We start from the raw sequence: 57,671 nt of genomic DNA, 5'->3' as shown, positions 1-57,671 counted from the left end.
CGGCCGGCGGGCGGTCCGGCGTCACCGCGGGAGCCGGCCGGGACACAACCGTGCGAAACGGAAACAGCGGAACGGAAACAGCGGAACAGAAATACCGGTGGGTCAGGCCGCCTCGGCCGGCGCGTAGGTCTGGCAGCGCGGACCGCACACCCGGATACAGGCATTGCAGCCAATGCACTGGCCGGCGGCATCGATGATCATGATCTTGCGCTCGATGTCCTCGTCGTCGTCGAAGGGATCGACCAGTTCACCCTCGTCGTTCACACCCATCAGCCGGAGCACACCCTGGGCGCAGACCTTGTAGCAGCGACCACAGCCGATACATTTCTTCCCGTCCAACGCCACGATGTACTGAGGTACCCAGGGAGTACCGTCGCGGGTGGCGAACTTCACATGACTCATTCCCAATCTCCTCGGTCCAGAACGATCAGATGGCGCGCTTCACGCCTCTTGTCGGGTCCGTACGGCCGAGCCGCCGGCAGCACGGAAAACATGACCACGCCACCTTCGGCCCGCTACGCAGCGGCGTCCGATGCGCCATATACACGACCTGTCCGAGGAACCGCCCGTGGACGGGAAGCACGGAAGTCGCCCAGGGGCACCTACGACGCCTACAGATCCATCTTGGCGTGAGCCCCGCGGGCGGACACCGTACAAGTACGGAGGTACCTCACCAAACGGCATCTCGGCCTCGGCCATGTGGGCGGACGGCCACTTGACCAGGAGGCGGCGGAACTCTTCACGACCGAGGCCCCGGGCTGTCCGGACGCGCCCGGACGCGCCCACCGGTGGCGGTGAGGCGGCGGGACCCGGGCGGGGGACGACATCGGCACCGACAAAATGTGACGCGCCCACATCCATATCCACCCGGCCGGCGTGTCCACCCCGCCGGCCATCGCGGACGACCCGCCGGCCGAACCACAATCCCTCGACTGTCTTCCAGGAGCGATACAAAGTAAACGGGCTGTTCCAGCCGGCGTGCGCAGGCCTCTCCGGCCGAGGCCCGCGGAGCTGAACGCAGTGCGCCGGGACGGGAGGTGGCGGAACGACGCGGCCCGGCACACCACCGCCTTGTCGGACGGCGCGTGGCGGAATCGTTCCCGGGCCGACCGGGGCACCGGGCAGGACGCCGACCAGAACATACTGCCAACAGCATATGAAAACATAACGACACCAAAATACCAACCGAATATGAACTGGCGCACGAAAGCGGCGGAGGGCCCGAAGAAACACCACCGGCGAGGACTGCCGGGCAACGGCGGCCAAATCATGACCAACCATGCCCGACAGATCTCCCGCGACCGCCGCCCGCGGGCGCGCCCGGACCGTGCCACAACATCCAGATCGGTACCTTGCACCAATCGACCATCGGGGGGATCGCTCGTGACGGACGTTGCGATAGTCGGGCTTTCGGCTCGTTTTCCGGGCGCGGCCAGCCTAGGCGAGTTCTGGCGCCTGATCCAGGAAGCGGGGCCACAATTTCACGAGGTGCCGGACAGCCGATGGATTCATCGGACCTTCTACGACCCGCTGAATCCACGAAGCCCGCATCGGGCCTATACCGACCGGGTCGCCTTCGTCGACGACGTCGACCGGTTCGCGGCGGCGCACTATCGGATCCCACCGCGGCGCGCCCGGGCGATGGACCCGCAGCAGCGGCTGCTGGTCGACCTCGCCCGTGAGGCGCTCCAGGACGCGGGCCTGGAACGCCGCCCGTTCGACCGGGCGCGTACCGGCGTCTACGTGGGCATCAGCCAGTCCGACTATCGGGAGCTGGCCGGCGCCCGGGTGCGAGCGAGCCTGCTCGCGGACGGTTCGCTGCACGGCGGCGAAGCCGATCCGGACCTGCTCGCCGCGGTCGAGCGGGCCGCGGACGCGGGCATCGCCCCACTGCAGGCGTACACCCTGACGGGCTGCCTGCTCAACATGGCGGCCGGGACGATCAGCAGCGTGTTCGATCTCGGCGGTCCCGCGTTCGCCATCGACTCCGCCTGCTCGTCCGTGCTGGTGGCGCTGCATGAAGCGGTCCTCGCGCTGCGCACCGGAGTGTGCCGGGTCGCCCTGGTCGGCGGGGTCTTCCTCAACCTGGCCCCGGACGCGCTGATCTCCTTCTCCCGGGTGGGGGCGCTCTCGCCGAGCGGGGTGTGCCGCCCCTTCGACGAGCGCGCCGACGGGTTCGTCCTCGGCGAGGGCGGCGGGGTCGCCGTCCTGCGCCCCCTCGCGGACGCGCTGGCCGACGGCGACCGGGTGTACGCGGTGATCCGTGGCATCGGCATCACCAACGACGGCCGCGCCGCCGGCCCGATGACGCCGAGCGTCCACGGGCAGCTCGCCGCGCTGCGGGCCGCCTACGCCGACGCCGGGGTGGCCCCGGGCACCGTGACCGTGATCGAGGCCCACGGCACGGGGACCACCGTCGGCGACCGGACCGAGATCGCCGCGCTGCGGGACCTGCGTACGGGCGACCCCACGGCCGAGCCGTGCGACCTGCTCTCGGCCAAGGCCCTCATCGGCCACACCCTGGCGGCGGCCGGGGCGGCGAGCCTGGTGAAGATGGCGCTCGCGCTGTATCACGGGGTCGTCCCGCCGCAACCGGAGACCCGGCCCGACCCGGCCCTGCCGCTGGCCGAGGCCGGGCTGCGCGTCCCGACCCGGCCCCGGGCGTGGACGGACACCGAGGAGCGGCCCCGCCGGGGCGCGATCAGTTCGTTCGGCTTCGGCGGCACCAACGTGCACGTGATCCTGGACCGGGCGCGGCGCCGGGCGGACGGTCCGGCACGATCGGACACCCCGCCACGGAGGCCATGGCTGCTGTTGCTGTCCGCGAGCTCGGTGGAGTTGCTCGCCAGCCACGCCGAGGCCGTCCGGGACACGCTGGAGGCCGATCCGACGATCACACCGGCCGCGCTCTCCCACACCCTCGCCACCCGTGAGCTGCTCCCGGCCCGGCTGAGCCTGGTCGCGGCCTCCCGCGCCCAGCTGTGCCGACAGCTCACCGATGCCGCGGCCCGGCTGCGGGCCGGCCGCCTCGGCGAACTGCCGGACGGCGGGTACGCCACGTCCGCTCCGCTGCCCGAGGCGGACCGCCGCAGCGCCCTGATGTTCCCCGGGCAGGGGGCCCAGCGGCCGGGCATGCTCGCCGACCTGTACGGACGGTTCGCCGGCTTCGCCACGCGGGCCGACGCGTCGGACGGCGTCCTGCGCCCGTTGCTCGGCCGTTCGCTGGCCGATCTCGTGTGGGACCCGCGCCCGGACGCCGACCAGCGGGCAGCCGAGGCAGCTGAGACGGCCGAGACGGCTCTGACCGCGACCGAGATCTGCCAGCCCGTGCTCGGGGCGCTGGGAATCGCGGTCGGCGAACTGCTGGCGCGCTGTGGGCTGCGGCCGGACGTCTGCGTCGGCCACAGCGTCGGGGAGCTGCCGGCGGCGGTGACCGCCGGTGCCGTGGACCCGGCCGACGCCCTGCGCTTCCTGGCCGAACGGGGCGCGGCCGTCGCCGGCGCGCAGCCCGCGTGGCGCGGCGGCATGCTCGCGGTCCACACCGGTGAGACGACGTTCCACCGGCTCGCCGCCGGCATCGACGGGGTGTGGCTCGGCTGCGTCAACCATCCGTCGCAGCTTGTCGCCAGCGGCCGGTTGGACGCGCTGGAGCGGCTTCGCGAACGCGCCGCCGCCGAGGGCATCACGACCAGACAGCTGCGGGTCTCGCACGCCTTCCACTCCCCACTGGTGGCCGAGGCGGACGCCCGGATGGCGAGCACGCTGGCGGCCCTGCCCATCCAGGCCCCGAAAACGATCATTGCCTCCTCGGTCAGCGGGCACCGATGCGACGACCCGCGGGAGCTGCGGGCGCTGTGGGCACGGCACTGCTCGGCTCCGGTGCGCTTCATGGACGCGGTCCGTGACGCGGCCGCGGCGGGCGCACGGATCTTCGTCCAGGCGTTCGGGGGCGACTCGCTGCTGTCCATGGCGCACCGGTCGCTGGCCGGATCGGTCCAGGCCAGGTACGTGGCCCTGACCGCGAGCCAGCCCGACGACGGCCGCACGCTGCTCGCCGGCCTCGGCCAGCTGGCCTGCCTGGGCGTCCCGCTCGACATCCTGCCGCTGTTCGGCCCCGGCGAGCGGGAGCTGGTGACCCTGCCTCCCTCACCGTTGGCCACCAGCGCCTATTCGATACGTATCAACGCCGCCAGCTCGCCGGCCCGGCCCGGCTCGCCGGCCGAGCCCGCCAGGCCGTACAGCGAGCCGGCCACCGCCCCGGCCAGGCGCGGCACCGGGTCGGTCGCCATACCCGGGCAACGCGGCACCGGACCGGACGCGCCCACAGCGGACGACCAGGCCGTAGGCGACGCAACCGCGGGCACCGGCTCCGCAGGTGCCGGGTCCACCGGCAACGAGCCCGTCCGGATGGCACCGGCCGCCACCCAGAGGCGTGTCGGCGGCGCCGGGAACCTCGTCGCGGCCTACCGGCCCGCCCCCGACGGGGAGCGGGCTGCCGCGCGGCCCCGGCGGGGCGAGGTCCCGCTTTCCGCCTCCCGCGACGCTAACACGATCACTTACTCTCCGGAGTCACATATGGACAACGTCATCAGGCTCCTCGACAAGCAGCTCGACCTGCTGCGGGCCCTGTCCGGTCCGGCGGCCGGAGCACCGCGGACGAGCGCCGGCCTGTCCGAGGCAGCCATACCGCGGCAGCCGGCACCTGACGCGCCAGCGGCAGCGGGCGCACCAGCGGCAGCGGGCGACACCGGACCGCTCCCGCAGTCGCTCGTCCCGCCGGGCGGACACGTCCCGGCCGCGGGCCTGGCGCCCACCACGGTGGTGGTCGCACCGGCCCGCGGCCGGGACATACTGCGGGCGCAGGTGATCGAAGCCATCTCCGGGCTGAGCGCCTATCCGGAGAGCCACATCCATGAGGACCACGCCTTCGTGGGGAATCTGGGCTTCGACTCGATCATGATGACCGACCTGGTGAACGCGCTGGGACGCCGCTGGCCGGGCCTGACCGTGCGCACCGAGGACATCGCCGAGATCACCACGGTCGGTGATCTGGTAACCGTGCTGGCCCGACGCGCCGGATCCGCGGGCCTTCTCCCGGAGACGGCTGGCCCGCCGGCCCGGGACTCGTCCGAAACGGCCGGCTCCGGTCAGGCCGGAGCCGGGACCGGCATCGAGGCCGGTATCGACGCCGGCATCGGGGCTGGTATCGACGCGCGGCCGTGGAACTCCCACGGCCCCGCAGCCCACCCGCACCCGTGGGGCACGGGAAACGGGCTGCTCGACACCGTCGGTAACGGCACCGGCAACGGGGCCGGCCACCACCGGACGGACGGCTCTCGAGCGCGCCCGGGCCCCGACAGCACCGCCACCGACGTCACGTCCTTCCCCGAAGTGGTGGCGCTGCGCGAACGCCATGAGCTCGGCGGCCGGCTCGGCCTGCGCAGCCCGTACTTCCTGCTGCACGAGGGGAACGTCCGTGACCGCACGGTCGTGGCCGGCCGGGAGCTGGTGAGCTTCTCGACCTACAACTACCTGGGCCTGTCCGGACACCCGGAGGTCAACGCGGCGGTCAGCGAGTCGGTGGACCGTTACGGCTCCTCCGTCTCGGCCGCCCGCATCCTCTCCGGCGACCGGCCGCCGCACCGCGAACTGGAGGCGGAGCTCGCCACCCTGATCGGCGTGGAGGACTGCGTCGTCCTGGTCAGCGGGCACGCCACCAACGTCACGACGATCGGCCACCTCGTCGGGCCCGACGACCTGATCGTCCATGACGCGCTGGCCCACGACAGCATCCTGCAGGGGGCCCGGCTGTCCGGAGCGACCCGCCGGCCGTTCCCGCACAACGACGTCGCGGCCCTCGACGGACTGCTCGCGCAGGTGCGCCACCGCTTCCGCCGGGTGCTGATCGTCGTCGAGGGCGTCTACAGCATGGACGGTGACATCGCGGACCTGCCCGAACTGATCCAGGTGCGCAACCGCCACGGCGCGCTGCTGATGGTCGACGAGGCACACAGCATCGGCGTGATCGGCGCGGCCGGCGGTGGGGCGGGCGAGCACTTCGACGTGGACCGCGGCGGTGTCGACGTGTGGATGGGCACCCTGTCGAAGTCGCTGGCCAGCTGCGGCGGGTATGTCGCCGGCCGCCGGGCCCTGGTGGACTACCTGCGGTACACGCTGCCGGGCTTCGTCTACAGCGCCGGCCTGACGCCCCCGAACACGGCCGCGGCGCTGGCCGCGCTGCGGGTCATGCGGGGGGAGCCGGCCCGGCTGGCCCGGCTGCGCGAAAACTCGGCCCTGTTCCTGCGCCTGGCCCGCGAGGCCGGCCTGAACACCGGGACGAGCGCCGGGACTCCGATCATCCCGTGCATCGTCGGCGACTCGATACGTAGCGTCCAGCTGGCCAACACGCTGTTCGAGCGCGGGATCAGCGTCAATCCGATCATGTATCCGGCGGTCGAGGAGCACCTGTCCCGGCTGCGTTTCTTCATCACCAGCGAGCACACCCCCGAACAGATCGCGTGGACCGTCGAGACGCTGGCGAGCGAGCTGAACACCACCGTGTCGTCCCAGCTGGTGGACGCCGGATGAGTGCTGTCCGCCGCGCCGGGCCGACGCTGGCGGACGCCCCGGCGGTCACGACGTCGCCCGTCCCGCGCACGACAGCCACCACCGCGCCGGCCGAGCCGTCCGGGACGGCCAAGCCGTCCGGGACGGCCAAGCCAGCGGGGACGGCCGAGCCGGCGGGGAGCGTCGTGAGGCGTGCTGTCATCGGCGGCCTTTTCCGGGGCAGACGGATCATCAGCGCCACCGCGCTCGTCCTCGTCGTGGCCGTCACCACCTTCCTGGTCTGCGGGATGTTGGCGATCGGGCTCTTCACCCTCGCCACCGGCCCCGCCTTCTTCCCCGACGTCCTGCTCGATGCCCTGATCGGCGTTCTGCTCGGCCTCCTGATCATCCGTTTTGTCCCTGCCTCGACGCTCACACGACCGTCCGGTGACCGGGGCCGACGCCGACGCCGACGCCGGGGCCGAAGTCGGAGCCGGGGCCGGGGCCGGGGCCGGGGCCGACCGGTGTCCTGGCCACCGGAGGCCAGCCACAACCGCGGCGGCATCCGCGACCACACGGCCACGGACCACGACGTGGGCGGCGCTTCCCGCGACACCCGTCCCGCTCCCCGGCAGGTGCTTCCCGATCTGGCCGGCGCAGGCCAGGCCGGCGTGGTCGACGCCATTTTCGATCATGGCAGTCGGTTCACCGACCAGCTACGCGCCCTGGAACCGCTGTTCCACCGCGCTCCCAGCGCCCACAACTGCCAGCCGTGGGCGCTGCGCTACCCGTCCGGCGCCACGGACACGGTCGAAGTGGGCTGGGACGGCCGGTACGAACTCGGCCCCAGCGACCCCGTCCGCCGTGACCTGCGCCTGTCGCTCGGCGCGTTCGTCGAGTCCTGCCTGGTCGTCTGCGGCACCGAAGGAGTGGCGGCCCGCTTCGTCGCCGACCACGACGCGGCCGGCCGCCGCGTCGGCAGACTGGTGGCCGCGCCCGAACCAGCGCCCACCCCGTTCACCGTGGCGGACGTCGTCGCGCGGCGCACCTGGCGCGGACGCTGGGCCGACGAGCCGCTGCCGCCGGAGGTCACCGACGAACTCGTCGCGCTCACCGCCGCCGCCGGTGGACGGCTGGTCACGCTGGACTCCGCCGTCCTGCACCCACTGCTGCTGGAAGCCAGCCGCTGGTTCGTCGCGAACCGGGACATCCTGGCCGAGCTGCGGCAGTGGTCACGGCTGAGCAGCCGGCACCCCGACTATCAACGCGACGGCCTCAGCGACGTCGCGCTGGCCCTCACCCGGGTCGAGGTGTGGGGGCTGCGGACGGCGCTGCGCCGCAGGCACCCGCAACCGCGCCGTCACGGCCTGCGCAACGCGTTGGCACAGGGGCAGGCCAGACCGTTCCGGGGCGGCGGCCCGGTGCTGATGCTGCTGGTCCCGGCAGGCACTGACGCAGCCGGTGAGGTGGAGTTCGGACGGCTCGTCCAACGCCTGTGGCTGACACTGACCCGCCAGGGGCTGGCCGCGCACCCGCAGTCCCACCTCATCGACTGCCCGACCACGCTCGGGTCGGTCCTGACACTCACCTCGGCCGTGGCYGAACGGCCACTGTGGATCGCGCGGGTCGGTCGGCCCGACCCGGAACGGCTCCGGCGCGTCCCGCTCTCGGCCCGGCGCGTCCGGACCGTCGGAAGGTAGCGTCCGGACGGCCGCGATCGTGCCCATCCGGGCACGGCGTGCCCTTGCTGGCTGGTCACGATCGCAGGACCATGTGCGTTGTGCTGCTCTTCGACGAAATTATCGCGATCTCCGACCCGGTCGAGCGCGCAGCGGTCGCTCACGATCTGCTCTGGAACGATCATCCTCAGCGGGTGCGTCTGCGTACCGTTCGTGGCCTGGCGATCCAGGAGGCGATCGGCCGGGGTCTGGCCGTCGAGGAGATAGCGGACCGGCTGCGGGTCCGGGTACCCGACCTGACCTGGATGAGCGAGCAGGCAACCTTCGGCCCGAGGGAGCGCACGGCCCCCGGCCCGGGCTGACGCTCCCCGGCTCCCGTCGTCTCGTCATCCCGGGCGCACCGGCATCGCGCGGTCGTGCGCCCGGGCCGTCACGCGTCTGCCGCACGTCTGCCGCACGGCGTTCCGGCCTCGCCGGCGGCCGGTTTCGCCGGGCCCCGCCCGCACGGCAGGCCCGTCCACGGTTGCCGGCCAGCATCCGTCCGGCTGTTCTTCACGCATTTTTTTCCAATTTCCGGTCACGTCGTTTCCGCTGACTATCGACGCTTCGTTGACGGCTCGCCTACGTGCCGAATCACCGGTTCGTGCGGTTCCCGCCGGTATCGGTTCAGCGCCGATTCATCGGCGAGTAATACCGTCCCGGCATTCTTCTACCCGGCGGCATCACCCGGCCCGGGCGAGGGCACAGGTGAATCGCGAAAGGCATGGTGTGGACGGCCCCGGCGAGCCGGCGGCTGTCATGCCCGGCCGCTGGGACGACCACGACAAGGAGGGGACCCGGTCATGAGTTCCGCCTCGGCATCGGACGCTCCCGCCGCACCGCTGGCGTTCGGCGCCTTCGATCCGGCTCGCCGTGCCGACCCCTATCCGAGCTATCGCGCCCTGCGCGCGGCGGATCCCTTCTACCGCGTCCCCCTGGGAGATGGCCGGGCCACCGTGCTGACGCGCTACCCCGACTGCGTGACCGCCCTGTCGGAAGCGGCCTGGGGACGCGGCGAGTCGGGGACCAACGCGTGGCGTCGCGCCGACGCGCTGGACGGCGGGCTGCGATCCTTCCTGCGGATGAACCCGCCCAGCCACACCCGGCTGCGCGGGCTGGTCAGCAAGGCGTTCACCCCCCGGGTGGTCGCCGCCTTCCAGCCACGGGTCACCTCCCTGGTCGACACGTTGATCGACGCAGCGCTCGCACGGGGAGGCGAGATCGACCTGATCGACGCGCTGGCCCGCCCGCTCCCGCTGCGCGTCATCTGCGACCTGCTGGGCGTGCCGGCGCGGGACGAGCAGACCTTCCGGGGCTGGGCCAACGACCTCACCCGCGGGATCGACCCGGACTACCTGCTCACCCCCGACGAGCTGGCCCGGCGCCGGACGTCCTCCCGCGAGTTCGACGCCTACTTCACCGAGCTGATCGCGTGGCGCCGAGCCCGCCCTGCCGGTGACCTGCTCAGTGAACTCGTGGCGGTGCGGGACCAGGGCGACGTGCTCAGCGAGAGCGAACTGCTGGAGCTGTGCGCCCTGCTGCTGGTCGCCGGCTACGAGACAACGGTCAWCCTGATCGGCAACGCCGTCCTGGCGCTGCTGCGCAACCCCGACCAGCTCGCCCTGCTACGTACGGATCTCGCCCTCATACCCTCCGTCATCGACGAGACGTTGCGCTACGACCCGCCCATCCAGCTCGTCGGCCGGCTCGCCCTGCGGGACACCGAGATCGCCGGGCACGCGTTCCACCAGGGTGAGATCATCATCATCCTGAGCGCGGCGGCCCAGCGGGACCCGGACGTCTTCACGGATCCGGACCGTTTCGACATCACCCGCTACGCCGGCGCCGCTCCCGCGCACCGGCACCTCGGTTTCGGGCTGGGCATCCACTACTGCCTCGGCGCGCCGCTCGCCCGGCTGGAGGCACGGATCGCCCTGCGGGCGCTCGTCCAGCGTGCCCCGGGGCTCACCCTGGCCGTGGACCCGCCGCCCTACCGGCCGCACCTGACCGTACGCAGCCTCGCGGCCCTGCCCGTCCGGCTGTCCTGAACAGGCCGGATCGTACGGGGCCCGTACGGGGCCCGTACGGGGCCCGTACGGAGGCCGGAGGCGGTACACAGGCCGGGGCAGAGGCTGTGAGGAGGCGGCCGTGTGAGCCGGTCAGGCAGAACCGGCCTGGTCTGACGACCGGCCGGCTGCGCTCGCGGCCGTGAGCGTGGGCGCCGGTGCGGTCGGGTGTGACCAGCCGAAGCGGAGGACGCCGGCGGCCACGGCCGGGCGCAGCAGCGCTGTCGGGGCGTCCACCAGGTTCAGCGTGTTCATCAGGGCGCGCGCCACCGTGGCGTCCTGATGCGCGGCGACCTGCACCCGTTCCGCGTACGGGCCCACCAGCCGGTCACGCAGGCCGCGTCGCCCCTGGACGCCGGGATAGCGCAGGTCGGCTCCGTTGGCCATGTCCCACGCAACGTCCACGACGCGGCCGGCCTGCCGGTAGAAACGGGMCGGCAGATCCGGGCCGGCGGCCCGCAGGCAGTCCCGCAGCGCCCACGCCTGCTGGGCCGCCACGGTCATTCCCTGGGCGTAGAGCGGGTTGAAGCTGCATATCGCGTCACCGATGACGAGGAATCCGGTGGGCGGATTCTTCACCCGCTCGTAGTATCGCCGCAGCGAACTGGTGAAACGGTGGGGCACCGGGTCGCCCAACGCCTCGGTCGACGTGACCAGGTCGTAGATGTCGGGTACGGGCAGAGTTCGGGCGAACGCCTCGAATCCCTCGGGATCCGTCGGCGGATGGTCGCCGAGCATTCCGGCGAGCGTGACGTGCCAGCGGCCGCCCTCCAGCGCGACGGCACCGCCGCCACGGAATCCGGGCATGGTCGAGACTATGACCGAACGCTGGCCGTCGAGATGCTCGGGACGGTGCCGGTAGAAACGCGACGCGTATCCGAGATCCACGTCGGTCCGCCGCTCGGGCGGGGCGGGCAGTTCCAGGGCGGTCAGCCAGTCCGGGCCGCGGGAGGCCCGGCCGGTCGCGTCCACCACCAGGTCCGCGTGGACAACTCCGGTACCGGCACCGCGGGGTTGCCGGGTGACATGCACCCCGATGATCCGATCGGGCGCCTCCGGCGCGGCGACCAGCCCGGTCGCGGACGTCCGCTGGACGAACTCCACGCCGGGGATCACCCGCAGCCTCGCCCGCAGGACGTCCTCCAGCAGCCCCCTGCTGGCAAGCACCGAGGTCAGCCCGGTCGGGGTCGAGCGAACCCGCAGCCCCCGCAGGTACCAGCGGGAACCCACCAGCGTCTCGATCGTGGACGCGCCCCGCTGGGTGAGCTCCGTGGTCAGCCCGGGGAACAGCTCCTCCATGATCTGGCGTCCGCGGTCGAGCAGCCCGTGCAGGTGCCGGCCCTGGGGCACGCCACGGCGGGAGTCGCCGTGGGGACCGCCGTCGAGGAACACGTCCCGTTCCAGCACCGTGACCCGCTCGAAGGTCTCCGAGAGCACCCGGGCGGCCAGCAGCCCGGCCATGCCGGCGCCGAGGACGACCGCGTGGCCACGGCCGTCTTCGGCCGCCCGCGGATGTGACGGCCGGCCGGGCCATGGTTCCAGGGAATCCCCGTCAACGGGGGGAACCACGGGATCGGGGTGTGATTCCCTGGCCGGCGTCGGGAGCACCGCGCCGTTGTCCATCACGCCTCCCGTGGCTGCCAGACGTTCGCCGTCACGTATTCCCGGCCGGTATGGCCCGGCTGTACCGAAAACTTTCCCAGGGCTCGTCCGCGCACCATGGACAAGCCGCCACCAACCAGCTGACCCGGCGATTCCGAGCGCCTTGCCACCAGTATTCTGGAGGCAGCGCCGCTCTGACGTCAACCAGGCCGGCGATGACTGACAAAAATGGTTGCCAGCCTCCGTCAGCCACTGTCAGAGAAGCACAGTAACCGCAGTTCGCAGGCTTGACAACACCTCACCAGGCAGCCCTTGGGACGGCCACACCGATCTTTTGTACACCCCCGGCCACCATCAGTGAATCCAATTGTTCCATTCGACGTCCCAATAGCTGGAGCAGCAGAATCACGGCCATCTCAGGGGCGTCTTGTTCTCGCCCCGAAATGTAAACTCGCCGTTTACCGAACCGCCGGCCGGGCGTGCTGGAATACCGTCCCACCGGGCGGTCCGGTGTGCTCGACGAATGCGTTACCGGCGCCGGGCACATCCGCCGGTGCGGCCCCCGTGGCCGAAGACAACCAGTGACGGCGGCACCGAAGAATCGCGAGAGGGAGCCGACATGGACGTGGCGACAACCCAGGCGGCAACGACCCAGGGGGGCCGGGGAAGCCAGGCGACGACGCCCGTCAGCCCCGTCACGCCGTCCCTGCTGGACGAGCTGTTCGACCCTGCGAACCGGGCCGACCCGTACTCCCGGTACGACCACCTGCGCGACGCCGGCCCCCTGCACATGTCGGACTTCGGGCTGCACGTGGCGACCCGTTACGTCGACTGCGTCAAGATCCTGCAGAGCGCGGACTGGGGGCACGACAAGGAGGCGGAGCAGCTGCACCCGACCATCCCGGCGTCGGCCTTCCCGGACACCTTCCTGTGGATGGAGCCGCCCGACCACACCCGGCTGCGCGGCCTGGTCACCAAGGGCTTCACGGCGCGCCGGGTGGCCGGCCTGCGGCCACGTATCGAGGAACTCGTCGACGAACTGATCGACGCCGCGCTCGACGCCGGCGAGTTCGACTTCATCGAGACGATCGCCTRCCCGCTGCCACTCACCATGATCTGCGAGATCCTGGGCGTGCCCACCGAGGACCACCCGCTGGTRCAGAAGTGGTCGCAGGCGCTTTCCCGCGCGTTCGACCCGGACCTCCACATGACCCCCGAAGCGCTCGCCGCCCGTAACGCGGCGCTGCCGGAGTTCGCCGGCTACTTCCGCCAGCTCGTCGACGAACGGCGCCGGCACCCCGGGGACGACCTGATCAGCTCCCTGGCCGCGGTGGAGGACCAGGGCGACCGGCTCACCGCGGACGAGCTGCTCGGCACCTGCATCACCCTCATCATCGCCGGCCACGAGACGACCGTGAACCTGGTCGGCAACGGCGCCCTCGCCCTGCTGCGCCACCCCGACCAGCTCGAGCTGCTGCGCCAGCGGCCGGAGCTGATCCCCCGGGCCGTCGACGAGCTACTCCGCTACGACTCGCCCATCCACATGAACACCCGGGCCGCCAAGCGGGAGCTGGTGGTCGGTGGCCGGACCTTCGCCCCCGGCGAGGGTGTGGTCGCCCTGATCGCCTGCGCGAACCGCGACCCGGCCGCCTACGACGAGCCGGACCGGCTCGACGTCACCCGCTTCCACGGCGACCAGCCGGTCTCCCGTCACCTGTCCTTCAGCCTCGGCCACCACTACTGCCTGGGCGCGCCGCTCGCCCTGCTGGAGATGGAGATCTTCCTGGCCGCGTGGGCGGACCGGGTCGGTACCGCCGAGATCCTCACCGACAGGCCGACGTACAAGCCGAACATCCTCATCCGCGGCCTGGCGGACCTCCCGGTGCGTTTCCAGGCCGCGGCACACTGAAGCCCGCGGGCCCGAAAAATCGAGAGAAATCGAAGAGCCGAAAGGCTGGACGAGACGGGTGCGAGTGGCTGCGTCGCCAGGGCGCCCCGGCGTCCGTATACCGTATGACGATGTTCTCCGATGCCTGGTTCTCCGCTGCCCGCGGCCCCCGCGCCCGCGGAGCCCTCTGATGGCCGGCCAGTCCAGGCGCGGCGGCAGCGGCAGTGGTGTGGCCCGCGGCGGCCAGGGTGGTCGCGCGGCCAAAGCCGGCTCGCACCGCAAGGGGGCGTCGCTCGGCAGCGGAGGGCAGCGGCGGAAGGCCCTTGAGGGACGAGGCGCGACCCCGCCGGCGGAGCTGCGTCCCGGCCACCCGGCCCAGCGCCGGGCCGCCGCGGCCGCGGCCGGCGAGGAGCGGCGGTCCAGAGCGACGCGTGCCACCGACAAGACTACCCATCGTGACGACCGGGACCGTGACAACCGGCCGCGCGGCGCCGGCGCCGGGATCCGTGACGACCGGGCCGGTGACACCGGACCCCGCGGCCCACGTGCGTCACGACAGGGCCGCCCGACCGGATCGGCCCGGCCCGGCCCGGCCCGCGCCGGGCGCTTCACCGGCCGCGCGGACCGTGACGAGCCCGAGGAGCTGGTGGTCGGCCGTAACGCGGTGGTCGAGGCGCTGCGGGCGGGCGTCCCCGCCTCCGTCCTCTACGTGGCCGCCGGGACCGAGTACGACGAACGCCTTGACGAGGCCCGCCGGCTGGCCCCGCGCGCCGGGGTGGCCGTCGCGGACGTCGCGCGCGGCGACCTGGACCGGCTGTGCGGTTCCGCGCCGCACCAGGGGCTGGCGCTGTCGGTGCCGCCGTTCCGCTACGCCCATCCTGATGATCTGCTCGCCCGTGCCCAGGAAGCGCCGCCCGGGCTGCTGGTGGCTCTGGACGGCGTGACCGACCCGCGTAACCTCGGCGCGGTCGTCCGGTCGGCGGCGGCGTTCGGCGCGCACGGGGTCGTGGTGCCCGAACGGCGGGCGGCCGGCGTCACGGCGGCGGCCTGGAAGACGTCGGCCGGCGCCGCGGCCCGGCTGCCGGTGGCGCGGGCGACGAACCTCGTACGCGCACTGACCGGCTGGGCGCAGGCCGGCCTGTTCGTGGTGGGGCTCGCCGCGGACGGCGAAATCAGCCTGGACGAGCTGGAGATGGCCTCCGACCCGCTCGTGCTGGTCGTCGGTTCGGAGGGCCGCGGCCTGTCGCGGCTGGTCGGGGAACGCTGCGATCTGACCGTGCGGATCCCGATGGCCGGGGATGTCGAGTCACTCAACGCCGGTGTCGCCGCGGGCGTGGCACTCGCCGAGATCGCCCGCCGCCGCCGGCTGGACGCGGCGGAGACGCACCCACGCTGACTCCCCCGGCAACAGCCCGCAAGCCGCAGGCAGCACTCCGCAGGCAGCACTCCGCAGGCAACACTCCGCAGGCAACACTGTTGCGTCTCTGGCGGCCGGCGAGCCTCTGGCAGTGCTGTGATCGTTGTGATTCTGATGCTGTTCCAGCAGCACCAGAATCACAACGATCATGCTGGCCGGGCTCAACCGGCCTCGGACCCGGCCGGCTCTGAAGTGGGCCGGCAGCGGTAGTCACCGCGCTACTGGCCGGCTGCCTGCGACCAGTGCGCCGCCGCGGCGGGCGTGGACGGCACGCCGGGTGTGGGCAGCACGGTCGGCGTGGGCGCTGCGGCTGGCGTGGGCGACGCTGCCGGCGCAGGTGATGCGGTTGGCATGGGTGACGTGGCCGGCGTGGGCGGCACAGCTGGCGTCTGCCGCGCAGCTGGCGTGAGCGGGGCGGCTGGTGCCGCTGATGTCGCCGGTGTGGAGCGTCCGGTCTCGTCGTCGAGGATGGCGACGGTCCGTTCGAGCAGGGAGCGGAACTCCTCCGACTCGGCGGGCGTGAAGACCGCGGTGAGACGCTGTTCGACCGCGAGGGCGACGGTGTCCGCCCGGTGCAGCAGCGTCCGGCCGGGCGGGGTCAGCCGGCACTGGAAGACCTTCGCGTGGACGTCCGACTGCTCACGCACGACTAGCCCCTTCGCCTCGAGCGTGAGCAGCAGGCTCGCCATCGACTGGGGCGTGACCATACATCGGCGGGCGAGCTGGGCGCCGGAAAGCCCCGGCGAGTCGGCAAGCGTGAGCAGCACCGTGTACTGCGGGACGGACAGGCCGACGTCACGCAGCGCCCGGGTCTTCTCCCGGATGAGCGCCTGCTCGGCCCGCTTGATCGAATGCCCGAGGCGGGATAYGGCGACAGCGGACGATGGTTCGTCCCACTCCATTTCGTGGCCTCTCCTCTCGCATACCGTCTCGCATACCGTCGGTACCCCCGGGCGGATACGCCGACCACCACCGGATGGATACACCGACCAGCGGGCCCGGATATCCCGAGCCTGTCACGTCAGCGGCATGGAAATGGCGGCGCCAGCACTCTAATACTCCCTACCCGCCCCCAACCGGCGGCGGCACATAAACCGCCATCCGTGGTGACGGCGTGGATACGATGATGTGTCAGGTAGTTGTGACGGCGCGCTGGCCGGTCGGATCGCCAACCTACCGGAAACCCAAAACAATGGCCAGCGGACACCGGTGTGGGTGGATTCACACGGCGTGTGCGGCCTCACAAGAATCCGGCCGCGCCGGATCATGACGCTCTTCCGCGGTTAGCATGGCTTCTCACGCTTCAGCGAGGAGGCGGGCGAAAATGACTGTCAGGACGACGATGGCTGTCAATATGTTCGGGCCGGAACGCGGGCCGAGGTTCAGCAAGTTCTCCGAACTGGTCGCCGACGACCTCCGGGGCAGGATGGCGCGCGGCGAGGTCAGGCCCGGCGAGCATCTTCCGCCGGAGAGCGAGCTGATGGACATCTATGGTGTCGCGAGGCCGACAATGCGCGAGGCGCTGCGCATCCTCGAGTCCGAGTCCCTGATCGTTCTTCGGCGCGGCTCCCACCTGGGACCGCTCGTTCAGGAGCCGGACACCCGGGTGCTCGCCCGGCAGACCGGCCTGCGGCTGCAGATGCAGGGCACCTCCGTCCGAGACCTGCTCGAGGCGCGGGCGGTGATGGAACCGGGGGCGGTGGCGCTGGCCGCGGCCCGCCGGAGCGGATCGGACCTGCGGGGCATCCGCGACTGCCTGCTGGCCGCCGGCCGGTCACGCAGCATTCTCGATTTCTCCCGGCCGTCCGCCGAATTCCGCATCCTGATCGTGCGGTCATCCCACAACAGAACCCTCATCCTGATGGCGGAACTCGTGTCGGCCCTTCTCCGAAAGGAGCACGAAGCAGCCCTGCGGAACATCCCCGAGGCGGCCGGACAGCAGTTCATCCGGCGGTCACTCGCCCGCTACGAACGCCTGACCGACCTGATAGAAAACCAGGACGTACGAGGCGCCGTCGAATTCTGGCAGGACAACGGAACAACCGACACGGAACTCGAGACGGAACTCGAGACGGACAACGCCTCCCAACCGGGCCCGATGCTCGCGGTCTACTCCTGACCAAGCAGCTCGGGACGCGATTCCGACGCGGCAGCCCCCACTCCTCACGACCGGGGATGCGTGGTCACCCACAGGCCGGGCGCATCCCCGGCCGGCACCTCGTCAACCCCCGGCAGCGTCAACCCCCGGCAGCGGCGCCGGTACGGCCGACGGCCGACGGCCGACGGCAGATGGCAGATGGCAGATGGCAGAACGGTGACGCGACCGGCGTCCCAGCGATCACTCGGCCCCGAGGCGCGTGATCCTCCCTCGATGCCCTACGCTAGGGAGCGTCCTCGGACCGGCCGGCGTGGCGCAACTGGCAGCGCACTCGACTTGTAATCGAGCGGTTAGGGGTTCGAATCCCCTCGCCGGCTCCCTCCTGACCTGGGCCTTCGCCACCGACCCGGCCCCAAAGTGATCGTTATGTACCCAGCGGTGTACCCAGGCCATCTACGCCGTCCGTTTCGCCCTTGCCCGGTTCGTCGGTGGCCTCTGTAGCCTTCTCGTCTTGATCATCACCCATGACGAGGCCATCGAGACGCGCCACGGCGTCTTCCTGCGCCTCAGGTAGGACGTGGGCATACGTGTTCATGGTGAGGTTGATCGTGGAATGACCGAGCAATTCCATGATCACGCGCATGGGGACGCCTTCGGCAACGAGGAGTGTCGCGAATGCGTGTCTGAGATCGTGAAGCCTCACCCACGGGAGCCCGGCCGCCGTACGGATCGCAGTGAACCGTCGATTGACGTTGCGTGGGTCCAGAGGTGTGCCGATCGCCGAGGCGAAGACAAGATCATGATCGATCCAGTCCGGGCCGGCGGTGGCCATGGCGCCTTCCTGGGACCGGCGATGCTCCTTGAGAATCTCGACGAGAGAGCCCGACAGCGGCAGCGTCCGATGTGACCGAACGGTCTTGGCCGGCATGAACATCAGCTTTCCGTTCGCGCGTTGCAACGTGCGTCGGACGTGCAGCGCCCCTGCGTCAAAGTCGATGTCGGCCCACCTCAGGCCGAGGATCTCCCCTCGCCGCAGCCCCAACATCAGACCACATATGAAGATCGGCCCGTACGGGTCGTCGTGCATCGCCCGGCTGAGCGCCCGGACGTCATCGACGTGGAGGGCACGGACCCGCCGCAGTGGCACCGACGGTCCCTTGACCGCCTTCGCGACGTTGCGAGGCACCAGGTCGAGCCGGTGAGCGTCCGCAAGCGCGTTACGCAGCACCCCATGGATGAACTGGAGGCTACGGGGCGAGCGTCCTGCTTCCCGAGCTTTCCCGATCACCCTGGTGACGTCGGACGGGGTGAGCTTCAGGAGCTGAACCCGGCCCACCACCGGCACGATGTAGAGATCGACAGCCCACTTGTACCCGGCGACGGTGGTAGGACGGGTACCGTCCTCGCTCTTCATCCGAACCCATTCGGTCAGCCACTCCGAAACGGTCCGGTTCGGGGCATTCAGGTTCACACCCTGTTCCGCGGCCTTCTGAACCTCCTTGAGTTTGCGTCGGCATTCCTTCTCGGTCTTGGCGTAGACGGTCTTGCGGACCCGTTTCCCGTCGATCCAGCCGAGATCGACTCGCCCGACCCACAGGCCGTCACTGGCCCGCTGGAACAGCGCCCCGTCCCCGTGGCTTCGCCGACGGCCCCGGCGAGCAAGGGTGTTCGGCACCTGGCGGTCCGAGTCTTGACCGTCAGTGCCGGTTGGCTCGTCGCCGTCGGTGGGTCCGGTCGGGCCTTGGCGTTTGCCGGACATGATGAAAGATCACTCCTTGCCGAAAGAGGTGAAGGCGAAGACGGAGGAAGCCGCCGGAGGCTTGCCGGTCGCCAGGTTGCGTGCTTGCCGTTGGGTCCGGTCCTCTGGGCGCGGAAGGGTCTGCCGGGGAGCCGGCCGCGTCCAGGGCGCTGATGCGTCACTTCGTGATCGGCTTCGCCGACCCTGGACCCGGCCGGCTCCCCGGCAGGTAGTGCGCCTACCAGAGGAACGGGAAAGAAATGGGGAAGGGAGAAGAACCGCGCGGGTCAGCGCATGGCCGGGATGCGCGGCGGGTCGCCGATTCCTGCGGGCAGCAGCGCCGACGTTCCAGGGATCGCCCGGAAGATCAGGGTGATGTCGACATCACCGAAGGCTTCGGTGAACACGGTGTCCACCGGCACAGCACCGAGCGCCGAGCTCACGTCGACCGGGTCGGCACCCGGCCGGACGGTCACCGCGTAGTCACCGGAGTGGGACCGCTGAACGGTCACGAACGGCGGTTGGCTGGACGGGGTGCGCCACGGGCCATGGTCAGGCGGAATGATGGGCACAGGTCTGCGCTCCTTGGATGAGAAGGGGTGCGGATCTAGGTCCCGGTGTGGTGTTCCAGCACCCGCCGGGACCGCCTATTGGATCTTTCAGGATCGGGTCGTTGCGAAGCCTCCCGGGTGGGCCACGAGCCAGCGCGTTGGTCCGGGTGGATTGCCGAACATCTGCGACCCGTCGCCCCTGCCTGACCGCGATCACGCCGCCACCTCCCCATCGGAGAGCCCACGGAGCCGATCGACGTAGGCGACGAGCGCCGCCCGCGGTATCCGCCGCGCCCGCCCGATCCGGACAGATTCGATCTGTTCGGCGTTGAGGAGCTCGTAGACCGTTGTGCGGCTCACGCCCAGCAGATCAGCGGCTTCGGTCGGAGTGAGAAGGAGCTTGTTCACAGTTCCTCCGATGGTCGAGTCAGGCCGCATCGGGCACCCTCGTGCCGGTTGCCGAAACAGCGTCGGGATGGCCGCGGGCGGCACGAGCAACATCCCATTGGGCGCGCCAGCGATGCCGGTCGGCGACCGCGCGCAGCAGCAGATGTTCCCGTCGGGGCGCGGCCGGGTCGCCGGGGCGCAGAAGTTGCCAGGCCACCCGGTCGGGCGTGCCGCCGGTGTCGGTGTGACCGAGAACGGCAAGCTGTTCCCGGATCCACGTCTTCCGATCTTCCTTGTGATCGGCAAGGGTCTTACCCGACCATTTCCGGGAGACGAGCACACGGCGGCCGCCGAAGCCGAGGGTTTCCCGCCGGTGCACCTTGCCCCGGCACCGTCCCGGCACCAGACCGGCCCGTGGGTTTTTCGGCTGGACGCCGTAGAGCAGCCAGTTCGCGCACGTCGGCGCGCAGGGTTCGTACCGCAGCGCGTCGGCGAGCCGGTCCACATGCTGTCGCTGCGCGTCGCTGGTCGCCGCGTGGCAGGCGTCCAGACTCTTGGTCAAATATTTCGTCAGGTAGCCGATCAGCCGGCCGGTATTCGCGTTGTTCGCGGTCACCCCGTCCGCGCGGACCTGCACCCCGAACCGGACCACATGCGCAGGCTCCGCATCCTCCCCGAGCGCATCCAACGCCGCATCCCAGGTCGGCAACGCCGCGCCGCTGTCCGGGTCGACGTAGCCGCCGGCCCGCTCCTCCCACACCGGCAGCCGACCCGGGCCGTAGACCGGCCGATCACACGCCGGCCACCACACCTGGTGATACGTCGCCGCCGCCACCTGCCGCAGCAGCACCCGCGGGATCGTGCCGCGTATCGCCGCGTGCAGATGCGGCGCCAGCCGCCGTTGCGGCTCCAGACAGGCGAAGTACTGCACGTCGTAGCCCACCGCCCGGCGCAGGTTCTGCCAGAACCGGTCGACCAGCTTAGGGAAATGGATCGCGTCACGGGCCGCCCGCCGGTAGTCATACGACGTCGGCTCCACCGGGCTGCCGTCCGAGGTCACCCGGCCGTAAGAGTCGCAGGTCAACGTCAGGAACATCGACGGCCGCCACACCGTCCCGTCGGGTGCGGTGAACGTCCGCCCGATCGTGCGCCGGTCGACGGGGAGCCGGGGCAGGTCGGGGGCGTCCTGCCGCCGTTTCGTCGACCGGGTCCGCCGGGTCCGCTCCCGATTGTCCGGCGCGGTCTTCCCCCGGACGCCGAGGTCTTCCAACGCCATGTCCACTTGCGAGATCAAATCGTCCGCTTCGGTGACCTGGTCGACGTTGTGGCAGGCGACAGCATCCGTCCGGACCGCTTCAAGATCCGCGCGGAGCTGCACGAGGGTTTTCGCGTCGTCGCCGGGCGGATTCGGGTCGGGTAGCGGTTCGTCGTTGAGATGCCAGCCGGCCTTGCACTGCGCCATCCTCAGTTTGCGTGCCCGGTCCGCGCACGGCGGGCACTTGCTCGCCAGCGTCGCCCCGCACGGCACCGGGACGGTTTCCGTCTCCCCGGTGGCCAGGTCTACCCGGCGCATCGCCAGCGGCCGGATGCACACCCCGTTGTCGACCGCGACCGCCTCGAGAACCTGCCGGGCCAGCGGGAGACGCATCCGGGCCGTTCGGCTACCCGCCGCCGGATCCGTACTCGAGACGAGGCCGGTCAGACTGTCCGGATACGCCGCTGGCAGGCCGGCCGAGTCCGTTCCGTGCGTCATGCGGCCCGCTCCTCCTGGTCGTCGTGGTCCTGGCCGCCGTTGTCGGGATCGTGGGGGTCGGGGGGCGGTTCCCGGCAGCCGCACACCCGCTCCCGCCCGACCGGCGCCCGGCAACCGACATCCGCCCGGTGCGCCGCCCACAGATGCCGGCACCAGGAGCAGACCGGCAGCACGTATACCGGGGCGTAGCCATCCGATGTGGTCATGCCGCCCAGCCGTTGACGTCCGGGGTCCAACCCTCGCCGCGATCACCGAAGTCGAACGCCGCCCCGGTGACCGGTGGTYGGTAGCGGTGCGCCATCCGGGAGATCTCGGCATCGTCGACCCAGGCCGCCCGCACCCGCACCGGATCCGCCTGCCCGTCGGCCAGCACATAGCCCACCCCGGGCAGCGCGTCGGGGATCTCCTCCGCCCGTGCCCCGCGGTCCCGGGCACCATCGCCCAACACCAGGTCGACCTGGTCGGGTTCGGTCAGCCGCAGCGCCACCCGGACCGGGAACAGGTCCCGGAACGGCAGCACCTCTTTCCGCGGGTCCTGCACCGCCCCGACCACCACCACCCCCGGCGCCCGGCCCTGCGACAGCAGCAGCGGCAGGGACGCGGACAACCGCCGCTTGACCTCCCGGTCGGTGACATACGCCGTCAGCGCGGCGAGTTCGTCGACGATCACGACGATCAGCGGTTCGTCCACGGTCGGGGTATGCAGCCGGGTCACGCCCCGCAGCCGGGCCGCCCGCGCCCGCATGACCGTGACCGCGTCGTCGAGCAGGTCGGCGATGCTGCCTGTGTCGGTGGCGAACCGGGTGAACATGCCCCGGCCGAACGCGAGTTCCATCCCGCCCTTCGGGTCGGCGACCCACAGTTCGACCAGGCCGGCGCGCACCGCCGGGCCGAGCCCGCGGATCGTCGCCCACAACACCGCGCTCTTCCCCGCCCCGGTCGCCCCCGCCACCAGCACATGCGCGCCGCGGACCGGCAACCGCCAGAGTTGGCCGTCTTCCCGCCGGCCGATCGGGATTCCCGTCAGGTTTACCGGCGTGTCGTCATCCCAACCGTCGTCGTCCCCGCCGTCGCCGTCGCCGTCCGCGTCCGGACCGTCGAGATCGGCCAAGGGGACAAGCTCGGCGAGGGGGTCACGGTGGGTGAAGTCCAGCCAGATGTACCCCACCCGGGTATCCGGGCGGACCCGGCAGGACTGCGCGCGGAACGCCTGCCGCAGCGCCTCAGCCTGCTCCGCCCACTGCTGCGGGGTCTGCCCGTACAGCAGCTCGACCCGCAGCCGATCCGCCCACCGATCCGAGCGGACCTGTCGAATACGCGGGAACGTTTCGGCGAAGGCGATCCGCTCCCCGTTGGACACCGGCACCCGGATCGCCAGCCCGGTATGCACCATCACCGGCCGCCACCGCCACCGGTACACCGCCAGCAGCCGCAGCCGGCCCCGCAACCAGCCGACCAGCCAGGCGAACGACCGGCGATGCGCCAGCCGCCACCCCACCGCCAGCACGGCCAGGACCAGAGCCGCCACCCCGAGCCCGACCAGCCCGTACCGGTCCCGGAGCACCRCCACCGTCAGCAACAAGCCCACCAGGACCGGATGCCGCAGCACCAAGAGCAGCAGCCGGGCGCACATCCGCCCGGCGAGCCCGACGAGCACGACCCACAGCGGTACGTCGACTTTCGGATGCCGGGTCGGCACGTCGGGAAACGGCCGGKAGCCGTTGATTCTGGCCATGACAGATCACACCCACCCTGCATCGAAAGAAAAAGAAACGGAAGGAAGAGAAATCGGCGGGCCGGAACCGGTGGAGCGAAAAAGAAGACTCAGACGGCCGTCCCGGTACCCRTGATAAGCGCGCTCAGGCCGCGGTCGCGGTCTCGTTCTGTGAGGCGTCGGCGGTGGGATCTGTCAGCAGCCGTTCGCATTCGCCCAGATAGTCGGTGGCAGCCCGCACCAGCGCCCGCGCGAACGCGAGATGATCGACGGTCACCACGCCGTCTGTCACGGACAGGGACAGATGGGTGTGGTCGGCATCGACCGCGAGGATCGGCCGCTCGTGCGGGTAGGTGAAGCACCGCGCCGACCCGTCCGACCCGACATGCACGCTGATATGCCCGTGCGACCCGACCGGCACCCRCCCGCCACCGGCGTCCGGGATAGCTGTTGCCCCGGTCATGCCGCCGCCCGCCCCGCACCCGCGCGCACCGGCCGTATCCCGGTCGCCCACCACGAATACCCCTGCTTGGGCGTCCGCCCGTTCGTGTTCACGTACGGGGTCAGGGTCAGCCCGTCGAACTCCACCGGCCGAAACGGCGTCCCCGCCAACGGCTCCGGCGGCACCGGCCGCACCGCAGCGGCGATCTTCACCTTCACCTCTGCTGAGCCGGCCCGCGCGTTCGGGTCGGCGTCCATCACCCGCACCGCCCACACCAACTCACCGGTGACCTTGTCCCGCTCCTGCGCGTCGGCTATCCCCGCCTTCGCCTTGTCGAAGTCGTTGACCGGTTCCACCCCCAGCACGTAGGCGCCGTGCGGGAACACGTCCGTGAATACCACGGGAATCCGTTGCGGTACCGCCATCGCCGTTGTCACCTCCGTAGGGATCAGGTCCGGATGGTGCCGACATCTCGCCGCGTTCCGGACAGGATCTACAGTGCACCGTTCGCCAACCGCTTTTCAAGCGGTAGATCGTCGATGCATGCGAGGTCGGTATATGGCCATATCGACGAGGCATGGGAAGGTCGGGCGCGGCGAGCTTTTATAACTGGTCGATATACAGCCGGCGGCAGGGCATGTTGTTTGCTGTGAAGCTAAGATGTGATACATGCTGGAACGGAGCACACCGCGCGTCTACACGTCCCGGGGACGGGTTGATGGTGAGAACTGGGCCGCTGTCGCCGTTGCGGTCAACGACCGCATGGCGGCCCTGCGGATCGGACAGCAGCAGCTCGCCGAGCTGTCCGGGCTCTCGGTCTCCACGCTGCGCCTGGTCCAACACGGTGCCAGCCGACGCGTGCAGAACAAGACGTTGACCGCGATCGCCCGTGCCCTCGACTGGCCCGACGATCATCTGATCCGGATACTGGTCGGCAACCGCGCGCCGGACATTCCCGGCCACGCAAGCGATCAGGAGATCCTTGCCGGTATCAGCCGCATCGAACAGCAGCTTGCGGACCTCAGCCGCCGCTTGGTCACCATAGAAGAGCTCGTCACCGTGGGCACGGCCAACAGGTAAGGGGCCAGAATCCCGACACCGGGCGTTGTCGCCCGCCGCGATTCTGACCCCTGCACCTCATGGCACCATCAGATGCCCGACCGCTCAACCTGGCGTGGGTGGCCACCCATTCGGCTCCTGCGGCGGCACCAGCTCATCCACATATCGGAACACGAGCGTCACCTCAACATCGCCGAACGCCTCGGCGAACCCTACTTCGTCCGGCAGCGACGCCCAAGCTCGCATCACGTCCGTGGGGCGATCCGCTGGGCGGATCGTGACCGCGTAATCGCCGCTGGCCACATCTGCCCGAGCCTCGGACGACGTACAGCCATGATTGCTTCGCGGCGGATCGCAATCACTACCGCTGGTCATCGCCACCGGCCCGCCGCATGGACCGCGCCAGCGCCGCCCCCAGTAGCATCCGCCCCGCCGCCGGCGCCGTGACGCTGTCCACGAAGAAGAACAGCGGCGTCACCTGAAAGTCGTGCCAACCGCTCTCCAGCGCGAACAGCTCCGCTGCGGCAGGCGAATCAAATGTGATCGTGGTGTCGCGGACCCGTCGTTCGTCTCCCGACTCGAAGCGCACCACGCCGTACAGCACGGCCGACCGGCCCTCTCCCTCCCCGTCGTCAACCGCGTATCCAACGATTGCCGTCACTGGCCACACCATCCCGTCCACGTTGTCGGTTGGATACCGGCCCGGTCCCGCGGAGCAATGGGACTCAACACGGGACAGGGCCGGCTTGCCGGACAGCCTCACCGAGGACCAGTCGGTAACGGAATGTCGAAACGATATTGACTGTCGGTATACGGCAATGCTGTTTGTAGCGGTAGGCGAGCGCTTGACACCCGTCGGCGGAGCGCCTGCCCGCGCGGTCCGGCGTACCGCAACCGCTCGTCCGCGTTACGCTCAGCGGACGGCCCCGCTCGTTCCACCACCAACCGCCTCCGGGCACCGCGAGAAGGTCCACGGATGATGCCCGACGCCCCGCCGCACCACACGCCCTACAGCGTGTCYGCCGCGCTACTCGCCCGCGAGGAGATGCGTGCCGCGTGYGCGGCCCGAGATTTCGCCGCCATCTTCCTACTGATCCGCAAATACGATCATGTCGGTCAGGATCGGATCGCCGCGTCGATCGAGGGCTTCAGCCAGCCGCGTATCAGCCGTATCGTCACTGGGAAAGCCCGGGTCGAAGATCTCGACGTCATTGAACGTATCGCCGACGGCCTGCGCATACCGGGTGGAATGCTCGGACTCGCCACCCGCCCATGGGAGATCGCACCGGATACCGCCCGCCCCCGCAGCCGGGATCCGCTCCGGGTTCCGGCGCATCTGCGCGACGCGATCGGCGTTCCCACCGATGCTCCGCCGGTCGACCCTCGCCACGACGAGGTCACCGAAACGATCAATCGTCTGTTGGCCACCGTCGAGACACCCAGCGGCGACGGCGGCGGGTCGATCGTCCTTCCCTCGTGCGATCTGAAGAAGCGGATCCTGTCGGCATGGAGTTCCGGCCGCCCCCGGGAAGGCGCACCCGTCCTGGTCCTGGTCGCCGGCTTCGCGGGGTCAGGCAAAACCGAGTTCGCTCGGTTCGTCAGTGAGATCACCGGGTGGATGCTGCTGGACAAGGACACCGTCAGCCGGCCGCTGACCGAGAGCCTGCTGTTGTCGCTGGGCGCCGATCCGAACGACCGGCAGACCGCGATCTACCGGGACAAGGTCCGGCCGTTGGAATACCGCTGCCTGTTCGACGCGGTTTTCGACAACCTGCAGCTTGGGATCTCCACCGTTGTCACCGCACCGTTCCTTCAGGAAGTAGCAAGTGAACCGTGGTTGCAACGGCTGAAGAGCCGCTGCGTCAAGCGCGGCGCCGAAATCGCGGTCGTGTGGATGCGCTGTGACGTCGACTCGATGCGGGACTATCTGGAGACCCGCGACGCCGCTCGTGACTCCTGGAAGCTGTCCTACTGGGACGAATACGTAGCCAGCWTCAACCTTGATCAACGTCCTGTGTGCACGCATTTCGTCGTTGACAACGGCCGGCACGCCAAGACCAGCCTCGCCGAGCAGGCCCGCCAGCTTGCCAGTCGTGTCCGCGACGCGTCCTGACGCGGTCGTGCTGTAYGGGCCGCCGGCAGCCGGAAAGGACACCGTCACCGCCGCGCTCACTGCCGTTGACGGCCGGTACGTCCATTTCGACCGGTTGAAGGCCGGGAGCGGTAAGAGCATCGGGTACCGGCATACCTCCGCCGGTGACCTCGCGCAGCTCCACGACCGGCATCTGATCGTCTACGCGAACGAGCGGTACGGGAACATCTACGCCATCGACAGCCCACGACTCGACGAGATCATCACCGCCGGACAGATCCCCGTCGTGCACCTGGGCCAGATCGCCGGCATCACCGCACTGCGCACCGGCTATCCYGCCCGATGGCTCACCGTCCTGCTCTGGTGCCCCCGCAACATCACCCGTGCCCGCCTCCATGAACGCGGCAGCAGCGATCCCRAAGAACGGCTTCGGGTCTGGGACGAGACACAGGCAGACCTAGCCGCAGCCGCACCCGGAACGTTCACCATGGTCCTGCGCACCGACCAGCGGACACCGGCCGCGGCCGCCGATCTGATCCATCAGACGCTGACCGGCGCCCCGGAGCATCTTCCGCCCGTGCGGGACCGGCTCCCGTGAGCCTCCAGCTCGTCATACCTGCGCTCACGTTCCGCACGACCGACGGCGCGATCAGCACCACCGATACCGAGCGGTACGCCCGACGCGCCGCCGCCACCTGGGCCGACCTGTTCATCCTGTCCGGCACCACCACCAACGGACACACCGCGACCACGGCCGAACGGGCCGCCACAATCGATATCTGGACRGCCGTGATCAGCCCGGACCGGATCACCGCCTGTTGCTGGTCACCGGCGGATATCACCGAAGCCGAACGTCGCGGGATCACACCCATGGTTGTCCTGCGGGACCTGCACACGATCGACCAGGCCCGCGGCTTCCTCGCCGCGCTGCCGAACCCGAGCTATGTCTTCAGCCACCCCGAATTCAGCGGCCACACGCTTACCCCGGACCTGGCCCACAGTGCCCTCGCGCACGGCTGCCTTCCCCGCGGTGCAAAGGTGTCCAAGGTCGGCTCCGAGGATCTTGCAGCTCTCCGAGGAGCTGCCGGACCCGCATTCGCTCTGTGGGACGGCACGGCCCGCCACATCGCCACCAGCCTTGCCGCCGGCGCCAACGGTGTCGTTGCCGCGCCACTCAGCCACATCCCCGAACCGTTCCCCGCCCGCGACGCCCCCGAGCTGCAAGACGCCATCGACCGCACCCAAACCGTTCTTGACCAGCTCCCCAACCGTGCATCACGCACAGACGCTCTGATCAACCTTGCTCGCCGCGGCACGACCCCACGATCGACATGAACAGGCCATCACGTTCCGATCGGCCGAGACATCACCGAACACAGGTCCGGTACAAGTCCAACAGACTGCCGAATTTCCCGTTTTAGGATCAAGGCGCGGCGCGAGCCGCGCCGCGCGACGGCTGCGCGCGGCCGTGGCCGGCCGTGCTCGCCGGCGCGTCGCAGCCCACACCGCACAGAATCATCACCCAAGCCCTGTCCAGGCGGCACACGTGGACAGGGCGGGAAGCAGCCAGCCATGGCACGAGCCGCCATCCAGCGCCGGTGACATCGCGCACGCCAGGGGGCGGAACTACGAGCAGCGGGCACGCCAGCGCATGGCCGGAAGACTGGACCAGGTCGCTTCGCTCGCCGGACAGCCCGACCCGCCCAGCCTGCCAGCCTCGAGACCGTCCGTGGCCACCCTGCGAAACGGCTTCAGTTCTGCTTCCCGTGAGCTCACACGAGACGGCGTTGGTGTACACGACGGTGTAGCCAAGCAGGCAGAGAGACGTCCATGGATTCCGCGGATCATTCTGGAACCAGGTCTAATACAGGAAGACGGTCAGCGACTCCCACATGCATACGACTTAGATCCTAGAAGGGCGGGTTTGAATAGAATCCACCAGGCCATTCAATTTGAACGCTCTGACCCATCATCGGCCCGACATGATCAAAGAAGTCCGTCAGTCTCTTTGAAGGCTCTTTTTCCACCCTGTATGTGGGTCCAAAATCTCCTTTGGTGTGCTTATAGGAATTCGAAGAATACTCAGTACTGATCATATATGTGGCGATTTGCGAGAAAATGATCTGGCGCTCACCCTTAGGGAGTGCATCGGAGATTCTGGCCGAGATCTCGAAGATTTGATGCGACTGCCGCCGAACCTCGGCGCGAATCTCCGCCATCATTTCCTTTTCGGTAATAGCGGGTTCGCCGGAAGTCTTTCCTAGTGTAGACCGCACCGTCGCCAGCTTCTCGTCCAGTTCCGGCCAGAAGGCTTCGAAGCGTTTTCTCAATATCTCGTCGACAACGGGCCGCGGTGACGCCTCGGCGTTAATCTCACGTACCAGTTTTACCATGGCGTCGGATTGTCGGCTATCGATAGCCTGGAATTGAGCGAGCGGGTTCTTAAGGTCCGATACCCCAAGGTCGATAAGAATCGGTACCACGCGGCTCTTGGCGACGTGCTTTGCAAGCGCCCCAGACTCGAAGTTGATCCAGGGCGCCGACTGCGTTGCCTTGGTCGTTACAATCAGGCCATAGGACGTTGCGTCCAACTCGTCCGCCAAGACGTCCAGCGCGCGTGTACCGCCACCGATGTCCTGGGACGATACGAAGACATCGATCTCATGGATCAAGATAGGTAGCCAGTCCCGGAAGATCTCCGCAATCTGCTTCGACGTGTCGCCCGACCAGCTAATGAAGATCTTCACGCACATTCCCCGTGTCAACAGCCAAGGTGTGGCGTAGTGTACACCGAGACCGTAGATCGGATTCTATCGGCCTTCCACGCCTATTACGGAGGCAGACTCTCGTGGAGAGATTCCCTGCGTTCCATCTGTCGCTCGGTCGACTGGTCAAGCGGGTAGGGTCGGATGCGGTGGACATCGCCAAGCCCATGACCTGCACCGGTGGATACCGGCGGACCTCCGTTGAGGGAGCACCGAGGTCTACGGACCAGAAGGTTGCTGGCGCGATGTTGGCAGCCAAGCCCGTGGACGACGGGAGACGGCCACGGGACTCGGTGGACGAGGCCGAGCCCGTGATCAGGACCGGCGGACGTTCACGGACATCAGCGGACGAAGCACCGGTGATCTCATAATCTGCTGGTCGGATCTGTTAACGTTCCGTAACCGCCGCCAGTGGCCCGCGGTACGGCAGTTGTACTGCAACCGGGGTAGACGTGGGCGAGGCCATGACCTGCGTCTGGTCGAGCCCCGCAGCCGATCTCGTTCTGAGATCAAATACCCGTCTGCGCTCGTACCGCACAGCGCGACAGCCCAGCCACGTTGCCCCCTGCAGCTCACCCCGGCGCTGGCGGTAAGGCGGTCTCTACTTCGTACGATAGCGGGGGATTAGCGTGACCCTGATTCTGAGCTATGTCTCCCACCAATTCGCCGTGTTGGCCTCGGATCGGCGAATCACCTGGAAGAATTCTGCTAGGCCCCCGGAGGACACTGAAAACAAAGCCATCGTTCTATGTGGACGTTTTCTTATGGGCTACACGGGCCTTGCTTGCCTTGGTGGTATGAAGACCGAGCAATGGGTGGCGCAGACGCTGGCGAGCRTCGAGCCGCAGCAGTACTTCGATGTTCTTGCCCGGAGCGCCAGATCGGCAGTCGCTTCGATACGCCCGCCGCTTAGAAATAGGGACTCTGGGCATGCCTTTGTGGTCGCTGGGTTCGCGGATAGTCGGACTACTCCTGACAGCCTTGAACCGGTCGGAATCACTGTGTCAAACGCGCTTGGTGGTGGCCTGGGTCGCTGGAACCCACGAGTCGATTTCGACGTGACGAGGACTCCGCCGCTGAGCGGGAAGCACGATTTTCGTGTCGGTGCTTTTGGGATGCCGCCRAGGCGTGYCGATCTAAATCGAGCAATTGATCTTATTYGCAGGTATCGAAAAAATAATGATTCTAAGGTGCTCGGAATTGCGCAAATATTGGTGGGTCTAATCCGTACCGTGGCTGCGAACGAGGAGGGGGTTGGGTCGGATGTGTCACTTTCGATCTTGCCGCGAACGGCGGTGCCCGCGCAGTACGTTGCGGCCCCATTTGGTGTAGGGCTCAAGGATCCCGTGAAAGATCTAACCTGCGTTTTCGTTCCATCGGATTCAGGGGTCGAATCGGCAAGCGTTTATCTCCCTGCCACTGTTTCTCCGGAAATAGCTATGTTCGGTGGTGAAGTATGGACGGGTGGGCGTCCCCCGTGGTGGCGTGAGTAGCCCGGTTCGGAAGCCAGTCGTACAGCCATCCGTACAGTCAAGCCCGCGGACACCGGCCGCGACCGGGGTGGACGCGGGCAGGGCTGGGAGCAGGCCAACGGAGGAGTACGGACGTCAGCGGACTACGCGGCCCGATCTTGTAATCGGGCGGTTAGCCGCCAAGGCACTGCCGTGTCGTTTCCGCTCCTCGGCGCTGGCGTGCCTGCGGTGCGGCCAGGCTTGCCGGGCATCGTTGGTGATCTTTCGTCGTGCCATATCCGTGCCAGTAGCAACGGATAGCATGTGGTCCGATCTGTGGTCTCCGACGATGACTGGACCGTCGTTGACCTGGGCAGGAACGTTGTCGGCCAGGTCAACGACGGGCGCTGCACGTTTTTCCCAAGCTCGTGAGGTGCCGCCCTCGTGTACCCGGAGGTGTACCCCAGCCGGCGGACGTCCACGGACAGGCGCGGAAGCCGGTGGACGCCTGGGCCAGGTCACCGGACGCCACGAACACCGACGGACGGTCTGCCTTGCTCTTGTAATCGAGCGGTTAGGGGTTCGAATCCCCTCGCCGGCTCCCTCCTGACCAGGACATCTGTGGTTGTTTCGGTCGCGGAGTGATCTGGGCTCGGCTGGTCACGGCCGGATCGACCATCTCGTCTCACCGGGGTCGCTCGTCACGGGAGAGCCGAAGGCTGCGGGCGAGGTGGCGGAACGCCGTACGAGACCACGGCCGCGTCGTCGGTTGGTTGATCCGCGCCCACGCCGGCTGGTGACCGGCCAGCGTGGGCGCGGATCGAATACGCGGATCGAATGTGCGTCAGCGCGGAAGCGGCTTGTAGAAGACCAGGCCGTTGCCCTTGTTGTCGTACACCACGGCGCGGCGCTCGTGAGCGTCGTCGTAGGGGCCTTTCACGATGCCGCCGCCGTTCTCCTCGATCGCCCTGGCCGCGCCGTCGACGTCGTCGGTCTTGATGCCCACGACGACCTGGCCGTGGATGGGGTGATCGATCGCTGTGGCCAGGGCAAGGGTCACCGAACCGCCGTCAAGAGCCGCGAAGTGGGCGCCGTCGCGGAACTTCAGCGGGAAGCCGAGGGTCTCGGTGTAGAACTTGATCGACTCCTCGAGATCGTCCGTCGACAGGACGATCATCCGTACTTGCCGGTCGCTCATAGGTACCTCCTGTGACTGGATCGGTTCCGGAGCCGCACCCGGGACAGCACCGAATCGGTGGGGTTCGCGGGTTCCGCGACTGTGGGTGCATCAACAACCTAGACCCTGTCAGCCGTAGCGGAGACGAACTTTCGGACCACGTCCAGCAGCCGGGAGGCCCGCGTGCCCGGCGACGGGGGAACGTCCTTCACTGACCGCCCGCACCGACCGCCCGGCCGTCGCGCGCGCCGCGGGAGAAAAACCCGCCCGCCCCTTGCGGCGTGCTGGGAACGGGTCAGGGGTGCGCGTGTGCGGCGAAAATCCCGGGTACGCCATGCGGCAGAGCCGGGGTGGCGGCGCGGACGGCGGAGACCGTGGGGGCGACCCGGGGTTCGCTGGCGGGGACGGGGTGGCCGAGGAGGGCACCGTCACCCGTGTTGATCACGACGACACGGTGGTGGGGAGCAAGTTCCCCGCCGGACAGCAGGGCGGGCAGCGCGGCGAACGCGGTGGCGCTGGAGGGCTCGGCGCCGATGCCGGCGGCGGCCAGCCGGGTGACCGCGGCGGTGATCTCGGCATCGGTGACGGTGACCGCGAGACCGGCGGTGTCCCGCAGGGCGGCCAGGGCGCGGGTTCCGTCCATGGGGTCGCCGACCGAGATCCCGGCGGCGACGGTGTCGGCCGGGGCGGGTGCGACCTCGGTGGCGCCCGCCGCCCACGCGCGGTACACGGCACGGGCACCGGTGGCCTGCACGCCGATGAGCCTCGGGACGCGATCCAGCAGGCCGGCGCGGACGGCGTCCCGGAAGCCGTGGTGCAGACCGACCAGGATGTTGCCGTCGCCGACGGCGACCACCACCGCGTCCGGGGCGTGGCCGGCCAGCTGTTCGGCGATCTCCAGGGCGGCGGTCTTCTTGYCCTGCGTGGTGTATGGGTTGATCGCGGTGGTCCGGCAGTACCAGCCGAACCCGGCGCAGGCGTCCAGGCTCAGCCGGACCGCGGTGTCGTAGTCGCCGTCGACCACCAGCACGGTGGCACCGAAACCACGCAGGCGGGCCACCCGCRCCGCGGTGACCCTGCCGGGGACGAAGACCACGCAGTCAAGGCCGCCAGCGGCTGCCACGGCGGCGGCCAGCGCGGTGGCGGCGTTGCCGGTGGAGGCGGCGGCCACCACCCGGTGGCCGTGGTCGAGGGCCGCGGCGACCACCGCGGCGCTCGCGCGGTCCTTGAGCGAACCGGTCGGGTTCACCGCCTCGTTCTTCACCCAGAGATCGTCCACTCCGAACAGGCCTGGACGGGCGGTGAGCGGGGTCCAGCCGCACGGGTACCTGGCACGCATGGCGGCCACGCCGCCGGAGTCGCGGGCGAACGGAAGAAGATCCGCGTAGCGCCACATCGTGGTGTCGTCGGCGGTGATCGTCGGCGCCGCGCCGTCGAGTTCAAGGCCGAGACGGCCCTCGTCGCGATCGCAGAGATAGCGGTGCGCAGCCAGCGGATAGTCGCTCCCGCACCGCGAACACCGCCAGCGGTTCATCGGAACCGCACCGGGACACTGCTGTAGCCGTGCACGAAGTTGGAGAACAGCCGGCGCGGCTCCCCCAGGACCTCGATGCCGCTGACCTGCTCGCGCAGCGCGTGCAGCACCGCGCCGACGTGGGCGCGGCCGAGGAACGCGCCCAGGCAGAAGTGCGGGCCGTAACCGAACGCAACATGCTTGTTGGGGGTGCGGGCCAGGTCGAACCTGAGGGAGTCGGCGAACACCGCCTCGTCGAAGTTGGCCGAGGAGTTCCACAGGGTGACGATGTCGCCMGCTGCTACCGGGGTGTCGCCGATCTGCGCGTCCACCACGGCGCGCCGGCCGAAGTGCATGGCCGGGGTGGTCCAGCGCAGCACCTCCTCGACGGCGGTGTCGACGGACACCGTGGCGTCCTTCAGCGCCCGCCACTGCCCGTCGTACCGGGCCAGCGCCAGGATGCCGCCGATCGACGACATCCGGCTGGACTCGTCGGCACCCAGGATCAGGCTGTAGCAGTTGAAGACGATCTCGTCCTCGGACAGCGGCTCGCCGTCGACTTCGCCGGTGGCCAGGGTACTGATCACGTCGTCGCCGGGGTTGCGGCGGCGCTCCTGGGCCAGCGCCGAGAAGTACAGCAGGATCTCGTTACGGGCCAGGAACTCCTCCAGCTCGGAGTGCTGTGAGCTGTGCCGGCTGAGGGTCTGGTTGTTCCAGTCGACCAGCTTCGGACGGTCGGCCGGTGGCACGTCCATCAGGTCGCCGATCGTGTTGATCGGGATATGGTCTGCGACGTCGGTGGCGAAGTCGAACTCGCCGCGCTCGACCGCCTCGGAGATCAGCCGGCTGGTCCGTGCCCGCACCCTGTCGACCACCGGGGCCAGCGCACGGGGAGAGAACGACTTCAGCATCAGGTTGCGGATCTCCCGGTGCCGGTGCCCGTCGGTCACCGCGAGCATCTTTCCCGATGCCGAGTCGTTGCCCTGCAGCAACGTGGTCAGCACATTGCCGCGTTCGGAGGTGAACCGCCTGTTGTCCTTGTACACCGCATGCACGTCGGCGTACCGGGAGACCACCCAGAACCCGGGGTTGCGCCCGGACGGYGGATTCCAGTGCACCGGGGACTCGGCGCGCAGCCTGCGCCACAGGGCGGGCAGGTCCTGGTCGAGGAAGGTCTGCGGGTCGGCCAGGTCGATGTCGGCGAGCGAGGATGCTGTCATGACGCACGGCTCCAGTACTCTGATGATCAGAATGCGGCACTGCGGTAGCGGCGCAGGCTCACCAGCGACGTGATGGCGAGCAGCAGACCCAGAGTGATCGCCGTGACCACACCAGGATGATCGGCGGGAAAACCGCCCGCGGTCGTGGTCGGGTTGCCCCACAGGTCACGGCAGAGGGTGGCCACCGCGCTCACCGGATTCCACTCGGCGACCGGACGCAGCCAGCCGGGCAGGTACTCCGCGGACAGGAACGCGTTGGACAGGAACGGGAAGACCACCACGACCAGAGTGGAGATCGAGTCGATCGTCTCCAGGCTGCGTGAGGCCATGCCGAGCAGCACGCCAAGCCAGATCATCACGTATATGAACCCGGCCAGCACGCCGAACCCGGCCAGCACGCCGAGCAGTCCGTTGTGCGCCCGCCAACCGACCAGCAGGCCGAACCCGGCGATCACCRCCAGCCCGAGCAATCCGACCAGCAGGTCGGCGATGGTGTGCCCGACCAGGACAGCCGAGCGGATGATGGGCAGCGAACGGAACCGGTCGGTCAGTCCGCCGGACAGGTCGCTGGCCACGGCGATCGCGGTCGGTCCCACCCCGGCCAGCCCGACCTGGATGGCCGCGCCCGCGAACAGGTACTCCTGGTAGCTGCCGTCGCCGGGAATCACGATCGAGCGCTGGAACAGGTAGCCGAACACGATCATGGAGACCAGCGGGTTCAGCGTGATGCCGACGAACCGGCCGGGCGCTCGGCGCAGGTGCCGCAACCGCCGCCCGGCCACCGCGGTGATCTCGACGACCGCCCTGTTCAGCCCGCCTGGCCGGGCCGCGGGCGCGATCTCCGATACGGCTGTCATGCTCCCTCTCCCTCACTGAACCGATGAAGTTCGGCATCGAGCATGGCGCCGATCTCAGCCTGCGGACCCGGATCCATCATTTCGTCATGCGGGCAGGCCACCTGATACGTGCGCACACCGTCCGCGTAGGAGGCCCAGCGGGCGGTCCGGTCGGCCAGTTCGTCCGGCGCGCCGGGCGGCTGCGCGGCCAGCAGGGTCAGCTCCCCGTCGTAGTCGCCGGGGACGTGCCGCTCGGCCAGCTCGGTGGTCCTGCGCATGGCGTCCAGCAGGGCGAACACCCGCTCCTCACCCAGCTCGGCGAGGGCGTTGTGGTCGTGGCGCAGCACGTCCACGATGTCGTGCCGGCTCAGCGTGCGGCCGGAGAACTCGGTTCGCTCGTGGCCGACGAACTCCAGGAACCAGGCGAACACCTCCTGGTCGTCGGCACCGGCGTGTTCGGTGAGGTCCTCGGCGTGCGGGTAGCCGTCCAGGCTGGCCAGCAGGCCGACCTGATGTCCGTCGGCCCGCAGGTGGACGGCGATCTCGTGGGCCAGCAGTCCGCCGAACGACCAGCCGAGCAGGTGGTACGGACCGTTCGGCGCCACCGAGCGAATGTGCTGGACGTAGCTTTTCGCCAGCTCGGTGAGCGTGCTGGCGAACGGGGCCAACGTGGTGATACTCGGCGACTGGATGCCATAGATCGGATACTCCGGGTCGATGTGCCTGGCCAGTCCGAGATAGGGCAGGCTGAACCCGAGTCCGCTGTGGATGCAGAACAGCGGTGGACGGCTGCCGCTCGGCCGGATGGCCAGCATGACGGCGAACGGGTCGAACTCGGYGTCGTCCGCGCTCCGCTCGCGCACCTCGTCAAACACCCTGGTCACCGCGGTGTCGGCCAGGCCGGCCGCCCTGGCCAGCGCTTCCGGCGTCTTGTGTGTGAACACGTCCGCGATGCTGATCGGCACACCGGCCCGACCGGCCCGGTCGACGACCCGGACGGCCAGCAGCGAGTGACCGCCCAGCTCGAAGAAGTCGTCGTCCGCGCCGACCTGGCGTAGCCCGAGCACGTCGGCGAACACCGCGCACAGCGTGTGCTCGGCCGCGGTACGCGGCTCGCGGCCCTGCCCGAGCTGGTCGAAGTCCGGGGCGGGCAGGGCTCTGCGGTCCAGCTTGCCGTGCGCGGTCAACGGCATCTCGGGCAGCACCGAGAACAGCGCGGGCACCATGTAGTCCGGCAGCACCTCACCGAGTTCGCGGCGCACCACGCCGGTGTCCAGGCCGAGCCGGCCCGGCGCGGGCACCAGGTAGCCGACCAGCCGCTTGTGCCCGCCGGAGTCCACCCCGACCTGCACCGCCGCGTCGCCGATCGAGGGCAGCGAACGCAGCGCGATCTCGATCTCGCCGGGCTCGATCCGGTAGCCGCGGATCTTGATCTGGTTGTCCCTGCGCTGCAGAAACTCCAGTTTTCCGTCGGCGCGCAGCACCACGCTGTCACCGGAGCGGTACAGACGGGCACCGGGCGGGCCGAACGGGTCGGCGACGAACCGGGCCGCGGTCAGCCCCGGGCGGGCCAGGTAACCGCGTCCCACCGCGACTCCGCCGACGTAGAGCTCGCCGGGTACGCCGACCGGGGCCGGCCGCAGGTCCTCGCCGAGCACGTACAGCGCGGTGTTGCGGATCGGCGTGCCGATCGGCACCCGGGCGTCCTCGGTCCAGCCGTCCGCGGTGATCACCGCGTGCGCGACGTCGTCCGAGCACTCGGTGAGCCCGTAGGTGTTGACCAGCGGAATGTCCGGGAACCGGGCGAACCACCGGGTGCACAGGTCCGGGGCGAGCACGTCACCGGTGGGCACCAGGTAGCGCAGGGTCGGCAGCTCGACCGGGTCGCCGGCCAGATCCCAGGCGTCCAGCGCGGCGCGCAGCATCGAGGGCACCACCTCGAGCACGGTCACCCGCTCACGGGCGACCACGTCGAACAGCGCCACCGGATCGGAGGCCGTGGCCCGGTCCACCATGACCACCCGGCCGCCGAACTGCAGCGCGCCGAGCATCTGCCAGACCGACACGTCGAAGGTGACCGGTCCGTTGTGCACCACGGTGTCCGAACCCGACAGCCGGGTGTCGTCGGCCTTGGCCCAGATGTGGTTGGCCATGCCGGCCCGCTCGACCATGGCTCCCTTGGGCCGGCCGGTGGAGCCGGACGTGTAGATCACATACGCCAGGTCGTCGTCCGCGCCGGACAGCTCGACCAGCGCGTCCATCGGGTCGCTGGCCTCGTCCAACACCAGCACCGGCGCCGCGCTGCCAGCCGCCGCCAGCACCCGCCGCGCCAGCTCGCGGTGCTCCTCGTCCACCACGATGGCCGCCGCCCCGCTGTCCACGAACGACTCGGCGAGCCGGCCGACCGGGGCGAGCACGTCCATCGGCAGGTAGGCCCCGCCACGGCTGAGCGCGGCGAGCACAGCGGTGAGGAACCCGGTGCCCGGGCTGGCCAGCACCGCGACCAGCGCGGCGTCCATCCGTCGGGCCAGCGCGCTGGCCCGGCCGAGCAGGGTGGCGTAGTCCAGGCTGCCCGCCCAGTCGGACACCGCGATCTCGTTCGGTGCCCGGGTGCCGGCCGCACGAATCCGCTCCATCACCCCGTCGCCGACCGGACGCTCCGGGCCGCGGGACAGCCGCAGCAGAGCGGTCCGCTCGGCCCGCTCCAGCACGTCCACGGCGGCCAGCCGGATCGCCGGATCGGCGGTGACCGCACCCAGCAGCCGGGTGAGACGGGCCGCGACGGCCTCCACGGTGGACCGGTCGAACAGGTCGGTGCCGAACTCCAGCAGGCCGATCACTCCGGCCGGCATGCTGCCGTCGAACCGCTCGACGAACTGGAAGGTCATGTCCACCTGGGACGCGGTCGAGCTGATCGGCTCAATCCTCGTGGCAAGACCGGGCAGCGTGACCGGTTCGTCGTCGGTGTTCTGCAACACCACCATGACCTGGAACAGCGGGTGCCGGGCCATGGAGCGGGCCGGATTGAGCGCCTCGACCAGGTACTCGAACGGCACGTCCTGCCGGGCGTACGCGGCAAGGTCGGTCTCCCGCACCCGGCCGACCAGCTCGGCGAAGGTCGGGTCGCCGCTGATGTCGGTGCGCAGCACCAGGGTGTTGGTGAAGAACCCGACCAGGTCGTCCAGCGCGTCGTCGGTGCGCCCCGCGATCGGGCTGCCCAGCGGGATGTCGCTGCCGGCGCCGAGTTTGCCGAGCAGCGCGGCGACCGCGGCCTGCAGCACCATGAACACGGTCGCGCCGGACTCCCTGGCCAGCTCGACGATCCTGTGGTGCAGGGCGGGGCCGAGATCGAACCGGATCTCGTCGCCGGCGTGGCTGGCCGTGGCCGGACGCGGCCGGTCGGTGGGCAGCAGCAGCTCGTCGGGCAGGTCGGCCAGCTCGCTGGTCCAGTAGTCCAGCTGCGTGGACAGCACGCTGTCCGGGTCACCGCCGTCGCCGAGCAGCGTGCGCTGCCACACCGTGTAGTCGGTGTACTGCACCGGCAGCGGCGCCCACCGTGGCGCGCGGCCGGCCTGCCGCTCACGGTAGGCGGTGGCCAGGTCCCGGGTCAGCGGCGCGATCGACCAGCCGTCGAAGGCAACGTGGTGCAGGACCAGTTGCAGCACGTGCTCGTGCTCACCGAGGACGAACAGCCTGGCCCGCAGCGGCGGCTCGCTGGTCAGGTCGAACCCGCGCCTGGCCTGCACGCGCAGTGCCGCGGCCAGTTCGTCCTCGGCCACCCGGGTGGCCGGCAGCAGCGGATGCGCGTCGGGACCGTCCAGCACCCGCAGCATCGGCGCACCGTCCACCTCGGGGAACACCGAGCGCAGGCTCTCGTGCCGGTCGGCGAGGTCGCGCAGCGCGGCCTGCAGCGCGTCGGCGTCCAGTTCACCGCTCAGCCGCAGGGCGAACGGCACGTTGTAGGCGCTGGAATCGCGTTCCAGCCGGTTGAGGAACCACAGCCGCCGCTGGGCGAACGACAGGGGCAGCGTGTCGTTGGTACGCGGGACCGCAACCAGCGCCGGCCGGTTGGTGCCCGTGTCGGCGGCCAGCCGCCCGGTGAGCCCGGCCACCGTTCTGGCCTCGAACAACGCCCGGATCGGCAGTTCGATACCGAGTGCCGAGCGGGCCCGGCTGATCACCCTCGTAGCCAGCAGCGAATGCCCGCCATTGTCGAAGAAGTCGTCGTCGATACCTATCCTGGGCACGCCGAGCACGTCCGCGAACACCCCGCAGAGAATCTCCTCGGTCGGTGTGCGCGGCGCACGGCCGCTGGCTCCGCTCGCCGCGAAGTCCGGGTCGGGCAGCGCCCGGCGGTCCAGCTTTCCCTGCGGGGTCAACGGGATCGCGTCGATGACGACCACCGCGGCCGGCACCATGTACTGCGGCAGCGATTCGGCGACCGCCTCGCGCAGGTCGTCCGGCAGGCCGCCGGCTGCGGCACCGGCGGTGGCACCGGTGGCACCGGTGGYGACGACATAGGCCACCAGGCGCCTGTCGCCGGCCTCGTCCTCGTTGATCACCACCACGGCCTGGCTGACCCCGGGCTGGGCCACCAGCACCGACTCGATCTCGCCGAGCTCGATCCGGAAACCGCGGAGCTGCACCTGGTCGTCGGCCCGGCCGAGGTAGTCCAGCTGCCCGTCGGGCAGCCAACGGACCAGGTCACCGGTCCGGTACATCCGCGCGCCGGCCGGGCCGAACGGGTCGGTGACGAACCGCTGCGCGGTCAGCCCGGGACGGTTGAGGTAGCCGCGGGCAAGACCCGCCCCGACGAACAGCTCGCCGACCACGCCGACCGGGACGGGGCGCAGCATCCTGTCCAGGACGTACACCCGGTGCGCCGCGGTCGGCCGGCCGATCGGCGGCCGACCGGAGCCGGACAGCGGGTCGCTGACCGTCGCGGCCAACACCGACTCGGTGGGGCCGTAGCCGTTGAACATCCGCACGTGTGGTGACCACCGGGCGACCACTTCGGGTGGGCAGGCCTCGCCGGCGACCACCATGGTCAGCCCGGTGGGCAGCACGGTGTCGGCCGGCAGTGCCGCGGCCACCACCGGCGGCAGCGCGGCCAGGGTGATCCCGGTGTCGTTCAGCAGATCCACCAGTGGCTGGCCGCCAAGCCGGCTCGACTCGTCAGCGATCACGACAGTGCCGCCGCCGAGCAGGGCGAGGCCGATCTMCCAGACGTGCGCGTCAAAGCTGAACGAGGCGAACTGCAGCACCCTGGTGCCCGGAGCAACGCCGAACCGGGGGATCAGGCTCTCCACCATCGCGACGAACCCAGCATGATCGACCACGACGCCCTTGGGCTGGCCGGTGGACCCGGAGGTATAGATCACATATGTCGGATGGCCGGGGTCGAGAGGGGCGCGCCGGTCCGCGTCGGTCACCCGGTCGCCGGACAGGCCGGCCAGCTCGGCGACCGTGTCCGCGTCGTCGACCAGCAGCAGCATGGCGTCCACATCGGACAGCCGGGCGGTGATGGCGGAGGTGGTGACCAGCACGCCGGGCCGGGCGTCGGACACCATGTACTCGATCCGGTCGGCCGGATAGCTCGCGTCGATCGGCAGGTACGCCGCGCCGGCCTTGAGCACGGCCAGCAGCGCGACCACCATCTCGACCGAACGCGGCAGGGCCAGCGCGACCACGTCCTCCGGCCCGACGCCGCGGGCGATCAGCACTCTGGCCAGCCGGTTGGCCCGCTCGTCCAGTTCGCCGTAGGAGTGTGCGCGGCCRTCCACCAACACCGCGGTCGCGGTCGGCGCGGCGGCTGCCCTGGCCTCGAACAGCTCCGGTACCACGGCGTGCGGGGCGCAGGTGACCGTGCCGCCCCAGCCACCGACGATGCGGTCCCACTCGGCGTCGGACAGCACGTCGATCCGGCCGATCGGCCGCTGCGGGTCGGCGACGAGACCGGACAGCAGGGCGACGAACCGGTCGAGCAGCGTACCGACCGCGTCCCGGTCCAGCAGCGTCGCCCGGTACTCGGCGTGCAGGCGCAGGCGGCGCCCCGGATACACACCGACCGCGATCGGATACTCCGCGCCGACTCTCGCCCCGCCGCCGAGCACCCGGACACCCGGCAGCACGCCGTCCAGCGCGGACACGTCGGCCATCGGATAGTTGTGGAAACTCAGGACGGTGTCGAACAGCTCACCGACCCCCAGCAGGTTCTGCACCGCCGCCAGCCCGATGTGCCGGTGCGCGTCCAGGCCGGACTGCGCGTCCTGCAACACGGTCAGCAACTCGGGCATGGTGTGCGCGGTCTCGACGGTGACCCGCACCGGCATGGTGGTGAGGAACGGCCCCACGATGCTCTCGATACCGGGGATCTCCGGCGGGCGCCCGGAGTTCACCGCGCCGAACACCACGTCGCGGCGGCCGGTGAGCCGACTGAGCAGCACCGCCCATGCGCCCTGCACGACAGTGTTCATGGTCAGGTCGCGGGCGCGAGCCCATGCGGTCAGCTCGGAGGTGAGCCGCTCGGGCAGGTCGAGCACCAGGGAGTCGGGCACGGCGGGGTCGCGGTCGGGCTGGCCCGACGCGATCCTGGTGGCCTCGGTGATCCCGGCCAGCGCGTCCCGCCACGCGGTCTCGGCCGCCTCGGCGTCCTGGTCGGCAAGCCAGTCCAGGTAGGCCGGGTAGCCTGCAACGCTCGGCAGGCCGCCACCCCCGCACAGGGTGAACAGCTCGCGGGCCAGGATCGGGTTGGACCAGCCGTCCACCAGGATGTGGTGCACCGTCCATACCAGGCGGAACCGGTCGCTGCCCAGCCGGAACAGGGTGAACCGGACCAGCGGCGGGCGGGTCAGATCGAACCTGGTGTGCCAGTCCTCGTCGGTCTGTCTGGTCAGTTCGGCGGCCCGCTCCACCTCGGCCAGCCCGGACAGGTCGATCTCCCGCCAGGGCAGCGGGACCGACGCGGCGACGAGCTGTACCGGGTCGCCGACCGCGCGGTGCCGGAAGCAGGCGCGCAGGTTCGGGTGACGGTCGACCAGCGCGGCGGCGGCGGCCTTCAACGCCACCGCGTCCACCGCTCCGGCCAGGTCGACGGTGACCTGCAGGGTGTACGCGTCCAGGCCACCGGTGTCGTAGTCGGCCTGGAAGAGCAGACCCTTCTGCAACGGGGACAGCGGAAGGACGTCGGTGAGTCTCCGGACGTCGGACTCGAACGAGTCGATCTCCTCCTGGGTCAGCGCCACCCTGGGGAAGTCCGACGGGGTGTGCCCGCCGCGTCCGTCCGCGGCCAGCTCACGCAGCACGGTGAACCAGGCGTCGGCCAGCTCGGCGACGTCGTCCGCGGACAGCAGCTCGCTGGCGAAGGCCCAGTCGGCGACCAGTGCCGGCCCGCCGGCGGTGTCCTCGACGACCGAGGACAGCTCGACCACGTGCCGCAACGGCATGTCCTGCGCCGCGCCCAGCCCGACCACGCCGTCGCCGGCCGCGAGCGACCAGGGCGCACCGGTACCGGCGGCGAACCGGCCAAGGTAGTTGAAGCCGAGCTGCGGGGCGCCGAACCTGGCCAGCGCCCGGTGGCTCTGCGGGTTGAGATAGCGCAGCATGCCGAAACCGATCCCCCGGTCGGGCAGCGCGCGTATCTGTTCCTTGATCCGTTTGAGCGCGGAGCCGGCATCGCGGCCGGTACCGGGGTCGAGCCGTACCGGGTAGGCCGTGGTGAACCAGCCGACCGTCCGGGCCAGGTCGACGTCGTCGGTGAGCTGCTCACGGCCGTGGCCCTCGATCTCGACCAGCACACCGGTGTCGGTCCCGCCGAACCGCCTGGCCCGCCACCGGCCCACCGCGATGGCCAGCCCGGTCAGCAGCACGTCGTTGATCTCCGCGTGGAACGCCGTCGGCACGTCGCGCAGCAGCGCGGCGGTCGTCTCGACGTCCATCTCGACGCGTACGTGCCCGGCGGTGCCGTGGGTGTCCTTGTCCGGGTCGAGCGGCCGGTCCCCGAGCATCGGGTCGCCGCCGCGCAGCTGGGCTATCCACATGGGCAGCTCGCCAGCCCGCCGGGTGGTCCTTGCCTGCTCGGCGAGCAGCCTGGTCCAGCCGCGGTAGGACGTGCCGACCGGGTCGAGCGCGATCTCCCGGCCGGCGGCGACCGCGGTCCACGCCGTCGCCATGTCCGCGACCAGGATCCGCCAGGACACCCCGTCCACCGCGAGGTGATGGGCCAGCAGCACCAGCCGGCCGGGCGACAGCATGGCCTGCAGCAGCACACCGTGCTCCGGATCCAGCCGGTGCCTTGCCGTGGCGAGCAGCTCGTCCAGGTCGCCGTCGGTGTCCGACTCGACGGTGATCAGGGTGGCCGCGGACACCGCGCCGACCGGCATGGTCTCCAGCGACCACACGCCGTCCACCGGCACCAGCAACCGCATGYGCAGCGCGTGGTGCGTGTCCAGCACCGCCTGTAGCGCCGTCGCCAGCCGGTCGGCATCCACATCGGACGGGACGGACARCACGACGTGCTGGCTGTAGTCACCGGCCCTCGGCGCAGCGTCGAGGGTCTCGCTGAGCTGGTGAGCGATCGGTGGGAGGTCGAGCTCACCGATGGCGTCGTCGACCACTGGCGTGGCGACCGCGCCGGGCCTGCCGGTCACCGCGGCGATCGCGGCCGAGGTGCGGTGCTGGAAGACGTCACGAGCGGTGATCATCAGACCGGCCTGGCGCGCCCGGCTGACCACCTGGATGGAACTGATGCTGTCGCCGCCGATGGCGAAGAAGTTGTCGTGCGCGTCGACCGACGGCAGGCCGAGYACCTCGGCGAACACCTCGCGCAGGATCAGATCGGCCGGGTCGCCGGCCCGCTCCACCGAGGTACGCGTGGCACCGGCCAGATCGGGCGCGGGCAGCGCGGCTCGGTCCACCTTGCCGTGCGCGGTCAGCGGGAGCGCGGGCAGCACCATGACGACCGCGGGCACCAGGTGGTCGGGCAGCAGGTCGGCCAGCTCGCCGCGCAGTCGCGCTCCGTCCACGGTGGAACCGGGTGCGGCAACGACGTAGCCGACGAGTCGTCGGTGGCCGGTCGGCTCACCGTGCGCCACGACGACCGCGGCGGTCACCGACGGCCGGGCCAGCAGCGCGGCCTCCACCTCGCCCAGTTCGATACGGTGGCCGCGGATCTTCACCTGGTGGTCGCGGCGCTCGAGGAACTCCACCTGACCGTCCCGACCGATCACCACCCGGTCACCAGTACGGTACATTCGGCCACCATCGCCGGTGAACGGATCGGCGACGAACGCGGACGCGGTCCGGCCAGCGTCACCGAGGTAGCCGCGGCCAACGCCGAGCCCACCGACGTAGAGCTCCCCGGCCACCCCGGGTGGCAGCGAGGACAGGTCGTCGCCGAGCACGTGGAGCGTGGTGTTGCGGACCGGCCGCCCGATCGGGGCACGCACCCCGTCGGGCAGCTGGTCCAGCGTGATCACCGCGTGGGTCACGTCGTCGGAGCACTCGGTCGGGCCGTAGGCGTTGACCACCGGAACGCCTGGTCGGCGCGCCAGCCAGCGGGAGCACAGCGCGGCCGGCAGCACCTCGCCGGTGACCACCAGCCAGCGCAGCACGGGCATCCGCGGGACGGCGCCGGTGATGTCCCAGGAGTCGAGCGCGGCGCGCAGCAGCGACGGGACGATCTCTACAACCGTGACGCCCTCGTCACCGACCAGGCCGAACAGCGCGTCCGGGTCGGCGGCCACGTCACGGCCGACCACGCGAACCGTGCCGCCGACCACCAGCGGGGCCAGCATCTGCCACACCGAGATGTCGAAGGTCACCGGGGCGTTGTGYACCACGGTGTCCGCACGGGTCAGCTTGAGATCATCCACTTTGGCCAGCAGGTGGTTCACCATGCCGGCGCGGTGCACCATGGCGCCCTTGGGGGTGCCGGTGGAGCCGGACGTGTAGATCACGTAGGCCAGGTCGTGCTGGTCACCGGCTGCCGGAGCGAGTGCGTCGGGGCGGTCGACGRCACCGTCGAGCGGCACGACCGCGATCCGGCCGGCGGCCACCCGCTCCGCCAGTTCGCGGTGCGCCTCGTCGGTGATCAGGTGGGTGACGCCGCTGCCCGCCAGCAGTGTGGTCAGCCGGGGCAGCGGAGCGCGCACGTCCAACGGCAGATACGCGCCACCGGCGCCCAGCACGCCGAGCACAGCGATCACGAAACCAGTGCCCGGCGCGGCGAGCATCGCGGTCAGTTCACCGGCTGGCAGCTTCCTGGACAGCGCGGAGGCCGCGCCGACCAGGTCGGCGTACCCGATCACGCCGCCGCCGTCGACGACGGCCGCCGCGTCCGGTCCTGCCAGCGCCTGCGCCCGCACCCGCTCGACCACGCCGAGGTACTCGTCTGTCCGTACCGGACCGGTGCCGGCCTGCCGCACCCGCGCCAGTTCGTCGTCGCCCATCAGGGGCAGGCCGGCGAGCGGCTCGTCGTCGGCGGCGCCGAGGAAGGCGTGCAGGAACACGCCGAAGTGCTCGGCATGCGCCCGGATCTCCGTCTCGTCGTAGAGACCGGCGTTGCCGCACACGTGGATGCGGATGCCACCGTCCGCCGACTCGACCACGGTCAGCTCGAAGTCGTCGATCAGACCGGTGGACAGGTTGTTCACCGTGACCTCGCACGGCCCGATGGTGAACGCGGTCTCCTGCGGCAGGATGTTGACCAGCGGGCCGAACGGGCGGCGATCGTCGCTGTGCAGCCCGGCCTGCTGGCGGATCCGGCTCGCCCGGTACCGCTGGTGACGCAGGATCCTGGTCAGCTCACGAGAGGTCTCGGCGAGCAGGCCGGACCTGGTGGCCTCCGGCCGCACCAGCACCCGCAGCGGCACCGTGTTGGCCACCATGCCGGGCACCGCGCGCATCTTCGCGCCAACCCTGGCGGTGACCGGGACGGTGAGCAGCACGTCGCGGATTCCGGTCATCCGCTGGGTGTACGCGGCCAGCCCGGCCATCAGCACGGACGGCCAGGTGACCGTCGCCTCGGTGGCGATCGAGCGCAGCCTCGCCGCGGACTCGGGACCAACGATCACTTCGCCGCGGACGGCACCCTGCCCTGGCGCGGAGCCCCGGGCGGACAGCGTGATCGGATCCGGCGTGCGGTCGAACCGACGCTGCCAGAACCTCGCGTCCCGCTCGGCCTGCGCGGACTCGCCGTACGCGGCCTCCGCCGCCAGCAGGTCGCGCAGCGGCGGCAGCGCGCCTTCCTCCACCGGGAGACCGTCGGCCAGCGCCTGGTAGATCTCGGCCAGCCGCCGCCAGTAGATGGTCTGGGTGAACCCGTCGCACAGGAAGTGGTGGATGCACATGGCGAACAGCGCGCGGTCGTCGGCGATCCTGGCCAGGGTCAGCCGGAACAGCGGGAAGTCGGCCAGGGCGAACGGGGTGGCCAGGTCCCGCTCGATCGCGGCCAGCGCGGCCGCTTCGGCACCGTCGGTGTCAGTGCCGGTGCCGGTGTCGCGCAGGTCGAGCACCCGGTACGGGATGGCGTCCAGCTCCTCGATCACCTGCGCCGGAATCCCGTCGCGCTCCACGAACCGCGCTCTGGTGCACTCCGCCTCGACGATCAGCCGCTCGACCGCGGCGCGGAACAGTTCGACGTCCAGCGGCCCGCGGATGTCCAGATAACCGGCCGTGTTGTAGGCCAGCGCGCCGCCGGAGAGCTTCTCGTCGAACCAGATGTCGATCTGTCCGGCGGACAGGGACAGGCTGGCGCTCACCGTGGTCATGACCTTCTCCTCGAGAGGGTCTCGATTCCCAGCACGGACTCGGCCGCCGACAGCACGTCCGGACCGTAGATGTCGGTCACCCACCGGTCGTGGTAGATGGTGTCGAGGTAGCGGTCGCCGAGGTCGGGAGCGATGGCCACCGCGGTGAGATCACCGTCCGGCGCGTGCTCGGCCAGCCAGCGCATCGCGCCGCTGACCACCGTCCCGGTGGACCCCCCGAACAGGAAGCCGTTGCGGACCAGCGCCCAGCAGGCCCGCACGGTGTCCTCCTCCGCCACGAGCATGACGTCGTCCACATAGGACTCGTCGAGGAACTGCGGCCGCACGGAGGTACCCAGTCCCGGGATCATCCTGGGCGCGGCCTGGAAGCCGAAGGCGACAGAGCCGACGGCGTCGATCGCCACGATGCGCACGGACGGACGGTTGTCCCGTAGGTAGCGGGCACAGCCCATCAGAGTGCCGGTGGTGCCCGCGCCGACGAACAGCACGTCGAGATCTGGAAAACTCTTCAGGATCTCCGGCCCGGTGGTCTGGTAGTGCGCGCGCCAGTTGCCCGGGTTGGCGTACTGGTTGAGCCAGACGTAGTCCTCGTTCTCCCTGCACAGCTGGGCGACCAGGTCCAGCCTGGCGCCGAGCATGCCGCGTTCCGGGTGCGGCTCGGTGACCACCCGCACCTCGGCGCCCAGCGTCCGCATGAGCTGGCTGGCGCCGAGCGTGCACCGCGAGTCGGTGACGCAGAGGAAGCGGTAGCCCTGGCTGGCCGCGACCAGGCTGAGCGCGACGCCGAGATTGCCGGACGAGCTCTCCACCAGGGTGGCGCCCGGCCGGACGGCGCCGCTTCTGGCGGCGGCGGACACCATCTCCACGGCGGCCTTCAGCTTGATCGACCCGGCAAAGTTGAATCCCTCGCACTTGAGGTAGAGCGACCGTCCGAACGAGGGAGCAAGGTCGACATAAAGATCGTCCACATTGAACTCTTGCGGCACGGATATGACTGGCATGACACGACCTCCACCGGTGACGCGGTCAGCTCAGCGCTTTCCGTAGCGGTCGAGTTCATGGAAAAAGCCCTCGATCTGGCGCAGGTCGCCGGCGCCGGCCAGCTCGTCATAGACATACCGGCCGACCGCGAGGTCGAGAACTCCCAGCCCGAACGGCGAGAACACCAGCGGCCGACCGGACGCCGGGCGCAGCGCACCGGTGAGCACGTCGAAAAGCGTGCCGGACAGGAAGTCCCTGCCGCCGGAATGCTGCTCGGCAAGGTGCACCGAAGTGTTGGCCTTGAGGCAGTGCTCGACATCGTCCACGATGTTGGTGGAGGCCAGAATCACCTCGGGCGACAGGTCCCGCAACGAAATGTTGAGCACCAGCGGATGGTGGCTGAACCAGGCCGGGTCGGTGACATACGGGGCGCCGGCAACGGTGGCGAACACCACCATGTCGTGCTCRCGCACCAGATCCTCACCGGTCTCGTACACGGTGACCTTGGTGTCGTTGCCGGCTCTGTCGAGGTAGCCGCGGAAGCCCTCGGCGTGCTCGCGGTTCAGGTCGTGCAGGCCGATCCGCTCCAGTTCCCAGCCGGTACCGGCCAGGAAGGTGTGGATGTACCGCGCGATCAGACCGGTACCGACGAAGCCGACGGTAACCGGACGCCCGCGGTCGCGGCTGAGCCAGTCCGCGGCTACCGTGGCCGACGCGGCCGTACGCACCGCGCTGATGATGGAACTTTCCAGGCAGGCGAACGGGTATCCGGTGGCAGGGTCGTTCAGAATGAGCACGGCAGAGGCTCTGGGCAGACCGGAGACAACGTTGGCCGGAAAACTGGAAATCCACTTGAGGCCGTCGACCCCGATGTCGCCACCAATCGAGGCGGGCAACGCGATAATTCGCGAGTCCGTCCGGTTCGGGAAGCGCAGGAAGTAGGACGGCGGATTCACCGTCTCGCCGGTGCCGTGCAGCCGGTAGGCCGTCGTTACCAGCTCGACCAGTTGCTTCTCCCGTCCGGCGAGTACCCCGTCCACCTGGGATCCGGGGATCACCGCGAACGCCGGGGGCAGATCCGACATGCCCATCCACGCTCCTTCACTAGGTATCTCCTCGAATCCTGTCAGCCGCAACTGACACTCCCCTGACCCCGAACTGACTTCGGCCCGACCCGCTTTCGGCGGGGCGTCAGGAGCTGTGCGGGGGCCAGGACCTGAACTGACGCAGGCCGTAGAGCAGCGGGACATGGCCGTGGTGTTCGGCGATGGCAAACGTCTCACCGAAGACGACGACGTGGTCGCCGACCGACTCGGTGCGGCTGACCCTGCAGTCGGCGACCGCGTGCGTGTCGTGGGACAGGTGCGGGCCGGCGGAGCTCTCGGGCAGGTCCCACTCGATGCGGTCGAAACGGTCGGGGTCACCGGAGGCGAACAGCTCGGCCACCCGCTGGGCACGACCGTGCAACAGATTCAGCGCGAAGGTGCCACGCTCCCGCACGGCTTCCAGGGTCGGACCCCCCTGGCGCAGACAGATCAGCAGGGTGGGCGGGGTCAGCGTCACGCTGCACACCGACGACACGGTCATGCCGCGCGGCCGACCCAGATCGTCTGTGGTGGTGACCACGGCGACACCGGTCGGGAACTGCGCCATCAACGACCGGAAGTCCGCGACAGGAGTGAGGGAGAACGTCTGGGTCGACAGCTCGGTCACGAAAGCACCTCTCACAGACGGGGTTCGGGTCACGCCTTGGAGACCACGCCGCCGCGCAGCACAGCCTCCTCGCGATCACGCTGTACGTAGCGTCGCGGATAGATCATCCGGAGCAGTGGRCCGGCCATCGCCGTGGTCACCACGGCCATGACGACCATCAGCGAGTACAGGGCGCCGTCCAGCACGCCGAGCTGCAGACCGACGCTCAGAATGATCAGTTCGGTCAGCCCCCTGGTGTTCATCAGCGTGGCCAGCGCCGCGGCCTCCCTGACCGGCAGCCGGTTGAGCCGGGCTCCGGCGAACGCGCCGACGAACTTGCCGCCGATCGCGGCGAGCAGGATCAGGCACAGCTCACCAAGGCCGCCAAGGCCCACAGCGGACAGATCGACCTTCAGGCCGGCGATGACGAAGAACACCGGTAGCAGCAGCACGGTCGACACCTGGCCGACCTTCTCCAGCAGCTCGTCACGCAGCCTGGCCGTGCCGTCGCGGGGCATCAGCACCCCGAACAGGAACGCGCCGAAGATGAAGTGCAGACCGATCCATTCGGTGACGCTGGCCGACAGCAGCAGCCCGGCAAGCACGACGCCGATCGTGCCGGGGGTCAGCGCGCCAGCCCGCAGATACGCCTCGCCCACCCGGCGCAGCAGCGGGCGCACCACCAGCAGCATCAACGCCAGGTACGGCAGCATCAGCAGCATCCGCCACTGGTCGTCACCGGACCCGGTGATGGTGACCACGATGGCGAGCAGGCTCCAGGCCAGCACGTCGTCCACCGCGGCGCAGGTCAGGGCGAGCCCGCCGAGCCGGGTGTGCTGCATCCTGCGGTCGGTCAGGATTCTGGCCAGCACGGGGAACGCGGTCACGGACACGGCGGCGCCCATGAACAGCACGAATCCCAGCCTGTGCGTCGGGTTGTGTGTGGTGGCCAGATACAGCGCGAGCGCCGTGCCGAAACCGAACGGAAGCAGGATCGAACCGATCGACACGGTCGCCGCCAGCCGACCCCTGCCGCGTAGCAGGGCGCGGTCGAGTTCAAGTCCGACGATAAACATGAACACCGCGACCCCGATATTGGCCAACGCGGTGAGAAACGGCCGGACGTCGGTGGGGAACAGCGTGTCAGAGATCGCTCCGTGGAACAGCGAGGGACCTACCAGGATGCCGGCGAACACCTCGCCGATCACCGGCGGCTGGTCGAACCTGCTGGCCAGCGCACCGAGCRCCCTGGCCAGCAGAACGATTACCGCCACGTCGACGAGAAGGGTGGTCACCTGAGAGCTGGTCAAATTTCTCCCCTTATACACCCGACCGGGAGATCATCGGTGTCGGAAACAGAATTCCCGTAGCTCGCTCCGCCCGACTGTCGGCCACCGGAAAGAGAACAGGCGCGATGCTCAGGTCCGCAACGGACTTCAYAGTACCGACCGGAAAACTCTGGCCGGACAAGCCGGATTTCCGACTCACGGGGACCACGTGACCAGAAATTCGATATCCGCCGGTTGACCTGTCAGGGCTGGGTGGTGGGGTGACCCAGAAGGGCGAGAAAGACATCATCAAGACTGGGTTTGCGGAGAGCGAAGTCCGTGATGTCCACGCCGGCGTCACGCAGAGAGACGGCCACCGAAACGACGCCCTCCATACCGTCACGAAGACGCAGGGCGATCTTGTTCTTGGCCTCGTCGACCGTGGGGGCGGCAACGGCCAGCGGCGCGAGCACCGCAAGCGCGGTGGCCAGGCTGGCCGGAGACAGCACGGAGACCTCCAGCCACTCCTGGCCGATCTTGCGCTTGAGCTCGTCCGGCGTACCGTCGGCGATCACCTGACCAGCGGAGATCACCACGATCTGGTCGGCCAGGTAGTCGGCTTCCTCCAGGTACTGGGTGGTCAGCAGCACGGTGACGCCGTCGTCGACCAGACGGCGCACGGCCTGCCACAGGGTCATCCGGCTGACCGGGTCCAGACCGGCGGTCGGCTCGTCAAGGAACAGCACCGACGGACGGCCGACCAGGCACGCGGCCAGGTCCAGGCGACGGCGCATACCGCCGGAGTACGTCCCGATCGGACGGTCGGCCGCCTCGGTGAGACCGAACTCCTCCAACAGCGCCGTGGCCCGAGCGCGAGCGGCAGAGCGGCCCAGATGCAGCAGCGTACCCACCAGGACCAGGTTCTCCCGGCCGGTCAGCAGCGCGTCGACCGCGGCGTTCTGCCCGGTGAAACCGATCCGCCTGCGCACCTCGTCCGGGCGAGTAAGYACGTCGGCACCGGCCACTTCGGCACGGCCGGCGTCGGGACGCAGCAGGGTGGCCAGCACCCGTACCGTGGTGGTCTTGCCCGCACCGTTGGGACCGAGCAGGCCGAGCACCGAGCCGGTCGACACGGCCAGGTCGACACCGGCGAGCGCGTCGGTCTCGCGGTAGCGCTTCTTCAGGCCCTCGRCCAGGATCGCGGTCTTCATCCGGCTCACCTTGCCGGATCCGTGATCCGTTCGCGCACGCTCCTCGGGCGAAGATCAGTCCAGTTCTCCTCCACGTAGGACAGCGCGGCGTCGCGGGGGCCAGCGGGCAGGACGACGGTCCAGCCACCGGGGACCTCGGCGAAGGCCGGCCACAGGCTGTGTTGTCCCTCACTGTTCACCAGCACCAGGAACATCCCGTCCTGGTCGTCAAAAGGGCTCGTCACGTCGACACTCCGAACGTCGTTCGATTGGCCTGCCCGTCCATGCTGACCGGTCCRGCTGACGCGGCACTGACCGAAGCCTGATCCAGACCGACTCACCGCCAGGAGTTGACAACGCCGCGCGACACCTGTCAGTATTTTCTGACAGATGGAAGATGAGCATGACAGAGTATGGGCATGACAGGGAATGGGCGTGACAGGGAGGAGAATCGCTGAACAGCGAGGAGCTTCTCGTTGCGCTCACCGCACTGGGGCACGCGCAGCGACTACGTATCATCGCGGAGCTGGCTGCCGGACGAGTACACGTCAGCGRACTGGCCCGCAGGCTGGGTCTGTCCCGCCCGCTGCTGTACATGCACCTTGAACGGCTGGAAARGGCCGAGCTGGTGATCGGGCATCTGGAACTGTCCGAGAACGGCAAGGCGATGAAGCATTTCGAGCTGGTCCCGTTCGAGCTGCGGCTCACCGCCGACACGATCCTCACCGCGCTCCGAGAGGACCAGGAGACCGGCGCCGGAGGAGACGATGACCTGAAAGGAGTCTGACATGTTCGGGGGCGTGGTCGCGATCGCCATCGTGCTGATTGCCATCGGTGGCATTGCGGCGAGCGTTGTCTCGTACTTCAGCCTGCAGAAACACCGCGCCGACGCGGTGGCCATGGCAGGTTACCGCAAGCTCGCCGAACAGGCGGTGGCCAACCAGGAATCGCTGAGAGTTGAACTCGAGGGGCTGACCAAGCGACTCACGGCGGTCGAGGAGCTGCTGCGGAGTGTCGAATGACGAGTCGACAATGTGATCCGTTGCGTCGCGGCCGACATCCGATCCGTCTCCCGTTCTCGCTGGCGCCGTGGGCAGCGGCCGGATATCTCGGCGGGTACCTGCTGGTTGGCACCGTGCTGTTCGCGGTCTGCCTCAGCCTCCTCCTGCTTGCCGTGGCGACCAGCGTCTCCTGGCTCGGCGTACCGGTGCTGGTCGGTGTTGCCAGCATCATCCACGGCTGCGCCCAGGTCGAACGGCTGCGTGCCGGGCTGGTCGGATGGCGCATCCCGAACGCCTACCGACCGGTCCGGGGATCCGGCATCCTGGCTCAGGCCAGGAGCCGGTGGACCGATCCATCCACGATGCGTGACTGCACCTACCTCATCCTGCTCTATCCCCTGTTGCTCATACTCGACCTGGTGGCCCTGGTGCTCTGGATCGCCGGCGTGGCCGGGGTCGCCCTGCCGCTGTGGTACTGGTCCATTCCAGGCGAGCACGGGGTACAGCTCGGCTATTTTCCTGACGACGGGCCCGCTACCGGAATCAAAGTCGACGACCTGCCCACCGCGTTGCTCACCGCCGCCGGGTTCGCCGTCCTGTKTGTGTTCCTGGCCCACCTGGTGGTCGCCGCTGCCCGTCTGCACCGCGCCGTCGCCACGATGCTGCTCAGACCGCCGGTCGATCCGCTGGCCGACGCCAAACGGATGCTCACCGAACCCGGGCCTCTTCGCCCGGACCCTCTTCACCCGGACGCCTTCCGACCGAACGCTCTCCAGCTGGGCCCTCTCCGCCTGGACAAGTAGGTCCGGAGCGGTCGGACACAAAAAAGAGTTTCCAGGATTCTGACACGATGCGAAACCCGGACACCCTCATGGCAACCCCACAAACGCCACACACGAAAAACACGCCAGGTGGTCGCTGATTACGTCGCTGATTACGCTGCTGGTTGCGTCAGCGCCCCGACCTCGCAGGTCACGGCGGGCGCGCGGCACACCGCGGACGCCCGGGAACAACACGACGTGACACCGGTCCCGAGTCATCACCGGCCCTTCTCTCCGACGAGACGTGTCCTGTCAGCCCGTACGGGCCGTCGGAACCGTACCCGCATGTGACACCTCACAAAAATTCAGGGACGCGCGGAGCCCGGCATTGACGGCGGGAGGAGAACAGGAATGTTCCACATCTCCACACGCCGGTCGAGCGCGTTGTCACCCACATCAGGTTCCGACAGATACTCCACCCGGGCCACCGACGCCCACCACAGACCCTCCTGCTAGTTTCCGGGCGGCTGCCAGCTTGTTCTTCGCCGGCCCGGGACTCCTGTTCCAGACGAACTTCTCGTAATTCTCCGAACAACTCCGCACGTACTGTTGCCGCCGCGCCACGTGCCGATTCCGTACGCTTACAAGGAGACGAAACGCACCATGAACAGGAAACCAATTACCGTCCGGATAGCCAGATGGAGCGCGACCCATCCGTGGCACGCGATCCTGGGCTGGGTGGTGTTCGTGGCGGTCTGCCTCGCGATCGGCAGCGCGGCTGGCACCCGTAACGCCACCAACGCCGACTACCGGATAGGCGAGGCCGGACGCGCCCAGGAGATCATGGCCGACGGCGACCTCAACGACCGCGTGGTGGAGAAGGTTCTGATCTCCGGTCGCGACGGGAAGTTCGACGCCCAGCGGGCCGGTCAGGCGGCCAGTGCGGTCACCACCAGGATGCGTCAGCTGCCGGACGTCGCCGAGGTCGACGCRCCGGTCACCGCGCCGGACGGCAACGCCCTGCTGGTCGCGGTCACGATGGCCGACGACGGCGCGTCCGCGCAGAGCCACGTGAAGTCGCTGCTGGACCAGACCGCGGCCGCCCAGGAGGAGTTCCCCGACCTCACCGTCGCGCAGACCGGTGACGCATCGACCAGCTATCAGGTCGACGAGCAGGACAGCAAGGAGACAGCGGCCGCCGAACGGCTGTCCCTGCCCATAACCCTGCTGATCCTGTTGTTCGCCTTCGGCGCGATCGTCGCGGCCGGGGTGCCGCTGGTGGTGGCGCTGTCCGCGGTGGCCGGGTCCATCGGCCTGTCCACCCTGTCCACTCACCTGTTCCCCAGCGTCGGCGAGAACAACACGATGATCGTGCTGATCGGCATGGCGGTCGGCGTGGACTACTCGCTGTTCTACCTCAAACGGGAACGTGAGGAACGGRCCCGCTCCGGTGGGACGCTGAGCCACACCGCCGCTGTCGAGCTGGCCGCGGCCACCTCCGGCCGCGCGGTGATCGTGTCCGGGTTCGCCGTGCTGGTTTCGGTGGCCGCGCTGTTCGTCGCCAGAGACATCATCTTCTCCTCGCTCGCGGTCAGCGTCATGATCGTCGTCGCGGTGGCCATGGTCGCCTCGCTCACCGTGCTGCCCGCGCTGCTGGCCAAGCTCGGCCGATGGGTGGACCGGCCGCGGGTGCCACTGATCGGGCGGATGAGCAGCCGAGGCACGCAACCCCGGCTGTGGCCGGCTCTGCTCCGCCCGGCGATCAGACGCCCGGTGGACACCCTGCTGGTCAGCGGCGGGCTGATGCTCGCCCTGGTGATCCCCGCGTTCGGCATGCGGCTGAACCTGCCGTCCTACGACCGGATGCCGCAGGTGCCGACCATCCAGACCCACAACCAGCTCGTACGGACCTTTCCCATGCAGGGCACCGGTTTCGTGGTCGCGGTGCGGGCCGACGCCGCGCAGCGCGCGGATGTCGGCACCGCGCTGAACAACCTGGAACAGGCGGCGCTGGCCGACCCGGCACTGGCTGGCAGGAGCACTCCGATACGCCGGGTCTCGGCCGACGGACGGATCACCACGGTGAAGTTCGGCACGCCGTACGCGGTGGACGCCGAGGTGGCGCACCAGTTGTACCAGCGGCTGAAGGACCAGATCGTGCCGTCCACCATCGGCGCGGTCCCCGGGGTGGAGCACGCGATCGGCGGCGAGGTCGCCATGAGTGTGTCCGACGTGAAGCATCTGAAGGCCAAGCTGCCCCTGGTGGTCGGCACCCTGCTGCTGCTGACCTTCCTGATGATGGCGGTGGCCTTCCGGTCCGTTGTGATCGGAGCGGTGTCCGCGCTGCTCAACCTGCTCTCCGCCGGGGCCGCGCTTGGTGCGCTGGCCCTGGTGTTCCAGTCCGACTGGGCGGCCAGACTGCTCGACCTGCCGCCGGGCGGATTCATCATCTCCCGGGTTCCGCTGTTCCTGTTCGTGATCCTGTTCGGGCTGTCCATGGACTACCAGGTGTTCGTGGTAAGCCGGATCCGGGAGGCGGTGCAGCGCGGCATCCCGACCAGGCAGGCGGTGCACGAGGGGATCATCAACTCGGCCGGGGTCGTGACCAGCGCGGCGATCGTGATGGTCTCGGTGTTCGCCGGGTTCATCTTCGGCGGCCTGCTGGAGATCAAGCAGGTCGGGTTCAGCCTGACCGTCGGAATCCTGCTGGACGCGTTCGTGGTACGGATTCTGATCCTGCCCGCGCTGATGGTCATCCTGGACAAGGCCAACTGGTGGCCGTCGCGACTGCCCGGGCCGTCGCACCGGAGTACGCCAGCCGACCAGGTCCGCCGGCCGGAAGCGGTGCCGACCGCACGCTGACCGGCCACCCGGACAGGTCGGGCCGGGAGGCCGGGAGGCCGGGAGGCCGGGAGGCCGGGAGGCCGGGAGGCCGGGAGGCCGGGAGGCCGGGAGGCCGGGAGGCCGGGAGGCCGGG

General features: G+C 69.7%; 40 protein-coding genes and 1 tRNA gene. 16 read left to right on the top strand and 25 right to left on the bottom strand.

Annotation, left to right across the window (positions count from 1 at the left end; genetic code table 11):
- Positions 1-102: 102 nt before the first annotated feature.
- The gene (gene fdxB / locus BL254_RS03515) at positions 103-402 is read right to left on the bottom strand and encodes a ferredoxin III, nif-specific (RefSeq protein ID WP_047224548.1); all 300 of its coding nucleotides are present in this window, start codon (positions 400-402) and stop codon (positions 103-105) included.
- A gap of 981 nt (positions 403-1,383) precedes the next feature.
- Between fdxB and BL254_RS03510 the strand changes: the two genes are divergently transcribed.
- The 4 genes from BL254_RS03510 (at position 1,384) to BL254_RS03495 (ending at position 10,312) form a co-directional block, all read left to right on the top strand.
- On the top strand, positions 1,384-6,588 hold the full coding sequence (locus BL254_RS03510; protein WP_076842504.1) for a type I polyketide synthase: 5,205 nt from the start codon (positions 1,384-1,386) through the stop codon (positions 6,586-6,588).
- A complete protein-coding gene (locus BL254_RS24760; protein ID WP_083730809.1) occupies positions 6,585-8,246 on the top strand; it encodes a hypothetical protein in 1,662 nt (553 codons plus the stop codon). The genes BL254_RS03510 and BL254_RS24760 overlap by 4 nt, the downstream gene beginning before the upstream one ends.
- 71 nt (positions 8,247-8,317) lie before the next feature.
- Positions 8,318-8,587: a hypothetical protein gene (locus BL254_RS03500; RefSeq protein WP_047224549.1), complete on the top strand. Its 270-nt coding sequence runs from the start codon at positions 8,318-8,320 to the stop codon at positions 8,585-8,587.
- A 480-nt stretch (positions 8,588-9,067) separates the two neighbouring features.
- Positions 9,068-10,312, top strand: a complete 1,245-nt coding sequence (locus BL254_RS03495) for a cytochrome P450 (RefSeq protein WP_076842503.1) — start codon at positions 9,068-9,070, stop codon at positions 10,310-10,312.
- 111 nt (positions 10,313-10,423) lie between these two features.
- Here the strand turns inward: BL254_RS03495 and BL254_RS03490 are convergent, their stop codons facing one another.
- Positions 10,424-11,953, bottom strand: coding sequence for an NAD(P)/FAD-dependent oxidoreductase (locus BL254_RS03490; protein WP_076842502.1), 1,530 nt, complete (start codon positions 11,951-11,953; stop codon positions 10,424-10,426).
- A gap of 598 nt (positions 11,954-12,551) precedes the next feature.
- Between BL254_RS03490 and BL254_RS03485 the strand changes: the two genes are divergently transcribed.
- Positions 12,552-13,841 carry a cytochrome P450 gene (locus tag BL254_RS03485; RefSeq protein WP_076842501.1) on the top strand — a complete coding sequence of 430 codons (1,290 nt, stop codon included), beginning with the start codon at positions 12,552-12,554 and terminating at the stop codon, positions 13,839-13,841.
- 169 nt (positions 13,842-14,010) lie between these two features.
- Positions 14,011-15,216, top strand: coding sequence for a 23S rRNA (guanosine(2251)-2'-O)-methyltransferase RlmB (rlmB, locus tag BL254_RS03480; protein WP_076842500.1), 1,206 nt, complete (start codon positions 14,011-14,013; stop codon positions 15,214-15,216).
- 239 nt (positions 15,217-15,455) lie between these two features.
- Here rlmB and BL254_RS26780 read toward each other — a convergent pair whose 3' ends face one another.
- The gene (locus tag BL254_RS26780) at positions 15,456-16,139 is read right to left on the bottom strand and encodes a MarR family winged helix-turn-helix transcriptional regulator (protein ID WP_076842499.1); all 684 of its coding nucleotides are present in this window, start codon (positions 16,137-16,139) and stop codon (positions 15,456-15,458) included.
- A gap of 422 nt (positions 16,140-16,561) precedes the next feature.
- On the opposite strand from BL254_RS26780, the gene BL254_RS03470 reads away from it, so the two are divergent.
- Positions 16,562-17,356 (top strand): FadR/GntR family transcriptional regulator, encoded by a 795-nt coding sequence (locus BL254_RS03470; protein ID WP_162233252.1) that lies wholly within the window; start codon positions 16,562-16,564, stop codon positions 17,354-17,356.
- 283 nt (positions 17,357-17,639) lie between these two features.
- A tRNA-Thr gene (locus BL254_RS03465) sits at positions 17,640-17,712 on the top strand.
- A gap of 47 nt (positions 17,713-17,759) precedes the next feature.
- On the opposite strand, the gene BL254_RS03460 is transcribed toward BL254_RS03465, so the two are convergent.
- From BL254_RS03460 to BL254_RS03425, 8 genes are all read right to left on the bottom strand, one after another.
- Positions 17,760-19,094 carry a site-specific integrase gene (locus BL254_RS03460; RefSeq protein WP_083730807.1) on the bottom strand — a complete coding sequence of 445 codons (1,335 nt, stop codon included), beginning with the start codon at positions 19,092-19,094 and terminating at the stop codon, positions 17,760-17,762.
- A 266-nt stretch (positions 19,095-19,360) separates the two neighbouring features.
- A complete protein-coding gene (locus BL254_RS03455) occupies positions 19,361-19,645 on the bottom strand; it encodes a hypothetical protein (RefSeq protein ID WP_076842498.1) in 285 nt (94 codons plus the stop codon).
- Positions 19,646-19,837: 192 nt separating this feature from the next.
- Positions 19,838-20,032 (bottom strand): helix-turn-helix domain-containing protein, encoded by a 195-nt coding sequence (locus BL254_RS03450; RefSeq protein ID WP_047224555.1) that lies wholly within the window; start codon positions 20,030-20,032, stop codon positions 19,838-19,840.
- Between the two features lie 19 nt (positions 20,033-20,051).
- Positions 20,052-21,764: a replication initiator gene (locus BL254_RS03445; protein WP_371389908.1), complete on the bottom strand. Its 1,713-nt coding sequence runs from the start codon at positions 21,762-21,764 to the stop codon at positions 20,052-20,054.
- Positions 21,761-21,970 carry a hypothetical protein gene (locus BL254_RS03440; RefSeq protein ID WP_076842497.1) on the bottom strand — a complete coding sequence of 70 codons (210 nt, stop codon included), beginning with the start codon at positions 21,968-21,970 and terminating at the stop codon, positions 21,761-21,763. Before BL254_RS03440 ends, BL254_RS03445 begins: the two co-directional genes overlap by 4 nt.
- The gene (locus tag BL254_RS03435; RefSeq protein WP_076842496.1) at positions 21,967-23,499 is read right to left on the bottom strand and encodes an FtsK/SpoIIIE domain-containing protein; all 1,533 of its coding nucleotides are present in this window, start codon (positions 23,497-23,499) and stop codon (positions 21,967-21,969) included. The genes BL254_RS03440 and BL254_RS03435 overlap by 4 nt, the downstream gene beginning before the upstream one ends.
- 124 nt (positions 23,500-23,623) lie before the next feature.
- Positions 23,624-23,941, bottom strand: a complete 318-nt coding sequence (locus BL254_RS03430) for a hypothetical protein (protein ID WP_076842518.1) — start codon at positions 23,939-23,941, stop codon at positions 23,624-23,626.
- Positions 23,938-24,345 (bottom strand): plasmid replication, integration and excision activator, encoded by a 408-nt coding sequence (locus BL254_RS03425; protein ID WP_076842495.1) that lies wholly within the window; start codon positions 24,343-24,345, stop codon positions 23,938-23,940. Before BL254_RS03425 ends, BL254_RS03430 begins: the two co-directional genes overlap by 4 nt.
- A 244-nt stretch (positions 24,346-24,589) precedes the next feature.
- Between BL254_RS03425 and BL254_RS03420 the strand changes: the two genes are divergently transcribed.
- Positions 24,590-25,000 (top strand): helix-turn-helix transcriptional regulator, encoded by a 411-nt coding sequence (locus tag BL254_RS03420; RefSeq protein WP_047222017.1) that lies wholly within the window; start codon positions 24,590-24,592, stop codon positions 24,998-25,000.
- A gap of 84 nt (positions 25,001-25,084) precedes the next feature.
- Here the strand turns inward: BL254_RS03420 and BL254_RS29230 are convergent, their stop codons facing one another.
- A complete protein-coding gene (locus BL254_RS29230; protein WP_139342163.1) occupies positions 25,085-25,354 on the bottom strand; it encodes a hypothetical protein in 270 nt (89 codons plus the stop codon).
- Positions 25,341-25,640, bottom strand: a complete 300-nt coding sequence (locus BL254_RS03410; RefSeq protein WP_235433338.1) for a hypothetical protein — start codon at positions 25,638-25,640, stop codon at positions 25,341-25,343. Before BL254_RS03410 ends, BL254_RS29230 begins: the two co-directional genes overlap by 14 nt.
- A gap of 315 nt (positions 25,641-25,955) precedes the next feature.
- Between BL254_RS03410 and BL254_RS03405 the strand changes: the two genes are divergently transcribed.
- Genes BL254_RS03405 through BL254_RS03395 form a run of 3 tightly spaced genes read left to right on the top strand, consistent with a single transcriptional unit; the run spans position 25,956 to position 28,406 of the window.
- Positions 25,956-27,092 carry an AAA family ATPase gene (locus BL254_RS03405; protein ID WP_139342162.1) on the top strand — a complete coding sequence of 379 codons (1,137 nt, stop codon included), beginning with the start codon at positions 25,956-25,958 and terminating at the stop codon, positions 27,090-27,092.
- The gene (locus BL254_RS03400) at positions 27,073-27,669 is read left to right on the top strand and encodes a guanylate kinase (RefSeq protein WP_076842492.1); all 597 of its coding nucleotides are present in this window, start codon (positions 27,073-27,075) and stop codon (positions 27,667-27,669) included. The genes BL254_RS03405 and BL254_RS03400 overlap by 20 nt, the downstream gene beginning before the upstream one ends.
- Positions 27,666-28,406, top strand: a complete 741-nt coding sequence (locus BL254_RS03395) for a hypothetical protein (RefSeq protein WP_047222019.1) — start codon at positions 27,666-27,668, stop codon at positions 28,404-28,406. Before BL254_RS03400 ends, BL254_RS03395 begins: the two co-directional genes overlap by 4 nt.
- A gap of 575 nt (positions 28,407-28,981) precedes the next feature.
- Here BL254_RS03395 and BL254_RS03390 read toward each other — a convergent pair.
- The 12 genes from BL254_RS03390 to BL254_RS03335 form a co-directional block, all read right to left on the bottom strand.
- Complete coding sequence (locus tag BL254_RS03390; RefSeq protein ID WP_157180400.1) at positions 28,982-29,818, bottom strand: toll/interleukin-1 receptor domain-containing protein; 837 nt, start codon at positions 29,816-29,818, stop codon at positions 28,982-28,984.
- A gap of 2,313 nt (positions 29,819-32,131) precedes the next feature.
- The gene (locus BL254_RS03385) at positions 32,132-32,485 is read right to left on the bottom strand and encodes a VOC family protein (protein ID WP_013871950.1); all 354 of its coding nucleotides are present in this window, start codon (positions 32,483-32,485) and stop codon (positions 32,132-32,134) included.
- A gap of 274 nt (positions 32,486-32,759) precedes the next feature.
- Positions 32,760-33,998, bottom strand: a complete 1,239-nt coding sequence (locus BL254_RS03380) for a pyridoxal-phosphate dependent enzyme (protein WP_076842491.1) — start codon at positions 33,996-33,998, stop codon at positions 32,760-32,762.
- Complete coding sequence (locus tag BL254_RS03375) at positions 33,995-35,197, bottom strand: cytochrome P450 (RefSeq protein ID WP_047222021.1); 1,203 nt, start codon at positions 35,195-35,197, stop codon at positions 33,995-33,997. The genes BL254_RS03380 and BL254_RS03375 overlap by 4 nt, the downstream gene beginning before the upstream one ends.
- A 26-nt stretch (positions 35,198-35,223) precedes the next feature.
- The gene (locus BL254_RS03370) at positions 35,224-36,054 is read right to left on the bottom strand and encodes an ABC transporter permease (protein ID WP_076842490.1); all 831 of its coding nucleotides are present in this window, start codon (positions 36,052-36,054) and stop codon (positions 35,224-35,226) included.
- A complete protein-coding gene (locus tag BL254_RS03365) occupies positions 36,051-47,801 on the bottom strand; it encodes an amino acid adenylation domain-containing protein (protein WP_076842489.1) in 11,751 nt (3,916 codons plus the stop codon). The genes BL254_RS03370 and BL254_RS03365 overlap by 4 nt, the downstream gene beginning before the upstream one ends.
- Entirely contained in the window at positions 47,798-48,802 is a 1,005-nt protein-coding gene (sbnA, locus tag BL254_RS03360) for a 2,3-diaminopropionate biosynthesis protein SbnA (RefSeq protein WP_047222023.1), read from the bottom strand. The genes BL254_RS03365 and sbnA overlap by 4 nt, the downstream gene beginning before the upstream one ends.
- A 30-nt stretch (positions 48,803-48,832) precedes the next feature.
- Positions 48,833-49,873 carry a 2,3-diaminopropionate biosynthesis protein SbnB gene (gene sbnB, locus BL254_RS03355; RefSeq protein WP_047222024.1) on the bottom strand — a complete coding sequence of 347 codons (1,041 nt, stop codon included), beginning with the start codon at positions 49,871-49,873 and terminating at the stop codon, positions 48,833-48,835.
- Positions 49,874-49,973: 100 nt separating this feature from the next.
- Positions 49,974-50,495, bottom strand: coding sequence for a flavin reductase family protein (locus tag BL254_RS03350; protein WP_200902341.1), 522 nt, complete (start codon positions 50,493-50,495; stop codon positions 49,974-49,976).
- Between the two features lie 29 nt (positions 50,496-50,524).
- On the bottom strand, positions 50,525-51,784 hold the full coding sequence (locus BL254_RS03345) for a cation:proton antiporter (RefSeq protein ID WP_076842488.1): 1,260 nt from the start codon (positions 51,782-51,784) through the stop codon (positions 50,525-50,527).
- 221 nt (positions 51,785-52,005) lie between these two features.
- On the bottom strand, positions 52,006-52,953 hold the full coding sequence (locus tag BL254_RS03340; protein WP_076842517.1) for an ATP-binding cassette domain-containing protein: 948 nt from the start codon (positions 52,951-52,953) through the stop codon (positions 52,006-52,008).
- A gap of 5 nt (positions 52,954-52,958) precedes the next feature.
- A complete protein-coding gene (locus BL254_RS03335) occupies positions 52,959-53,177 on the bottom strand; it encodes an MbtH family protein (protein ID WP_047222027.1) in 219 nt (72 codons plus the stop codon).
- Positions 53,178-53,386: 209 nt separating this feature from the next.
- On the opposite strand from BL254_RS03335, the gene BL254_RS28105 reads away from it, so the two are divergent.
- The 4 genes from BL254_RS28105 to BL254_RS03315 all read left to right on the top strand — a co-directional run bounded on the left by BL254_RS28105 (position 53,387) and on the right by BL254_RS03315 (position 57,556).
- Positions 53,387-53,719: a winged helix-turn-helix domain-containing protein gene (locus BL254_RS28105; RefSeq protein WP_076842487.1), complete on the top strand. Its 333-nt coding sequence runs from the start codon at positions 53,387-53,389 to the stop codon at positions 53,717-53,719.
- A 1-nt stretch (position 53,720) separates the two neighbouring features.
- Positions 53,721-53,954: a hypothetical protein gene (locus BL254_RS03325; RefSeq protein WP_047222029.1), complete on the top strand. Its 234-nt coding sequence runs from the start codon at positions 53,721-53,723 to the stop codon at positions 53,952-53,954.
- On the top strand, positions 53,951-54,736 hold the full coding sequence (locus tag BL254_RS03320; protein ID WP_083730805.1) for a sensor domain-containing protein: 786 nt from the start codon (positions 53,951-53,953) through the stop codon (positions 54,734-54,736). The genes BL254_RS03325 and BL254_RS03320 overlap by 4 nt, the downstream gene beginning before the upstream one ends.
- 621 nt (positions 54,737-55,357) lie before the next feature.
- Positions 55,358-57,556 carry an MMPL family transporter gene (locus tag BL254_RS03315; protein ID WP_076842516.1) on the top strand — a complete coding sequence of 733 codons (2,199 nt, stop codon included), beginning with the start codon at positions 55,358-55,360 and terminating at the stop codon, positions 57,554-57,556.
- Positions 57,557-57,671: the final 115 nt, after the last annotated feature.

The sequence above is a fragment of the Protofrankia sp. BMG5.30 genome, from assembly GCF_001983005.1.
Lineage (GTDB): Bacteria > Actinomycetota > Actinomycetes > Frankiales > Frankiaceae > Protofrankia > Protofrankia coriariae.
This window is presented reverse-complemented; position numbering and strand designations above follow the sequence as displayed.

Excerpts from the sequence above, each read along its gene's own strand:
- rlmB (WP_076842500.1), top strand. The coding sequence starts at position 14,011 with ATGGCCGGCCAGTCCAGGCGCGGCGGCAGCGGCAGTGGTGTGGCCCGC.
- BL254_RS03420 (WP_047222017.1), top strand. The coding sequence starts at position 24,590 with ATGCTGGAACGGAGCACACCGCGCGTCTACACGTCCCGGGGACGGGTT.
- sbnA (WP_047222023.1), bottom strand. The coding sequence starts at position 48,802 with ATGCCAGTCATATCCGTGCCGCAAGAGTTCAATGTGGACGATCTTTAT.
- BL254_RS03385 (WP_013871950.1), bottom strand. The coding sequence starts at position 32,485 with ATGAGCGACCGGCAAGTACGGATGATCGTCCTGTCGACGGACGATCTC.
- BL254_RS03460 (WP_083730807.1), bottom strand. The coding sequence starts at position 19,094 with ATGTCCGGCAAACGCCAAGGCCCGACCGGACCCACCGACGGCGACGAG.
- BL254_RS03440 (WP_076842497.1), bottom strand. The coding sequence starts at position 21,970 with ATGACCACATCGGATGGCTACGCCCCGGTATACGTGCTGCCGGTCTGC.
- BL254_RS03500 (WP_047224549.1), top strand. The coding sequence starts at position 8,318 with ATGTGCGTTGTGCTGCTCTTCGACGAAATTATCGCGATCTCCGACCCG.
- BL254_RS03470 (WP_162233252.1), top strand. The coding sequence starts at position 16,562 with ATGACTGTCAGGACGACGATGGCTGTCAATATGTTCGGGCCGGAACGC.
- BL254_RS03425 (WP_076842495.1), bottom strand. The coding sequence starts at position 24,345 with ATGGCGGTACCGCAACGGATTCCCGTGGTATTCACGGACGTGTTCCCG.
- BL254_RS03325 (WP_047222029.1), top strand. The coding sequence starts at position 53,721 with ATGTTCGGGGGCGTGGTCGCGATCGCCATCGTGCTGATTGCCATCGGT.
- fdxB (WP_047224548.1), bottom strand. The coding sequence starts at position 402 with ATGAGTCATGTGAAGTTCGCCACCCGCGACGGTACTCCCTGGGTACCT.
- BL254_RS29230 (WP_139342163.1), bottom strand. The coding sequence starts at position 25,354 with ATGACCAGCGGTAGTGATTGCGATCCGCCGCGAAGCAATCATGGCTGT.
- BL254_RS03445 (WP_371389908.1), bottom strand. The coding sequence starts at position 21,764 with ATGACGCACGGAACGGACTCGGCCGGCCTGCCAGCGGCGTATCCGGAC.